Origin of the sequence: Anaeromicropila populeti, assembly GCF_900112775.1 — a bacterium.
GTDB lineage: Bacteria > Bacillota > Clostridia > Lachnospirales > Lachnospiraceae > Anaeromicropila_A > Anaeromicropila_A populeti.
Map to the genome: position 1 here is coordinate 115344 of NZ_FOYZ01000005.1, position 57671 is coordinate 173014.

Genomic DNA, 57671 nt, shown 5'->3' on the forward strand with positions numbered 1-57671 from the left:
AGGGTAACTGTAAGTAAGCCTGCAATCAATTTTTTTCTCATAATAAAACTCCTCCTGTATTTTTATATCACTACTTTAATCTGGAACACAATTCCGCTTTAAAGCTTTAAAGTTTTAATGCTTAAAGAATACTATTAAAAAAGACATTAGTCAATACCTATTAAACGTGTAATAATAAAAATGTAAGATTATTAATATTGTGACATTCTTAAATCTAGTATATAATAAATATAGTAAATGATAGGATAATAAATAATTTTCTAAGAGGAGGAGATGTTACGTATGAAAAAAACTACAATAGGAATGCTTTTTTTATTGCTGTTAGTAATCCTTTGCGTTCCAATGAAGAATACCAATGTGAAGGCAGCAGGATATGTGTATACTTATTCCAATATGGTGGAGCATGATGACGTAATTTATTATATTAAGTCAGATGAGGCTACAAGTAAAAGCGCAGGAAAATGTACAATTTATGGGCTGGATGTCAAAGCAAACAAAAAAAGTAAAATAGCTGTTTCAAATAATACAATTTCCAATTTGTTTGTTTACAAGGACATACTTTACTACACAACGTATACAGATGATTATCTTGACATTACTTATTCGGTTTCACTGGATACTAATGAGAAAACGAAAATCTGCCAGGGAGATTTACATTATGTTGATGAAAACGGAATCGTGTATTCATTTTATTCAGACAGTAAGTATTCACTTTATAAAGCAAATTTGGATGGAAGGGCAGAACAGTTGATTTATGAAGGCACAGAAGTGTTTGATTATGTAAAAGCAATTGGGAGTAAGCTGTATTTTTATCAGACGGATATTACTGCCTATAAGATTAAGCTGATGTATATGAAGTCAAGTGACAGTAAGCTTACGGTGCTTACCACAGACAAATTCGAGAAGGATAATTACTCTACCTATTACCTTTCAATATCTGATATTGTGGAAATGAATGGAAACATCTTTTATCAGTACGGAAATTACGAAGGGACAGGGAATTTTTGGTATGGTGTTTTGAAGAAAATAGATAAAAATAATAAGAAAAAAACTGTTTATGATTCTATGACAGAGCCTGAGATTTACCATGACACAAAGTATATCTATCTTAATTACGTGGACAATAGTAATAGCTGTATCAAGTATAATACAAAAACAGGGAAGAAAACAAAGTATACATGTGAAATTAATAATGGAGAATCACTTTCCGTTATTGATTCAAAAAGCTATAGCGCCAGTACGAATAATCAAAACTATATTACGGTTTCCCGCTTCAGTTCAGGAACAGACAAGAAGAATTTGAAAAAGAATTTTATTAAGTTTTCTTACAAGCAAAATAGTAACCTGACTTATTATGCAGATGTAGAAAAGCTGGGAAGTTATTTTCTGGTTTATGTAGAACGGATTGATTATAATGACACATCATATGGATGGAGAGGAAAATATGTAGGAATCCAATGGTATGTTGCAGATGCTAAAGGGAAAGTAGTGGCTAACTTCAGCTAACATGCTGATATAATTAAATAGGATAACCAGTAGGGTGGCAGCTCAGTAACGGAGAGTGCTGCCCTTTTTGCTGCTTTTCGTAGAATAAAAAATTATTTCATATTGGACAGGTAACTGGTGATATATTAAAGGGAGAATATTTTCAGGAGATGGATTGAGTTGGACTATGAAAGTATGAAGAATATAGATATACAAAAGGTAGATCCCGATAGTTTGGTGGATCTTTTGGAAGTTGAGATAGATGAAACCCTTTCGATAGACGAAAGAATAAAAAGTTTTATTGAGCAGATTAAAAATCCATATTGCTTTAAGGTAGGAGAGGTTGTAGTTAAGATAAAATATGCAGATACAGATGTAACCCTTGAACAAAAAATTGCTCAAATCCTGGAAAGCAGCTTTTGATGGAGAGAAGAAAATACTATGCTGCAATTTACGTAAGAATATCGAAGGATGATGGAGATAAACAGGAAAGTGACAGTATTATTAATCAAAAGGCATTAATACGAAATTTCCTGGAAGGGAAACAAGAGATAGAAGTGGTAAGTGAATGGGCAGATGATGGGTACAGCGGAGTCAATTTTAGCAGGCCTGCTTTTCAGCAAATGATGGAACAAGTAAAGGAAGGAATTGTGGACTGCATTGTTGTAAAGGATCTTTCCCGTCTAGGTAGAAATTATATTGAAACAGGAAGACTTTTGGAACAGATCTTTCCATCTTTCGGTGTTCGGTTTATTGCTGTAAATGATGGATATGACAGTGTAGAACAGAATATTGAATACAATCAGATTATGATTCCCTTTAAAAATTTAATAAATGATTCCTATTGCAGAGACATTTCAATTAAGATCCGAAGTCACCTAGAAGTAAAAAGAAAAAGTGGGCAGTGTATCTCTTCCTTTGCCCCTTATGGATATAAAAAGGCACCAGAAAATAAAAACCAGTTAGTAAAAGATCCATATCCGGCTCAAATTGTAAAGGAAATTTTCAATTACAAATTAAATGGTATGAATAATGGAGCAATAGCAGACAAATTGAACCAGCTAGGAGTACTGTCACCGTTAGAATATAAGAAATGGTGTGGTTCTAGATTTACTTCTGGCTTTTCTGTCTATGCAAAAAGCAGATGGTCAGCAGTTGAGATAGGAAGAATCTTAAGGGATAGTGTATATGTGGGGGAATTGGCACAGGGAAAGGTTACAACTCCCAACTATAAGGTTAAGAAGCGGATAAATAAAAAGAAAGAGGATTGGATTCGGGTAAAAAATGTCCATGAAGCTATTGTTTCGGAAGAAAGCTTTGAAATCGTACAAAAACTAATGCTGGCAGACACAAGAACCTCACCGTCCAGTAAAACAGTATATCTATTTAGCGGCCTTTTATATTGCGGCGACTGTAAGCAAAATATGATTAGAAAGACGGTTTCCTCCAGGGGCAGACAGTATTTTTACTATGTCTGTTCAAAAAATAAAAAAGGAGGGGGCTGCTTCAGCCATAGGATAGCAGAAAAAAAACTTGAGCATAGTATACTGGCGGTAATGAATCTTCAGCTAAAGTTGTTTTTGGAGGCTGAAAAACTGACTCAAGTACAGATGATAGTGGAAAGCAGCAGGAAGGCAATTACTGCTCTAAAAATAAAAGAAAAGGAAAAGCAAGAGGATTTGCAAAAATGGATGCGGCTACAAAGTGGGATTTATGAAGATTATGTACAAAAAATCTTGACACAGGAGGAATATGTCCGGATGAAACAAGAATATGAAAGAAGAACGAAAGAAGCGGAAAGTGAAATAATAAAAGCAGAAGAAGAAATTATTCAAATAAGGGAAAAAGAGATGAAAAGGGAAGAGTGGCTGACAGAAGTAAGAACTCAAAAAAAATTTACTACCTTGTACCGGAATGCGATTACTTTTCTGATTCAAAATATTTATGTTTATAACAATAGCTGTATTACAGTAGAGTTTCGATTGCGGGATAATTTTAATAATAAAGCTTAATCAGATCTGGAGGAAATAAAATGGCACGGAAAAGCCGAATAAAATCAGAGTCAGTTATAAATAATGAAGTGGACCAGAGATATAAAACAGCACTTTATGCAAGACTTTCCAACGAAAGTAATGGAATAACAGATGGCGAGTCTATGGAAACACAAGTCCACCTGCTTCAACAATTTGTAAAAGAACACCCTGATTTAAAGTACATTGATACTTATATTGATAATGGTTTTTCTGGAACAAACTTTCATCGCCCAGAATTTGAACGACTAATGGAGGATATTAAAAGGGGAAAAATACAATGTATTGTTGTAAAAGACTTGTCCCGATTTGCCCGAAACTATATTGAAGCAGGGGAATACATTGAAAAGATACTGCCACAGTATCAGGTGCGTTTGATTGCTGTAACGGATCAGTTTGACAGTCAGAAGAAAAAACAGGATGAATTAGTAGTAGCACTAAAGAATCTAATAAACGATGTCTATGCCAAAGATATATCAAAAAAAACAGGATCTGTCTTTCGTATGAAGCAGCATAAGGGGGAATTTATAGGTTCCTATGCACCATATGGGTATCAAAAGTCAGAAAAAAATAAAAACAGGCTTATTGTTGATAAGGAAACGGCTCCTATTGTAAAAAAAATTTTTGAATGGAAAATAGCTGGATTAAGTGATATGCAGATTGCAAGGAATCTGAATATGCTGGAGATTATGTCACCATTACGATATAAATATGAAATCGGTATGGTGAAAAATGAAAAGTATTATAAGATGTTGTGGAAGCCCATAACAATTTCTCAAATTCTAAAAAATCAAATCTATCTGGGACACATGGTACAAGGAAAAAGCTGCAAATCATTATATCAGGGAAAATCATATCGTTCTATGTCAGAAATAGAATGGATTATCGTAAAAAATACACATGAGGCAATTATTGCAGAAGATATTTTTGGTCATGTCAGCAGAATATTGAATGAACGAAAACAAAAATATTTTAATCGCATTCATACCCAGTCATCTGTTAAAAAGGAGGAGCACCTTTTAGTTGGTTATGTATATTGTGGTGATTGCCAGCATCATTTGACGCTGATGCGAAGTGGAGATAAAAAGTTTTCTTACTGGTACCGATGCCCCAATTATCAAAATAACCGAGAACGTGGATGTATTATGAAGAGTATACGAAAGGAGGTGCTGGAGCAGATTGTATTTCAAATTATTCAGATTCACATAAGGCTGTTTTTAAAAAAGGAAGTGCAGCAGGTGCAGGTGGAAGGATGTTTAAAAAACAGAATGGACCTTAGTAGAAAAATGGTGGTAGGTTGTATAAATAGAATTGAGTTGTTTGAAAAGAAAAGGGTAGAAATTCAGGTTTCTTTTCAAGACGAGTTTTTAACTCTTAATAAAAGAACAGAAATGGGTGACAATGGTGAGTGAAGATAAATCAGTAATTTTGTATTTACGGGTATCTTGTGAGGATTTTAAGCTGTCCGAAGCAATAGAAAGTAACAGCATAACCAGTCAGCGTCAGCTTTTACAGCAATATTTACAAAAAAACCAAGAGTTAGGAACAAGTAAAATAATCGAGATGATTGATGATGGCTTTTCTGGAACAAATTTTCAAAGACCTCAGTTTGAAAAAATGATAGAGCTTTCAATGAAAGGAAAAGTTAAGTGTATTATTGTTAAGGATTTTTCTAGATTTGGAAGAAATTACATAGAACTGGGGCACTATTTGGAATGTGTTTTCCCCATGCAAGGAATACGTTTTATTTCTGTTAATGACGGGTTTGACAGTGAACAGGTAAGAGGAACAACAGGAGGGCTTGAAGTATCCTTTCGCAATTTCATTTACGATATGTATTGCAAGGATCTTTCTAAGAAAGTAAAAAGTGCTATTGCCGTCAGACAAAGGCAGGGAGAGTTTTTAAGCCCTTATGCATTTTATGGGTATAAAAAATCAGAAGAGAACAAACATAGCCTAGTTGTGGATGAAGAGGCGGCTAAGGTTGTAAGGGAGATTTTTCAAATGGCAGCTGATCAATATAGTACATATCGTATTGCCAGAAGTCTGAATGAAAAGGGAATTTTGACTCCGGCAGAATATAAGAAGAAAATGGGGCTTAACCGTTACTGCAATATAAGCAGCTGCTGGACGCAGGACAAGGTTACCAGAATTGTAAGGGATGAGCGCTATTTAGGCAAATTGATTTTTAATAAAAGAGTACGGAGTGAAACGGGAAGTAAAAAAACAGTAAAGGTAAGTCGTGAAAATTGGATTACTGTTTCAGGAACCCATCCAGCAATTATTCCGAAGGAGTTGTATGACCAGGCAAATGGAACATTAAAGGTGATTCACGAAAAGAAAAAGGTACAATCAGAAGGGAAGAGAGGAATCTATTTTTGTGGCAGCTGTGGTAAAAAGCTAAGGACAAGTAAAAACAAAGCACCCTACCTAGAATGTCCCATGGCAAGATATGTGGATAAAAGACAGTGTGGGGAAATTAAAATAGAAAAAGAAGGTTTGGAAACGGTTTTGCTGCAAGTCATAGGTTGCTTTAATCAAATTTTAAAAAATCATAAAATACAGGATAAAACGATAAAACGGTTGCAATTAGAAATAAAAGGATTTGAGAATAAAAAAATAGAGTTATATGAATACTATAAGCAGAAGAATATAAGCCAGCATTCTTATTTCAGTCAAAAAAAAGTTCTTACGGAACAAATAGAAAGCAGTAAAAATCAAATTCAGCATTTGGCAAAAGAGAACCAAGTAGAGGCAAAGAACATTTCAGATTTTATAGCATCTGTAGTAGTACATGAGCCTTACAGAATAACAATCGAATGGAGGAACCAGAGGTGGCAGCAGGGGTTTGATTAGTCTTTATGAAACACCAGGTGAAAAAGTGAAGGCATACCTGATAGCTGGTACAAGAAAATTATCTTTTCAGAGAGAGTATCCTAACACTGACACAGGGTATGGAGCATTGTGTCTAAATGATACATTTCGCTGGATCGGAATTACTACATTTTAATTATGGAAGACAACATACGATGCTGCTTTTTATACAAAATAGGTAGCTGCTCATACTATATTGTGGGGAAAAGTACATAGAGCTATTTTTCCTCATAAGATAATTTGTGGTCAAATTGCACAATAAACTGTTGACATGATACGAAAAATAAGTTATTATATATATAAATAACAAGTAGTATCATAAGGGTTGTTACTGGTAAAGCAGGCAAAACCATACTTTTAAGACAGCAGTAATGTTGCTTTTTGAGTGATGGTTTATTTTTTTTTCACGAAAAAAAGTCAGGCAATTATACAAATTTATAATGAGCAGGGTTGTTACTGGTGAGGCAGGCAAAACCTAAGTTTAGCAGGGTACAGGCGCGTATGTATCTAGTTGAACTTAGGTTTTTTTTACTAAAAAGGAGGTTTATTCTATGAACAAATATGATGGATTAGCAAGAATTATAATTCAAAATGTGGGTGGTAAAGATAATGTTATTGGACTAACCCATTGTGTTACAAGACTACGGTTTAAATTAAAAGATGAAAGCAAAGCAAATACTGATGTTCTTAAGAAAACAGATGGTATTGTAACTGTAATACAAAGTGGTGGGCAATATCAGGTTGTTATTGGGAATCATGTACCAGATGTTTTTGACGCAGTAAATGAGATTGGCGGTTTTGCTGCAAAGGGTGGAGAAGATGCTCCCAAAGAGAAGTTAAGTATTGGTGCAGCATTTATTGATATGATTTCAGGAATTTTTGCCCCAACACTGGGAGTGCTCTGTGCTACTGGTATGATTAAAGGGCTTCTGGCAATGTGTACTTTCTTTAAAATATTGGAAGCTACGTCAGGAACCTATCAGATTTTATATGCGGCAGCAGATTCTTTCTTTTATTTCCTTCCTATACTGCTTGGATTTACTGCATCTAAAAAGTTTGGACTGAATCATTTTACCGGAATGGCAATTGCAGGAGCACTTGTATATCCTAATATAGTAGCTTTGTCCAGTGGGGAAGTATTGTCAACAGTTTTTTCGGGAACCATGTTTGAGACAGCAGTTTATACTAAATTTTTAGGAATCCCCGTTCTCTTGCCATCAGGAGGATATGCTTCCACTGTAATACCAATTATTGCAGCTGTATATATTGCTTCTAAGTTAGAAAAACTATTTAAAAAAATTATTCCAGATGTTGTGAAAACATTTTTAGTTCCAATGTGTGTATTACTTGTTGCGGTACCTGTGACCTTCTTACTGATTGGTCCAGTAGCAAACTGGGCATCAGCAATCGTAGGTTCTACTACTTCATGGCTCTATAATTTGAGTCCAATTATTGAAGGTATTTTTGTAGGTGCGTTCTGGCAGATTTTCGTTATGTTTGGACTACACTGGGGTTTAATACCGATTTTCATATTAAACCTTACTACAAAAGGATTTGATGATGTACTTCAGCCATTTTTCGTAGCATCTTTTGCACAGACAGCAGTCGTATTGGCAATGTTAATTAAGACAAAAGATAAAAAGTTAAAAAGACTTGCTATTCCAGCATTTATTTCAGGTATTTTTGGTGTAACAGAACCTGCCATTTATGGTATTACTCTTCCTAGAAAAAAACCTTTTGTAATTTCCTGTATAGGTGGTGCAATTGGCGGTGGTATTATGGGTTTTGCTAATGTAAATGCGTATATGCTTGGTGGTATGGGTGTATTTGGTTTTCCAAACTATATTAATCCTGCTACTAATGATGCTTCTGGGCTTGTATGGGCAGCAGTGGCAGTGGCAGTTGGTACAGTAGTATCTTTTATTTTAACGATGATGCTATATAAAGATGATGTGGAAGATACGTCTTCTAATACTATTTCTACAAAAGCAGGAGCAGCTTCAAAACCAGGAGAAACATTGGTTAGCCCTGTAGCAGGAACAGTAAAAGATTTGAAGCAGGTTAGCGATGAAGCATTTTCACAAGGAATACTTGGAAAAGGAATAGCTATTACACCTTCAGAGGGGAAAATATATGCACCAGCAGACGGTGTGATCACAACCTTTTTTCCTACAGGACATGCAATTGGATTAACAACAAATAATGGAGCAGAGCTGTTGATTCATGTTGGTATGGACACTGTTCAGTTAGAAGGTAAATTTTTTCAGCCAAAAGCGAAACAAGGAGATGCTGTCACAGCAGGACAATTGTTGCTTGAATTTGATGTGGAAGCAATTAAGGCAGCAGGATATTCGGTAGATACACCTATTATTGTGACCAATACAGAACAGTATCTAGATGTAGTTCCATGTGGAACAGGAATGGTAAAAAAGGGCGCAGAGTTAATTAAACTTTTGTAAACCAATCAAGGAAGTCAGGAGGAAAAAATAATGGGATTTTGTAAAAATTTTTTGTGGGGCGGCGCAACTGCGGCTAACCAGTTTGAAGGCGGATGGAAGGAAGGCGGTAAGGGGCCTAGCACAAGTGATATGCTGATGGGTGGAACTCATACTGTTCCAAGAAGAATTACGCCTGAGATGGAAGAGGGAGCTTACTATCCGTCACACGAGGCTATTGACTTTTACCATAGATATAAAGAAGATATTAAATTATTTGCTGAAATGGGATTTAAGACTTTTCGAATGTCAATTGCATGGACAAGAATTTTTCCAAACGGTGATGATAAGGAACCAAATGAAGAGGGTTTGGTATTTTATGATCATGTGTTTGCTGAATTAAAAAAATACAATATTGAACCTTTAGTTACAATTTCTCATTATGAGATGCCATATCAGTTGACAAAAAAGTGCAACGGATGGGTTGGCAGAGAATGTATAGACCATTATGTAAGGTATTGTGAGACTATTTACAAGCGATACAAAGATGTGGTAAAATATTGGTTGACATTTAATGAAATCAATGCAGGAACAATGCCATTTGGTGGTTACATGAGCCTGGGTATTTTAAATGAAGGGACTACCAGCTTTCTTGATCAAGTGGACATACCACAGCTTCGCTTTCAGGCATTGCATCACCAGTTTGTGGCAAGCGCAAAGGCAGTTCAATTAGGTCATAGCATTAATCCTGATTTTAAAATAGGCTGTATGATTGCGTATATGACAACGTATCCTTATAGCTGTAATCCAAAGGATATGTTAAAGATGCAGAAACAGGATCAGATTCATAATGATTTGTGCGGAGATGTACAGGTAAAAGGCGAGTATCCATATTTTTCAAAAAAGTATTTTAGCAGTCAGAATATTGAAATCAAGATGGAACCAGAAGATGAAGAAGTGTTGAAAGCTGGAAAGGTAGATTTTTATTCATTCAGTTATTATATGAGCAGCTGTGTAACGGAGGATGAAAGTGTTACTAAAACGGAAGGTAATATTCTGGCAGGTGTTAAAAATCCTTATTTGAAGGCAAGTGACTGGGGATGGCAGATCGATCCAGAGGGCTTGCGGTACACTTTGAACCGATTGTATGATCGTTATCAGATTCCTCTTATGGTAGTTGAGAATGGTCTTGGTGCAGTGGATGAAGTAAAAGCAGACGGATCAATTGATGATGGATATCGAATTGAGTATTTAAAAGCTCATATCCAGCAGATGAAGCTGGCTGTGGAGGATGGTGTTGAACTCTGGGGTTATACTCCGTGGGGCTGCATCGACCTTGTAAGTGCAAGTACTGGTGAAATGAAAAAACGCTATGGTTTCATTTATGTTGATAAAAATAACGACGGAACGGGAACATTAGATAGAAAGAAGAAAAAATCATTCGACTGGTACAGGCAGGTTATTGCAAGTAATGGAGAAGATTTAGCTGAAAGGTAGTAAATGAAGTTAGAAGTAAAACAAGACAGCCAAGAGAAGAAATTGGTATTTTTAGACATTGATGGTACTTTAATTGATATGGAAACTGGAATATTGCCAGATAGTACAAAGACTGCAATTAAAAAGGCAAGAGAAAACGGGCATAAGGTTTTTATTTGTAGTGGCAGATGCAAAGCCATCGTTCCTTCCTATATTTTAGAGACTGGATTTGATGGAATGGTTTGCAGTGCAGGTGCTTATGTAGAAGCAGAGGGAAAAGTTATTTTTCATCAGCCTCTCTTGGCAGAAGATTTAAAAGAAATAGTTGATTTTCTAAATGATAAGAAAATAGGATTTTTTTTAGAAGCAAATGAAAGGCTTTATACGTTACCTGAATATAAAAGGATGTTCTGGGAACGGGAAGAGCTTGCAAACAGAAGTGAACGAGAAGATTTTAAGCAGTTTTTTCAAAATATTCAGGAAATAAGAATAGAGGATGCCATAGGACGGAACGACATTAACAAGCTTACTTTTTTTAGTATGAAAAACTGTGTAGATGATATTAAGAATCAACTTGCTGATAAATTCATGGTAATCACCAGCAGTATGGAAAAGGCTGCTGTAACAGGAGGAGAGATTTCTGCCAAAACAATTACAAAGGCAGAGGGAATCCGAATGGTTTTAGACCATTATAATATGGGAAAGGAAGCAACATTGGCCATAGGCGACAGTATGAATGATAAGGAAATGATTCAGTTTGCTCAGGTTGGGATTGCCATGGGGAATGCTATTGATGCTATTAAAGAAGTAGCAGATGATATTACAGCAGAAGTGATGGGCGATGGGATATACAAAAGCTTTTTAAAATATGGATTACTTGATTAAGTAAGAAAAGGGTCACGATGCAGAGAAACTGCATTGATGACCCTTTAAAAAAATTATGATATTTTTGGACTAACCTCTTCCAAGAATAGCGTCTAAATCTTGTTCTGGAGAGGTAATAGGCTGTAAATCATAAGTATCTATCAATACTTTTACTACTGTTTCAGACAAAAAGGCAGGTAAGGTAGGTCCTAAATACATTCGTTTTATACCCAGTGACAAAAGAGTCAGAAGGATACAGACGGCCTTTTGCTCATACCAGGATAGAACAAGGGTAAGTGGAAGTTCGTATACGGAGCATTGAAAAGCATCTGCTAATGCCAGTGCTACTTTAATAGCACTATAGGCATCGTTACACTGTCCCATATCCATTATTCTTGGAAAACCGCCAATTTCCCCTAAATCTAAGTCATTAAAGCGGAATTTTCCACAAGCTAGTGTAAGAACAATCGTGTCCATAGGCGTCTGTTTAACAAAATCAGTATAATAATTCCGGCCTGGATTTGCACCATCACAGCCGCCAACTAAAAAGAAATGCTTGATTGCACCGCTTTTAACAGCGTCAATAATGGCAGGAGCGTTTGCTAATACGGTTCCATGACCAAATCCCGTTGTCAAAATATGTCCTCCATTAATTCCACTCATACTTTGATCCTGTTTGTAACCGCCTAATTCCAGCGCATGGTTTATAACAGGAGTAAAATCTTTGTAACCATTTTCCTTTGCTTCAATATACTTTAAACCTTCATATCCAACTACATTTGTATTGTATATCCTGTCTTTATAATTATCTCGATAAGGCATCAGACAGTTTGTTGTAAAGATAACAGGTGCTGGAATGTTTTCAAATTCCTTCTGCTGGCTTTGCCATGCTGTTCCGAAGTTGCCAGCTAAATGTGAATATTTTTTTAATTCAGGGTATCCATGGGCGGGAAGCATTTCTCCATGAGTATAAACATTAATTCCTTTATCCTGTGTTTGTTCCAGAAGCATTTTTAAGTCATGCAAATCATGTCCAGATATAACAATAAACGGTCCTTTTTTTATGTCGGTATTCACTTTCACAGGAACTGGTGTACCAAAGGATTTGGTATTTGCTTCATCAAGCTTTTCCATACATTTCAAATTGATTTGACCAAACTCCATAATTAGAGAGAGCCATTCTTCTATAGAGTGTTCTCGGTTAATTTCTCGAAGACCTTTGTAAAACCAATTGGTCACCTCTCTGTCTTCAAAGCCCAGGTTTTTGCAATGGTGTGCATAGGCAGCAGTTCCCTTCATACCGAAAAGAAGCGTAGAACGAAGTGAAACAATATCCGTTTCTCCTTTCCATAAATCTATAACGGGAATTTCGTTCAAATTACCAAGCTGCTTTATTTCTTCCCGTACCTCTTCCGTAAAATTTTTAATCCTGCTATTATCAAAATTTACATTTGTTAAAGTAATAAATAGTCCATCTATTACCATACGGTCTGTATTTGTATTACTTTCCTTTTCAGAAACCACTTCTGATAACCGGATCAGCTCGTAAATTAAATCATCTTGTAGATTTGCTGTATCAGGCTGCTTACCACAGACACCTACCTTAACACAGCACTTATTTCCAGCAGTCTGCTGACACTGGAAGCAAAACATATCTGACATGGCATGTCCTCCGTATTTATATTATCAAAATATAGTAAATCGACGTTAGTATGTGTAAGAACTGTATTTTTTAAACCTTTCCCATGTAAAATCCAAAGAGAATTAAAAATTGTCTACAATTTCACAAAGGATTGTGATATAATTAACATAAAATATAATTATAATTAGGAGGCTTTGAGTATGGATTTCAAAATGGAATATCAAAAAAAGCTTACAACAGCTGAAGAAGCGGTGAAAGTGATTAAATCAGGTGACTGGGTTGACTATGGATGGTGCTGTACACATACCAGAAAGCTGGATCAGGCATTAGCAGCAAGATATGAAGAATTAACAGATGTTAAAGTGCGCGGTGGAATTTGTTTGTGGGTTCCTGAAATCTTTAAGGTTCCCAATGCAAAAGAACATTTTTGCTGGAACTCCTGGCATATGGGTGGAATAGAACGTAAAGCGATTCAAGAGGGAATTGCCTACTATTCTCCAATCCGTTATTCCGAGCTGCCACGTTATTATCGTGAAAATATTGAGCCAGATGATGTTGCAATGTTTCAGGTTGCACCAATGGATGAACATGGGTATTTCAATTTTGGTCCAAATAATACACACATGATGGCGGTTTGTGATACCGCAAAGTTTATTATTGTGGAAGTAAATGAAAATGTACCTCAGTGCATTGGTGGTGAAGAAGAGGGAATTCATATTTCAAGGGTTAATCTGATTGTAGAAGGTGATAATGAACCTATGGCTGAATTAGGCGCAGCAGCAGCTACTGAGGTAGATAAAGCGGTTGCCAGGTTAATCGTTGATGAGATTCCTAACGGAGCGTGTTTACAGCTGGGTATTGGAGGAATGCCAAATGCAGTAGGTTCTTTGATTGCAGAGTCTGACTTAAAAGATTTGGGAGTACATACAGAGATGTATGTGGATGCATTTGTTGATATAGCCAAAGCAGGGAAGATTACTGGTTCTCAGAAATCAATTTTAAAAGGAAAGCAGGTGTATTCCTTTGCGGCTGGTACGAAAAAGCTTTATGACTATTTAAATAATAATCCTGAATGCGTTAGTATGCCTGTGAATTATACAAATGATGCTAGGCAAATAGCATTGATTGATAATTTTATGTCAATTAATAATGCAGTAAATGTAGATTTATTTGGACAAGTATCTTCGGAATCAGCCGGAGTAAAACATATAAGCGGGCAGGGTGGACAGCTTGATTTTGTAATGGGTGCTTACTTATCAAAAGGTGGAAAAAGCTTTATTTGCTGTTCTTCAACCTTTAGTACAAAAGATGGTCAGCTAAAATCCAGATTAGTACCAACATTGACAGAGGGTTCGATTGTAACAGATACCAGAAGTAATATTCATTATTTAGTTACGGAATACGGAAAGGTGAACCTAAAAGGGTTGTCAACATGGCAGAGAGCAGAAGCCATTATTTCAGTTGCTCATCCAGAATTTCGTGATGAATTAATTAAAGACGCAGATAAAATGAAAATCTGGAGAAGAAGTAATAAATAAGGTGTAAATAAAAGAGCCATGAAAGCTTTGATATAATTGCTTTCATGGCTTTTAACATGTGATAGAAAATAAGTATTTGCATTCACATAATAATCTATTTTACTACAAAGGAATTTACGATTTCTGATAAGTCTTCAGAAGAATTATGGAGTCCTTCAATTACCCGTTGCAGCTTGTAGGTTTGCCTTGTAATTCGCTCAATTCGTTCTTCAGCAATTCGAGTGCTGTCTTCGCCAATGGAAACTGCCTGTTCACTTTTCTGTGCCATTTCATAAATATTTTGACGCACATCCTGAATAACTGCATTTTGTTCATTCATCATTTCCATAATCTGAGAAATGGTATTGGAAACATCAATTACCAGTTCAACAGCCTTTGTACTTTCTTTTGTACTTTTCACACTGGATTTTACTTTCTCGTCAATAATATCAATATTTGTATTAGTATCAATTATTTCACTTTGTATCGAGCCAATCAATTCAGAAATAATCTGCGTAGCATTAGTTGTATCTTGAGAAAGCTTTTTAATTTCATCAGCAACAACAGCAAACCCTTTTCCAGCATCTCCTGCTCGGGCAGCTTCAATAGAAGCATTTAATGCCAAAAGATTGGTCTGATTACTAATAGAAGTAATGGTGCTGACTATATTTGTAATTTGATTTGATTTTTCAGAAAGTCCACCTATGCTTGTTAAAGCATTTTCCATAGCAGCCTCTAGCTCTGAAATAGAAGAAATCACTTCACTTGTCAAGTCTTTGGCATTTGCAGCGGTAGAAGAGGTACTATGAGTTTTTTCCTGAATAACAGAAATCATTTCATTCAAATTTGCATTTTTCTGAAAAGAATCTGCAATTCTTCCTACTTCTTTTTGAGTAGAAAGAAAAAGTTCATTTTGTTCAACACAATTATTAGAAAGAGTAGTAATTGTATCTCGTATGTTTGATATTTCAGCTTCAATTTTATCGGATGCAGAAGATACACGTCTTAATGTTACTTTTGTAGTTTTGACGGCATTTCCCACCCGCTTAATCATGTTCATCTGATTGCTGATAAATTTATTAAACCATTTTCCCAGTTCCCCAATCTCATTGTTAGAAGAAGTGGAAACACGTTTTGTCAGATTACCTTCTCCTTCTGCAATCTCATGCAGCAAATCCGTCGTTCTGTTAATTGGCTTTACCAACAAACGGCTTGTTGTTATGTAGCTTAATAAGAAAAGAAGAACAATAAAAATTATTTCAAAAGTAAGTGATAAAGCGGGAAAATGTTTCATCAATAACGTATTGGCAAAAAAGGCAACAGCAGAAATAAAAGCGATTAGTAGAGAATAGGTTTCTCGCAGACTGCTGAACTTATATATTTCTGCAATATCGGCTTCGCACATCATTCCCCATATTTCATCAGAATGTGGGGGGATAATCTGAGTTCCTTTGCCACCTACCAGAATGTGGCGATAGTCAGGATAGCCAGGCCAGCAGTCCAGGTTTTCACCGTTTCGTATGGTGGATTGTATTCCTGGGTGCAGTTGTTTAGTTGCTGGATCAGTAAAAACAATTTCAAATTCAGTGTGTTCTTTTATCTGTACAATTCCCCAGCTCTTTGTCCTAACACCATCTTTTAAGTTATCTCCAAGTGAAAAGGTCATATCCTCAAAACGGCTTCTGGAAATAGCAGTTCCCTGTGGAATATTCCTTTCATTTTTTACCATAAACAGATAGTTATCACCAGATTCTTTGTATATATGAGTATCTTCATCCTGAATAACATTGCTCATGTCATCATTTAAAATTCTAATACATAAAATTCTAAGTTCATTATCTGCCTGGTATGGCTGAGAAAAAAGCAAGGTAACTTCATCAAAAAAATGCTTGTTTTTTGATGGAAGATTTAAAGTAGCTTTATCACAATATGGTCCATACATATATGGTTCATTATGTAATGCTTTTTTATAATTCGGATAAGATGATAGGTCATGATTTGTGTGTCCGGCGTAAGAGGATAAAATAACTTTTCCAGTAGAATCCAAGATAAAAGCTTCTAAAAACTCGTCATAATGTAAAACGGACTCATTAAGTGTCTCCAACTGCTTATCTGTATCCTCTGAAATAGAGATTAGTGACTTAACAATAGAATTAATTTTTCTCCACTGGTCATTAAACCAGTTTTCCAAAGCTTTTTTTCTTCCCTTGCTAATACCCTCAAACACAGATTCTGAACTTTTTTTAAGAGAACGATTTCGTATATATCTACTCAATTCTTTCAATAGATCCACTCCTTTAGGGTAATGATATAACCGATAATACGTATCTCTAGTTATAACAAAAAAGTATATAAAAATCAATTTAGAAATAAACATTTTTAAGAAATAAAGAAATTATCTTAATATATAATGGTAACACAATGTAAAAAACATAGAAAATAAAGCTAAAATCTAGTTTTTACATAAAATAAAAGGGATGAATCTTCATTATTCATCCCTTTTGTTTTATTAATATTTGCAGCTATTAGCTTCTAGCAGCAACTTCTGTTTTAATTTTCTCAGTTAAAATAGGAACAATTTTAGTTACATCTCCAACTATTCCAAAATCAGCAACATCAAAAATAGGAGCAGTTTCATCTTTATTAATTGCAATAATTAAATCAGATTCTTCCATACCAGCTAAATGCTGAATTGCACCTGAAATACCACATGCAATATATAAGTTTGGACGAACAGTTTGTCCAGTCTGACCAACCTGAATATCTTTTTCAACCCATCCAGCATCAACACATGCTCTAGAAGAAGCTACTTCTCCACCAAGTGCGTCAGCCAAATCTCTTAACATTTTAAAGTTTTCTCCACAACCAAGTCCACGTCCACCAGATACAAGAATCTTAGCATCTTGAATATTAATCTTATCGCTGACTTTTTTAATTACATCGATTACTTCAACATATTTATTATTCTTTTCAAATGTTACAGAACATTCTTCTACAACAGCTTTTGCTCCAGCAACTGGAGAAATTTTCTGCATAACGCCAGGACGAACAGTAGCCATTTGAGGACGGTGATCTGGGCACTTAATAGTAGCCATGATGTTACCACCAAAAGCTGGTCTGGTCATATGAAGATTTTTCGTTTCAGCATCTACTTCCAGTTTTGTACAGTCAGCAGTTAATCCAGTGTGTACTCTTGCTGAAACACGAGGAGCTAAGTCACGTCCAATTGCAGTTGCACCATAAAGAACAACGTCAGGCTTATATTGTTCAATAACAGCGTTCATAGCAACAGTATATGGCTCAGTAGTATAAACTTCCAATGCTTTATCATCAACAACGATAACTTTATCAGCACCAAATTCAGCTAATTTATCAGCTAAATCTTTAACATTATAGCCTAATAATACAGCAGTAACCTCTGTACCTAGATCTGCAGCTAAATCCTTTGCTTTTCCAATAAGTTCAAAAGAAACGCCACTAATTTTATTATCTACCTGTTGCGCAAATACAAATACGCCCTTATAGTCTTGCAAACTCATTTTATGTTCACCACTTTCTTTGAAATTATAATATAAATTTTTCTTTCATTTTCTCTACAATAAAGTTAGCAGATTCTTCTGCATCTAATTGAACTTTTGTTCCAGCAGCCTTTAAGCTCTTTGTAAATGTCTGGGCAACTTTTGTTGGAGAACCTTTTAAACCAATATTTGCTGTATCAACAGTAATGTCATTTAATCCCCATACAGTAACTTCCTTTTCTTTATAAGCATCAAAGATACCACCTGGTGTCATATAACGTGGCTGGTTCATTTCACCTAATGCTGTAATAAGACATGGCATTTCAACTTTTACAGTATGATATCTATCTTCATATTGACGTTTTACAATTACGCTGTTTCCTTCAACCTTAATGTCTTCTGCATAACTTACATTTGGAATACTAAGGTGTTCAGAGATCTGAGGTCCAACCTGAGCAGTATCTCCATCAATTGCCTGACGTCCAGTAATAACTAAATCATATTCAAGATTTTTAATAGCAGCAGCAATAGTAGTAGAAGTTGCTAATGTATCAGCTCCACCAAATGCTCTGTCTGTAACTAAAATAGCTTTGTCAGCACCCATAGCTAATGCTTCACGTAAAGCAGCATCTGCTTGAGGTGGTCCCATGGAGATAACAGTAATTTCTGCTCCCACTGAATCCTTTAATTGTAAAGCAGCCTCTAAGCCAGCTTTATCATCTGGATTTATAATACTAGGTACACCATCTCTAATAAGAGTACCAGTAACTGGATCTAATCTAACTTCATTGGTATCTGGAACTTGCTTTATACAAACTACAATTTTCACTGTCCTTCACTCCTTTGGTTTTCTAATTATAAAATACTGCCACTGATTACCATACGTTGTACTTCGCTAGTACCCTCGTAAATTTCAGTAATCTTAGCATCACGCATCATACGTTCAACATCATATTCTCTTGTGTAACCATAACCACCATGAAGTTGAACAGCCTTAGTAGTAACTTCCATAGCAACCTCAGCAGCATATAATTTTGCCATAGCAGCCTCTAAAGAAAATTTCTTCTGAGTATCTTTTGCAATAGCAGCTTTATAAACAAGGTTTCTGGCAGCTTCTACTTTTGTTGCCATATCAGCAATCTGGAACTGAGTGTTTTGGAACTTAGCAATAGAACGACCAAATTGCTTTCTTTCCTTTACGTATGCAATGGTAGCGTCAAGAGCACCAGCAGCAAGACCAAGTGCCTGTGCAGCGATACCAATTCTACCGCCATCAAGAGTTTGCATTGCAATACCAAATCCTTTACCTTCCTGACCAAGAAGATTTTCCTTTGGAACGATACAGTCAGTAAAAATAAGTTCAGTAGTAGAAGAACCACGGATACCCATTTTCTTTTCCTTTGTTCCGATTGAGAAGCCTGGGAATTCTTTTTCTACGATAAATGCAGAAATTCCCTTTGTTCCCTTTGACTTATCAGTCATTGCAAATATAATGTAGATATCAGCTTTTCCACCATTTGTAATAAAAATTTTACTACCATTTAAAACGTAGTGATCGCCGTTTAAAACAGCTTTTGTCTGCTGTCCAGAAGCATCTGTACCAGCACCTGGCTCAGTTAAACCAAAAGCTCCTAATTTTTCACCAGATACTAAAGGTCTGAGATATTTTTCTTTTTGTTCTGGAGTACCAAATTTCTTAATTGGGTCTGCTCCAAGAGAAGTATGTGCGGATACGATAACGCCTGTAGTTCCACAAACTCTTGAAAGTTCTTCTACAGCCAGTACATATGTTAATGTATCACAGCCTTGTCCGCCGTATTCCTTAGGCATTGGTATTCCTAAGAAACCAAGTTTCTGCATTTTTTCAACTGTTTCAACAGGGAAACGCTCTGTCTCGTCAACTTCTTGTGCCAGAGGTTTAACTTCATTTAGAGCAAATTGTCTAAAGAGTGTTCTAGCCATTTCTTGCTCTTTGCTTAATGTGAAATCCATCTTAAATTCCTCCATCTTTATATGATTTGATTATTTACTGTAGTCATAAAAACCTTTTCCAGTTTTCATACCTAACTTACCGCCACGAACCATTTTTCTTAATAATGGATGAGGACGATATTTAGAATCACCAGTTTCTGCCTGAAGTACTTCCATAATAGCAAGGCAGACATCAAGACCGATTAAGTCACCTAATGCTAAAGGTCCCATTGGGTGATTTGCGCCAAGTTTCATGGCAGCATCAATACCTTCTACAGATGCAACACCATCTGCAAAAATTCCAATTGCTTCATTAATCATTGGAATTAAAACTCTATTTACAACAAATCCAGCAGCTTCTTCTACCTGAACAGGAGTTTTTCCAATTTCAGTGGAGATTGCTTTGATTTTATCAACCATTTCGGCTGGGGTGTTTAATCCTGCGATAACTTCAACAAGCTTCATAACAGGAGCAGGATTGAAGAAGTGCATTCCGATTACTGGTCTGTCTAATCCAGCACCGATTTCTGTAATAGAAAGAGAAGAAGTATTTGTAGCAAACATAGCGTCTGCTTTACAGATAGCTTGTAATTCTTTGAAAGTCTGCTTTTTGATTTCCATGTTTTCCAAAGCAGCTTCTACGACTAAATCACAATCTCCACAAATTTCTTTTGTTCCTGTAGTGATTTTAGCAAGAATAGAATCAGCAGCAGCTTGTTCCATTTTACCTTTAGCAATTCTTTTTTCAAAGCCTTTCGCAATTTTATTCTTGCCGTTTGCAGCAAATTCTTCATTGATATCACATAAAAATACTTCATAACCTTCTGTTTGAGCAAAAGCTTGTGCAATTCCGGAACCCATAGTTCCAGCACCAATAATACCTACTTTCATTTTGAATCCTCCTAAATTTAATAGTTTATTGTATCCTATTTATTTTGAAAACCATCTACTTTTCTTTTTTCTAAGAAAGCAGTCATACCATCTATTTGATCTTGTGTTTCAAAGCAGCTTCCAAATAATTTTTCTTCTATTACAATGGCAGCATCCATATCTGTTTGTAAACCATCATTAATTGCTTTTTTACATGCACGAACAGCAATAGGAGCATTTTTAGAAATCTTTTCAGCCATCTTTATAGCGGATGGAAGTAATTCTTCTTGTGTATAAACAGCATTTACAAGTCCGATGCGGTAAGCTTCGTCTGCTTTAATATTAAAAGCGGTATAGATAAGTTCTTTGGCTTTTCCTACACCAACGATGCGGGCAAGTCTTTGTGTACCACCAAATCCAGGGGTAATGCCAAGACCAACCTCTGGTTGTCCAAATAATGCATTATCAGAACACAATCTGATATCACAGCTCATAGCAATTTCACAGCCGCCGCCTAATGCAAAACCATTAATTGCAGCAATAACTGGAATAGGAAAAACTTCTAATTTACGGAATACATCATTACCGATTTTACCGAAAGCTTCTCCTTCTGCTTTTGTTAAAGTACTCATTTCCCCGATGTCAGCACCAGCTACAAAAGATTTTTCTCCTGCACCTGTTAAAATAAGACATCTGGTTGTTTCTAAATCAACAGCATCCAAAGCAGCGTCAATTTCCTTTAATACGTTGGAGTTTAAAGCATTTAAAGCTTTTGGACGATTAATTGTAAGGATGCCAACAAATCCTTGTTGTTCATATGTGATAAATTCCATGAATGAAATCTCCTTTCGAAATAAAACGATTTATAGTAAAGAAAGACTTGACTAGTCTCTCTTTACAATTGTAGAACAGCCCATTCCGCCACCGATACAAAGTGTAGCTAAGCCTGTCTTGGCATCTGATTTCTGCATTTCATGTAATAAAGTTACCAGAATACGGCATCCAGAAGCACCAACTGGGTGACCAAGAGCAATAGCTCCACCATTTACATTTAATTTAGAAGTGTCAAAACCTAAATCTTTACCAACAGCTAAAGACTGAGCTGCAAAAGCTTCGTTTGCTTCGATTAAGTCAAAATCACTAATAGACATTCCGGTTTTTTCTAATACTTTCTTTGTTGAGGCAACAGGACCAATTCCCATAATAGAAGGTTCAACACCGCCAAGAGCACCAGCAACCCAAGTAGCCATTGGTGTAACACCAAGTTCTTTTGCCTTTTCTTCACTCATAACTACCACAGCAGCAGCGCCATCATTAATACTGGAAGCATTTGCAGCAGTTACCATACCATCTTTCTTAAATGCTGGTCTGAGTTTTGCAATTCCTTCAGCAGTTGTACCAGGACGTGGACCTTCATCCTTTGTAAACATTACAGTTTCTTTCTTTTGCTTAACAGGAACAGGAACAATTTCAGCTTCAAATTTTCCAGCTTCCTGAGCTGCAACTGCTTTGTTTTGGCTTAATGCAGCAAATTCATCTAATTGTTCACGGGTTAATCCCCATTGTTCGCAGATATTTTCAGCAGTAATTCCCATGTGGTAGTCATTAAATGCATCCCATAGTGCGTCATTTACCATAGTATCAATCATCGGCGCATTACCCATACGGTATCCATAGCGTGCGTTTTTCAAAACATATGGAGCCATAGACATATTTTCTGTACCTCCAGCTACCACTATATCAGCTTCACCAGTCATAACCATACGTGCAGCCATGTTTACGCATTCTAAGCCAGAACCACAAACAACATTGATTGTAACGGCAGGAACTTCGATTGGTAAACCAGCTTTGATAGAAGATTGACGAGCAACGTTCTGGCCTTGTCCAGCCTGAATTACACAGCCCATATATACCTGATCTACTTGTTCAGGTGCAACTCCAGCTCTGCTTAATGCTTCTTTAATTACGATAGAACCTAACTCAGCAGCTGGTGTTGTACTTAATCCACCGCCCATACCTCCAATAGCTGTACGGCATGCGCCTGCTAATACTACTTTCTTTGACATAACAAAATCCTCCATTTCACTATAGTTTATTAAACGATATGTTAATTTTATCACAAACTTTTTGCATTTGCAAGAAAGAAAGTAAATAGATTGCATTTCTTTTCTTTTCAAATTATAATATTAGGAAAGAAAAGAAAGGTTTGAGGGAAATGAGTCAGGTTTTTAGAATAGGAAAAAAAATAATGGCTCCTTTTTTTCTTGTATGTTTCAGTTTACTATTCTTAACAAGCTGTTCAACAGGAAAAGGGGCTGGTAGTTTGTATAAGCAGGCAGTAAAATCAATGGAGAAGGGAGATTATGAAAATGCTGCTGTTAATTTTGAAGAAGCAATTTTAAAAAACCCTGAAAAAGCTGAATTTTATATTGGTTATGGCATGTGCTTAATTCAGCTGGAACAATATGACAAAGCTAGAATTCAATTTGATAAAGCAATTTTAGAAAAAGAAAATAAAATTGTTTTAGAAAATAATAAGCAGGCATATCGGGGACAGGGATTATGTGATTTTTATGATAATCAGTATGCAAACGCCGTGAAGTGGTTTGACAAGGCATTATCCATTCAGGAATTAGAAAGCATGAATTTGGACATATTAAATTACAAAGCAGATGCGCTGATGTATCAGGGAAATTATAAGGAAGCAGTAGAAACTCTCACGAAATATATTGATAAAAAAAAGTCAGACTTTCGGGTTTATTTAAAAAGAGCAAATGCATATTTTAAAGCGCAAAGCTATGAAGAGTCAATTGGAGATTATGAAAAGGTGCTGGATTTGGAAGGTACTAATTGCGAAGCATATGTGGGAGAATATTTTGTATATCTTAAAATGAATCAAATAGAAAAAGCGGATTCTGTTTTAGATAAGGCGCTGGCGATGAAAACAAAAACTGATGAGGATTTTTACAACCTTGCCGTCATACAATATTATAAAGAAGATTACGACACAGCAATACAAGGATTTGAAGCTTCTAAGAACAAAGGATTTACAGAAGCAGATTATTATATAGGAAAGATATATGAAAACAAGAAAGAATATGATAAGGCTGCGGAGCATTTTGTAAGTTATCTTGAAAACACGGAATTGATAGAAAGTGCAGCAGTGTACAGTGCACTGGCTGAAGTTTATTTGAAAACAGAGCAGTATGATTTAGGGTTAAAAGCGGTACAGGCTGGTATTGAGTTGAACGATGGAAGTTTTATACAGCAGCTTTTATATAATCAAATTACTTTGTATGAACTTCTGGCAGATTATGAACTGGCTTTTGAAAAAGCAAACGATTATTTAGAATTGTATCCAGAGGATGAGAAAATGCAGAGAGAATTAAAGTTTATTTTAACACGTAGAAATAACGTTCAGGAAGAAAGTGGAGACAGTAATGAGTAAATTATATGATATAAGCGAGGAAGAAGAAAGAGTGATACTGGTTGGTGTAAGCACTCATAACCCAGAGGAAACAGAAGAGTCTTTAGATGAATTAGAGGAATTAGCAAAAACGGCAGGTGCAGTTGCAGTTGCAAGGGTCGTACAAAATCGTGATAGTATTCATTCAGGTACTTATGTGGGGAAGGGCAAGCTAGATGAAATACGGGCGTTCATCTATGAATATGAGGCAACTGGAGTGGTGTGTGATGATGAACTGACCCCAGCCCAATTAAAAAATATGGAGGCTGAACTGAAGATAAAGGTCATTGACAGAACGGTAATGATTCTGGATATTTTTGCCCAAAGAGCCAGTACAAAAGAAGGTAAAATACAGGTAGAGCTTGCTCAGTTAAAGTATCGTTCTTCCAGGCTGACAGGGCTTGGCAGTTCGCTGTCCAGACTTGGGGGAGGAATAGGAACCAGGGGACCTGGTGAGAAAAAGCTTGAGATGGATCGCCGGCTGATTCGGGACAGGATATCCCAATTAAATAGTGAGCTTGACAAAATAGTAAGCAATCGTAATACGCTTAGAAAACAAAGAAGCAGTAATCCTATTCCAGTAATCTCCATCGTTGGTTATACCAACGCAGGGAAATCTACACTATTGAATACACTTACCAATGCAGGAGTTCTTGAGGAAAACAAGTTGTTTGCAACCTTAGACCCCACAACAAGGAATCTGGAGCTGGAGAGTGGACAGCAGATTCTTCTTACTGATACGGTAGGATTTATACGGAAGCTTCCTCATCATTTAATTAATGCTTTTAGAAGTACATTAGAGGAGGCAAAATATGCAGATATTATTTTGCATGTAGTGGATAGTTCTAATGCAGCGGTATATGCTCAGATGCATACGGTGTATGAAACACTGGAGCAGCTGGAGGTAAAAGACAAGATAATGATTACTGTGTTTAACAAACAGGATAAAGTGTTAGAAGACCAGATTTTAAAAGATTTTAAATCAGATTATTCAGTGAAAATTTCTGCGAAACAAAAAACAGGACTTGAGAATTTATTGGAACTAATCGAACAGATTTTGAATGAAAGTAAAATTCTAATTGAAAAGTTGTTTCCCTATCAGGAAGCTGGTGAAATACAGGCTATCAGAAAGTATGGACAGCTTATGGAAGAACGGTATGAGGAAAAGGGAATTTATATTAAAGCATATATTCCCAGAGCAATTTACTCAGTTGAAAAGTATGGGGCAAATGGAAAATAATGCATGCTATAGGACGTAAGGACTACTAGATATAGTGCTGTTTGTGATGGTATACAATATATATAGTTATTTATATTGACTTGTATTATAGATTCTGTTAATATTGTAAAGGCATTAAAATATATTTGTAGTCATAGTTTGAAAGGGGATATTAGAATGATTGCAGTAGTAAAACGAGATGGTGAAATTACAGCATTTGAATTATGCAAAATCGCCAATGCAATATCTAAGGCATTTAATGCAACTGAGAAGTTATATGATGAGGACATTATTAACTTGTTGGCGCTGCGGGTTACTTCAGATTTTCAAAACAAAGCAAAAGAGGATAAAATTCATGTAGAGGACATTCAGGACAGCGTTGAGCATGTGCTGGAGCAGGCAGGTTACACAGATGTAGCAAAAGCATATATTTTATATCGGAAGAACCGTGAAAAAATTCGAAATATGAAATCAACTATTTTGGACTATAAGGATATTGTGGACAGTTATGTGAAGGAAGAGGACTGGCGTGTAAAAGAAAATTCGACGGTCACGTATTCCGTAGGAGGTTTGATTTTACATAATTCAGGGTCTATTACTGCAAATTACTGGTTATCTGAAATATACGATGAAGAAGTGGCAAATGCTCATCGAAATGCAGATTTGCATATTCATGATTTGTCTATGCTTACAGGATATTGTGCTGGCTGGTCACTTAAGCAGCTGATTAAAGAAGGGCTGGGGGGCATACCAGGTAAAATTACTTCCTCACCAGCTGGACATTTAAGTACTTTATGTAATCAGATGGTTAATTTTCTGGGAATTATGCAAAATGAATGGGCAGGTGCTCAAGCATTTTCTTCCTTTGATACTTATTTAGCACCGTTTGTAAAAGTGGACAGTCTTTCCTATAAGGAAGTTAAGCAGTGTATTCAATCGTTTATATATGGAGTAAATACTCCAAGCCGCTGGGGAACACAGGCACCGTTTTCCAATATAACACTGGACTGGACTGTACCTGAGGATTTGAAAGAAGTACCATGTATTGTTGGTGGAAGGGCAATGGATTTTACGTATAAAGAATGTAAAAAAGAGATGGATATGGTAAATAAAGCCTTTATTGAAATTATGATTGAAGGTGATGCAAATGGAAGAGGATTTCAATATCCAATTCCTACGTATTCAATTACAAGAGATTTTGACTGGTCAGATACGGAAAATAATCGTTTGCTGTTTGAGATGACAGCAAAATACGGGACGCCGTATTTTTCAAATTATATTAATAGTGATATGGAGCCAAGTGATGTGCGATCTATGTGTTGCAGATTGCGGCTGGATTTGAGAGAACTTAGAAGAAAAACTGGTGGATATTTTGGTTCTGGAGAGAGTACGGGCTCAATTGGCGTTGTTACCATTAATATGCCAAGAATAGCATATCAGGCAAAAACAGAAGAAGAATTTTTTATCAGATTAAATAGAATGATGGATATTGCAGCACGCTCCTTAAGTGTAAAGAGGGAAGTTGTTTCCAAGCTTTTAGAGGAAGGGTTATATCCATATACAAAACGTTATTTGGGAAGCTTTGAAAATCATTTTTCTACTATTGGATTAGTGGGAATGAATGAGGTTGGTCTTAATGCAAGATGGCTGGAAGAAGATATGACAAATGAATCAACTCAGCAATTTACCAAAAAGGTATTGACTCATATGAGAGAAAGGCTTTCGGTCTATCAGGTAGAATATGGTGATTTGTTTAATCTGGAGGCTACTCCAGCAGAGTCTACTAGCTATAGGCTGGCAAAACATGATAAGAAACGGTGGCCAGCAATTAAAACAGCAGGGAAAAAGGGAGATACCCCTTACTATACAAATAGTTCTCATTTGCCAGTAGATTTTACAGAGGATATTTTTAGTGCATTGGATATTCAGGATGAATTGCAGACGTTGTATACATCAGGCACTGTTTTTCATGCATTTTTGGGAGAAAAGCTGCCTGATTGGGGAGCTGCTGCCAAGCTGGTAAAAACCATTGCTACAAATTATAAGCTTCCTTATTATACCCTTTCACCAACTTATTCTATTTGTAAGACACACGGCTACCTCAAGGGAGAACAGTATGTATGTCCAGAGTGTGGTGAAAAGGCAGAGGTATATAGCCGTATAACAGGATATTATCGTCCAGTTCAAAACTGGAATGAGGGAAAAACGCAGGAATATAAAAATAGAAAAGTATATCAGATGGAGCAGTCCAGGTGTCAACGGAATGGGACAAATGAGAGAGAGATAACTGAGGAAAAGGAAATTGAACTTAATTTATCCGATGATTTGCTTCCAGATGGTTACTATTTATTTACTACAAAGACTTGTCCAAATTGCAGCATAGCAAAGGAATTTCTGTCTGAGTTTCCTTATACATTGTTGGATGCAGAGGAAAACCATGAGATTGCAGCAGAGTATGGAATTATGCAGGCACCTACTTTACTGGTTCTGGAGAATGGGACAAAAAGAAAATGTGTAAATGTATCGAACATAAAGGAGTATGTCGATCAAAGATAGGTAACAATAGTAATTAGATGCTATGTACGGCAAAAGCATTGAATTTTATAAAATAAGATCCGCGTGTATGGAATAACTATGGAAGAGTGAAGAGAATGGATTATTTTATATGTTTTTTTGAGTACAATTTCATGGAGGATAGGATTACTTTCTCAATCAGTGAAAAAATACCGCTGTTAAGTGGAAAGGTAATTCATAATTGTACTTTTAGCATGGGTTCGTATGTAGTAAAAGAGGATTTGGAAGTATTTCTGGACTTTTTGCATTTTAAAAAAGAGGTTTCCTGTGAGTTCAGACTGAAGCAGGTGGATGGAACTGTTTGCTGGTGTAAAGCAAGAGGTGTAGTTTTCTCAGGAAACAGGTTTGTTGGAAATCTATATGAATGGAACCAGGATGAGTGGGTAAGTGCAAAATATGACCCATTAACTGGACTTTTAACGATGCAAAAGTTTAAAGAGTATGCTGGAAGGATTGTAAATGAATATCCTAACAGGCGTTTCCTAATCCTCTATTTTGATATTGATAATTTTAAATGTATTAATGATCTTTATGGATACCATGAGGGTGATATCATATTGCGTGAAGTGGCACAATATTTGAGTGAATCTAATGCCAAAATGCAAATCTCCGCAAGAGAGTCAGCAGATCATTTTATCACAATGGTACTCTTGCAGAACGGCACAAATTTGAAAGAAAGAGTGCAGGAGTTTGCATTAGGATTTACAGAACAGCAAAAGAGAAGAAATAGTCATTGCAACATCAGATTAACAATCGGAGCTTGTATTATAGATGAAAGCCAGCGGGATATTGTGTCTGCTATTGACAATGCCAATTATGCCAGGAAGCAAGTGAAAAGTAACTCCATTTACCGTTTTGAAATGTTTGATGATGAAATGGATCAAAGGGTAAAAAATGAACGATTGATTCTGAGTACAAAAGAACAGGCACTTCGTGAGCAGGAGTTTCTTATTTATTTACAGCCGAAGATAGAGCTGATACCGAATAAGATTGTGGGTGCTGAGGCACTGGTTCGCTGGAGGAGACCTGATGGTAGCATGTTACAGCCAGGAGCTTTTATCCCACTGTTTGAAGAAAATGGTTTTGTGCTTTTGCTGGATTTTTATGTCTACCAGGAAGTTTGCAAGCTGATACGGGGCTGGCTGGACGAGGGAAGAACCGTAGTTCCAGTTTCTGTCAATGTTTCCAGGCTTCATTTGTATCAGAGAAATTTTGTGGAGGAAATCAGGAAGTTGATCAATGAATACCAGATTGCCCCCAAATATATAGAGTTTGAATTAACGGAAAGCATTTTGTTAGATAATACAGAGCTTGCTGTTTCTGTTATGAAGGAGCTTCAAAGCATAGGTTTTCATGTTTCCATTGATGATTTTGGAGCAGGCTACTCTTCATTAAATCTATTGAAGGATATGAAAGCAGATGTTTTAAAGCTGGATAAGGGTTTCTTTCGTGAAGGAGAAATGAAACGCCAAGAAAAAATTATTGTTTCTAACATTATTAATATGGCAAAGCAGTTAGATATGCGCGTTTTGTCAGAGGGTGTAGAAACAAAGGCACAGTTGGAATTCCTAAAAGAAGTTTATTGTGATATGGCACAGGGATACTTTTTTGCAAAACCAATGCCAGTTCAACAATTTGAGGAAATGATAATGGGTAGTAAGTATGAAACATAAAGTTAGTATTATAATGCCAGCATTTAATAGAGAAAAAACCATACTAAGGGCAATTGAATCTGTTTTTAATCAGACATATCGGAACTGGGAGTTAATTATAGTGGACGATGGGAGCTGTGATAGAACAGGTGCAGTTGTCCAACTGCATTATGGGGGAAATATATTGCCTTTTTGGATTCGGATGACGAATGGTTTCCGGAACACTTGGAAGAGTGTGTAAAGGCAATAGAGGTGACGGATTATTCAATATGTAGTGCATTGTGGATTGAGGAAAAGGCAGGAAAATTATATAGTTTAAACGAGTATGAGTGGTTTGTGGATTCTAAAAAAAGAATAGAGATGGATTTAAATATTGATATCAATAGAAAAGTTTGGGTATTTGATGAACGTTTTTTTTGTTATACATTATGTACTGGGTTTTACTGTTATCATATTAATACAATTGTATTAAAGCGAGAGATTATAAAACAGGTAGGATTTTTTAATGAAAAAATGAAATCCAATGAGGACATGGAATTTTTACGGGGCTGTAATAAATTTTGTGTTTTCAAAGCTCCTCAATACCAGCTAAACTGTCTGAAAAGTTAAAAATGAATCAGCTTTTCAGGCAGTGTTCCGCAATAGCCACTTAAAATAACCATATCATAATGATTTTCCGATAAAAAGGAAAGTATACTTTCTTCAAAAAGAACTGGATATAATACATCTACTTCACCACAAACAGAAGACAAGAAGGCAGCAAGTGGAGAAGAATACGAATCTCGAATCAAAAGTATTTTGGCACCGTTTGGGTTAAGGCGGTTAGTAATTTTTCCGTAGGAATAAAGAACACCATCCAAATAGCAGGAATACAGATCCTGTTGAAATAAATCTTTGATAGTCAGAATTGATTTATTGATTAAAGTGTCTTCAAAGCTTCCCTGATACGTGATAAAACCTTCTTCATTGGTGCGTTTAAATTCAAATGAGGTATTAAACTTGGGAAGAATCAAATCAAAATCATCCAAACCAGCATAAACAGCCCCAGTTTTTCTTCCATAAGAGCCCAAATAGGCATTTGGATAATGAATGGTAGTATAGTGGTTCCAATCGCGGTAATAACCATCTGGATCAAGCTGGAGAGCGTAATTTTCATTGAGAAATGTAATAAGCTCCTGAAACGCTAGAAATGCTCCGCGGATGGTCCAGTGGTGATCTGTTTTATAATAAAGCTGCTCCTTTGCCAGACCAGAATGAATAAAAGCTGGACGAAGATCAAGAGAATCTATATCATAAGAGCTCAGACAATTATAATACAAATCAATATACTGGCTAAAGTTGCTATAAGGAATGCCTAAGTAGCCATTAATTTTGCCATCATAAAATCTGTCAGGAGGTGTCATCACCAATAGTTCTGTTTTCTGTTCATCTAATTTTTTTTTCAAAGCAGAAACATTTTTCGCCAAGTCTTTTGCCTGTTTTTGGTCAAAGCTTTCAATAAAATTGGATGGGTGAAGAAATCCATCCCGATCGACCCCTATACTAAATTGATTCATTTCGTGTTTTTCCAATAACAATTGGAGGGCGCCATAATTTTCAATATAAGAATATTTTTGAAAAAAATTATCCTGCATGGCATATTCTAAGTTATCCGTTAAGGTGTTTACATCGTTTAAACTTGCTATATCCTTGTTAAGAAAAAGAGATTTAAGAAAAGGATAGGTATGGTGCAAATTCAACATAGAATAAGTCAACAACAAAAACAAAAAGGTCAATGCGGTAAATTCCTTTTTTATAAAAAAATTTTTCATTGGATACACTCCTTTAAAAATTAAAATAAATAAATGGATTATAGCTGCCTTTAACCAAATAGGTGACACAGACAAAGAAAATGCAAATGATGCAGAACAGATAGGAAACATTCATAAAAAAGCCTGCAATCCCAAACCTATTTTCTACAAGAAGCCGGTTACAGCGCTTCGCAACTGGAGTAGAAAATATAATTCCAAATATTAAAAAAATGCCATATTCCTTTAAAAACAGAATTGTATAATCACAAAAAATACCTTTGTACTTTATGCCAAACATAGTTTGAAAAAGCGATAAGGCAATTGACAAATTAGAAGAACGAAATAGTACCCAGCCCCAGTTAATCATAAGTAAAGTATAGATATGATTTACAATGGAGTGGTTTTTTTTGTGTGGATTACGAAATACCTTTTCCAATAAAATAATAAAAAAATGATAAAGACCCCAGAAAAGAAAGGTCCATTCTGCCCCATGCCAGATACCAGTTAAAAGCCAGACAATTAACATATTGCGTACCATAATATCGTTGTTTTTTACCCTGGAGCCGCCAAGTGGAAAATAAACATAATCTTTAAACCATGTTGTTAATGAGATATGCCATCTCCGCCAGAATTCAGTAACAGAAGCTGACATATAAGGATAATTGAAGTTTTCATCAAATTCAAATCCAAAAATCAGTCCTAATCCTATTGCCATGTCAGAATATGCTGAAAAATCAAAAAAAATCTGTAAGGAATATGCAATAGAACCAAGCCAGGCGAGAGAAACTGAAATGGTGTAAAGGGGAATTAGCTGATAAATTTTATCTGCAACAATTGCCATCGTATTGGCAATAATAATTTTTTTGCCAAGGCCTGTGAGAAATCTGCAACAGCCTACAGAAAATTTTCTTAAAGTATTTTTTCTAAATAAAATTTGTTTTTCAATTGCAGCATATTTCACGATAGGACCAGCAATTAATTGGGGAAATAAAGCAATATAAAGTCCCAGATAAAAGGGATTTTTTTGAACTCTTGCAGTGCCTCTGGAGACATCAATTACATAGGAAATTGCTTGAAAAGTAAAAAATGAGATTCCAAGAGGAAGTGCCAGTTGAGGCACAATATAGTTTTTCTGCGTAAAATCATTAATGTTTCTTACAACAAAACCAGAATATTTATATATGAAAAGAATACCCAGATTTGTGGCACACATTAACGTGAGCAGATATCGAAGCAGATGCTTTTTCGATTTGCAGTAAGTAACCATCAGTCCAAAAATATAATTTATCAGAATAGAAAATAATAAAATAAAGGTAGACTTTATATTACCCCATGCATAAAAGAAAATACTTGCAAAAAAAAGAAAATAGTTTTGCAATTTTCTTGAAAAGCAAAGCAAATAGTATCCTGAAATTACTAAAGGAAGAAAATAAAACAAAAACAAAATACTGGAAAAAATCATATCAAGTATCCTCCTCTTTGAGTTGTTTGTACTTCTTTCTATAGTAGAAATAGAACCCTGAAAGAGCAGTAAAAATACAAAGGATACAAATTCTTATATAATAAATAAGTTTTCTGTTTTGAAAAAGAACGTAATCTCTGATTGCGCCAGAAGCTTGTATTGAACTAGGTATCTTTGGGGCGTTTTTCGTATACTGAGTCCAGGATTCCAGTAATTCCACAGGATATTCAAGGAAGATGCCATCCTCAGAAGATGCCTGCAAAAATAATGTCTGTGCCCGGACTAGGGGAGAAACAGTCAAAGTGCCATCTGCTGTAAGAGTGATCCCATCCACGTTAGGATTTAAAAAGCGAAAAGCATGGTCTGATTCTATTTGATAAGTCACAGAAATAGAGTCATACGTTGAAATATAAACAACAGAATCCCCTATAATTTTACTACCTGTATATGAAAAGTAATGGAAACTTTCCTTTTCAGATACCAATCGCACATTACTAAGAACAACGTTGCCCCTTGTTTTTCCTTTCCCTGAAAATGAAAAGCCAAAAGTGGTAATATGACTATAGTCAAGAACAGAGTTCAGCACACTATTTCCCTGAAAAGGAATAAAGAAAGTAACTTTCTGATAGGTGCTAAGAGGAATGGTGCCATAATTGATTTGAACTGCTGTCAAAGCATCCTCTTTAGTCTGCATAATGGTATATTGCTTTTGATAAGAAAGGGAGTGCTTCTTATCATCGGTCAGTGTAAAGGTAAAGGAGATAGGCTGGTTTACAGTACACTGAATCGAAACCCATATTCCCTGGTAATGACTAAGATTTTTATCTCCCAAAATATTATAAAAACCAAACCCATAATAATCATCTGGGTCTCCTTGGATTTTAAACGTAAGTTTAATTTTGTCTGGGGTAGTGGAGCGGAATTTTGCATCCGCAGAATCGCTTTTCCACAGTTCACTATTTTGAAAATACATGTCTTCTGCTGCAAAAAGTAAAATGGCTGGAGACCATAAATAATAAGCGGTCAGAAAAAGAAGGTATTTATATTTTTGAAGAGTCCATTTCAACATAATCATCCTTTATAAAATCCATGTCGGTAAACTCGTCCCTTGGTGTACTATATTTTTGCGGCATAGATAATGTTTTTTTGTTCGCTTGATACTCCTGCATCCAGACATTCAGATAATTAAGAAATAGAGGATTTTTTGCAAGAGTCTCCGAATTTAAAATCTTATATAAGCACCCAGCTTTTTTATCATCGTTAAGTATGCATTCCATAACTAAGTTTTGTTCTTGATCGATCACAACTGTCATAGTATACAGTTTTACCTGCGTCAGCTTAAAAAATGCAAATTCATAATTAAAATTTATAAGGGTTACAGGTTTTCCTTCCGTTGTAAATAATACAGTTTGTAAAGAAATTCTAGGAAGCTTACGGGTAGAAAAAATATTTTTTTGACCTCTGCTGTGAAGGTTTCTAGTAAAATCATCGTAAAAACTGCTTTGTGATGCTACTTTTTTTGGATGAACGGGAATTCGGTCATATAATATATGATATAAAATAAGCAGGTTTTCACTAGAGACAGAAGTAAAAGAGATAGCATAATTCCATTTACTTTTTAGTTCGGTAATGTGAACAATTTTACCCGATAAAGAACAGCAATACCGGCTGTCTTCATTCTGAATTGTAATATCGAGATTTTGGTCAACTGGTATATACACAGGAAAATCGAACAATACAGAAATACCACCCTCAGATAAATCAAAAGTAGAGGTGGTCAAGATTTCCTTGTTATATTTAATGGTAAGGGGTAGAATTACTTTAATCCGTTCACTAGTCCGGTACGATTTGCGTCCCAAAACAAAAAATACTGCCATCAGCAAGTTATACAAATTGACAAGCAGCCAGAAGAGAATAAACATAAACTTACTGCTTCCTGATAAGAGCCAGTGATAAAGGCACATAATAATAGACGCAGAGGATAATACAATGAGCAATAAATGAGGTATAATAGTTCTTATTTTATAAGATAAGGAAACACTAACCTTGTCTTTGCCAGTGACGTGGAAACTACGTTTTTCAATCCCCAGTGTCTCCAACATTATGGTAAACAATAGATGAGGGAATAAAATAGTATCATATATATTACTTAACCGGGAGATCCGAATACGGCCTGTTAAGGAAGAAAGTGCCTTATTATATAGTAAAGCATAGGGCAGCCAGATAAGTAGGATTTCCCCAAAACTAGCTTTTAAAAGTGTTACATGAAAAAGCACATAAAGAATAGGAGCCATTATAAAAATGAATCTTCTCATAGGAGTATACCAGTAAACAAGAGCCATAAAATAACTGTGCTTTTGAGAAAGAGAAAGTCCCTTTCTGCGGAACACCTTCATTTTACGAAAGGTCTGGATACAGCCACGTGCCCAGCGCTCCCGCTGCTTAAATAAATTGTCCAGATCAGTTGGTGCCAGACCATTTGCATGTACAGAGGCAGTAGCATAACACTGAAAACCAGCACTTTGAATTGCCAATCCAGTAGCTAAATCCTCAGTAATCACTTTTGTATAAAAGCCTCCAGCCTTTTCCAATGCTTCCCTGGATAAGATGGTATTAGAACCTGTATAAATAGCCGAATTATTTTTGTTTCTTATTAACTGTACGTGACGAAAGAAAAAATCTTGTTCATTGGGAACCGTTGTTTCTGAAAAAAGATTATATTGAAATAAATCTAAATTGTAAAAACTCTGTGGACTTTGAATAAAACCAATTTTTTTATGAATGGTTTCCTCCAGAAAGAAAAAGGGAACTAACGCCATGAGAAAATCGTGCATCGGAATCATGTCGGCATCAAAAGTTGCAATTAACGGAGAATCCGTAAATAGCAGTGCATTATTATAATTCCCTGCTTTTGCGTCAACAGGCTCTTTCCGGGTAATATATCCAATCTGCATTTCTTTTGCAAGGCTGCGGATTTGCCAGCGGTTTTTATCATCACATAAATAGATATGAACCTTGTTTTTGTCGGGATAGTCCATGTTTTTGCATCCATTAATGGTTTTTCGCAGTAACTCCATATCTTCGTTATAGGTTGCAATTAATACATCCACATGAGGATAACGGTCTAACTCCACATCAGGTTTAGCTGGTTCATTAAAATCTAAGCGGCTTTGGTACTGATTCAAAGCTTCAATAAAACCTACCAGCTCAGCCAATAGTAATAGAAAACCACAGACTAATTCACCAATGCTTTCATCTATAGGTAAAGTAAAAAAAGTTCGCCACGAAAAATAAACAATGGAAGTAAAAAAAGCGGATAAAAAAAGGATTCTAGACTTTAGCAATTCTTATCACCCCCAAAATAGTAAGTGTATCATTGCTAGTATTACAAAAAGATTATAAAATATGAATATAGAAAGAACGATAATAAAAAAATGCAGTCGATGGGACTTGAACCCACACCCAGTTGCCCGGACATGAACCTGAATCATGCGCGTATGCCAATTCCGCCACGACTGCAATTACTCAAATATAATAGTATTTTTTTTGTCAAATGTCAAGTCTTTTTTCGCTTTTGTTAGAGAAAAGATTTAAAATAAAAAACTAGTTAAAAAAACAGTTAAAATAGCACCCAATGCTACCACAACCAGGCTTCTTTCAAAATAGGCAAGCAATAGAGCAATACCTGTTCCGCAAATCGCAGGATACAGATTTCCTGTGGAGGAAAAGATGTCAGGAAAGGTAAGGGCACCAAGAACCGCATAAGGAACATAATATAAGAAAGTTTTTATGTAGGGTGAACGTATCTCTTTGCGGAATACGGCTAGGGGAAGTACCCTGGGAATATACGTAACAAGCGCCATTAAAATAACAGCAATAAAAGCTTTTGTCATTACTTTGCGACCTCCTTTGCATCAGATTCTTCTTTCATTGGGAACAGAACCGCACCAACTCCAGCGGCTGTAATTGTGGAAATAATAACCCGAAAGCCTGCTGAAATAAAGCTGAAAATAGGTGCATATTTTAATAGGCAGTTTATTACGATTGCAAACAAAACAATACAAAGTACGGATTTTGATTTTCTGGCAGGCGGGATAATGATAGCAATAAACATACCGTATAAGGCAATACCCATTGCGTTGCTTAAAGCTTCTGGTAATGCAGAACAGATAAGAGCACCAGCTGCGGTACCAAGAGTCCACCCCGCAAAGGGTCCTGATATAAGTCCAAACATATAGGAGGCAGATAGTTTGCCAGTTTCCATGGATGCAACAGAAAATATTTCATCTGTCACACCAAAACCAATAAATAATCTTTTCAACAGTGTAACAGAGCCGTCGATTTTCTGCGAAAGAGATAGTGACATAAGCATATAGCGGATATTAATAATAAAAGTTGTTAGTGCAATTTCAAAATAACCTGCACTGGCAAAAATTAAGTTTGTTCCAGCAAACTGGCCTGCACTTGTCAAATTTGTTGCAGAAATAAAAATGGCAAGCCACACAGGAAGTCCCCCGTTTACTGCCATCAGACCAAAGGTAAAGGAGACCGGTATATACCCCAAAGCAATAGGAATTCCTCTGCGGAATCCATATTTAAAATGATTCTGTTTCATGATAATTCTCCGATAAATGATTTTTTTGTATATTTCTACTTAACGATTCCAGAAAATAAGAAGTAGCAACGGATAATGGAATATGCTCACTATAGGCAGCTACCAGTTTACGTTTTGGGAGCTTTTCCTTTGTTTCTAAAATGGTCAGATCGGTATGATTGGATTGTACACAAAAGTCCGGTACAAAAGCGATACCTAATCCGATTTTTGCAAGATCAATTAATAAATCATTACTGCTCAGCTCGATAGCAGGAACAAGATCTAACTGGTGCTGCAAAAAAATATGGTGAAGGTACTGACTGGTTGCAGACTGTTTATCCAACATAAGGATAGGATAGGTTTGAAGTATCTGTAGGGATACGGTTTGCTCTATATCAGGAAAGAGTGCTTTATTCACTACAAATACATCTGAGAATTCAGCAATTACACGAGTGTGCTGAATGCTGTTTAAACGCATATTAGGGGAGTTTGTAACAATTAAATCTACCTGGTTGGTTTCTAATAATTCCACACACTTTAATGAGGTTCCATTTATAATTTTAATATGAACATTGGGATAACGGTTGTGGAAAGTTTTTAAAAACGGAACTAAGTAATAGCGGCAAATGGTATCACTGGCACCAATTCGCAATTGTCCGCCACTTAGGGAATGACCTTCTATGATTTGATTTTCCCCACGGATAATTAAATGAATGGCAGGCTCAATGTGTTTAAACAGCAATTCCCCTTCCTTTGTCAGCTTTACTCTTTTGGTACTGCGGATAAATAAAGTTTGATTTAACCTTTTTTCAAGTGTTTTTATGGACTGGCTTACAGCTGATTGAGAAATATACAATTCCTTCGAAGCATCCGAGAAACTAAGTGTTTTTGCCACATGAAAAAAGACCTTATATAATTCATAATTAATATCCATGCTTACGCCTCCATTTATAAGTTTTACTAATTAATAGATATCATAGCACACAAATATTTAGAATACAACGTTAGAAAACACAAATTAAACACTTTTTTTTTGTATCATTACATTGTTTGACAGTTAGTAGCCATGGGAGTATAATAGGACAGTAATACGCTTATTTGAAAGGAAGATGGAAACGTGATTAAAACAGTTGTTTCTGTAGGCTTACCTGTGGGGGAAGTGCTGAATATCAAGAAGCGTACTTTAAAACCAGAAAAGATAAGGGGAAACGAAAAGAGGATATGTATTGTTACTGGAATTCATGGAGATGAATTAGAAGGGCAATATGTTTGTTATGAGTTAATTCGACGTATACAAGAACAGATATCCTGCTTAACAGGAATTGTTGATATTTATCCTTGCATCAATCCACTGGGATTAGAGGCGATTACAAGAGGAGTACCAACATTTGATCTGGACATGAATCGGTGTTTTCCTGGAAGTGCAGATGGAGATATGGTTGAAAACATTGCAGATAAAGTAATAGATGATGTACTCGGAGCTGATATTTGTATTGACATACACGCTAGTGATATATTTATCCGCGAGATACCACAGGTAAGAATTAGTAATGAAAATATTGAACAGTTATTTGACTATGCCATGGAGCTGAATGTAGACTTTATATGGGCATATGAATCACCAACAGTTTTACAGGCAACATTGACACATACCTTGAACCAGCATGGAGTTCCAACTCTGGCGATAGAAATGGGAGTTGGCATGCGGTTGACGAAAAGCTACGGGGAACAAATTGTAGACGGACTTTTTTCACTGATGAAGAAGGCAGGAATCTGGAGCGGTGAAGTGAACCAGGTCCGGAAGCCTATTGTTTCTACAGATGGTGAAGTAGAATTAGTACATGCTGAGGCTTCAGGAATTTTTGTACCAGATATTGAACACTGGAACGGCATTCGGAAAGGGGATGCGGTTGGAAGTATCATTGAACCAATAACAGGAGAAATTAAACATAAGATATTAGCACCTTGCAGCGGAATGGTATTTTCCCTAAGAGAGTATCCTGTAGTTTATGAAGGCTCTCTGATAGCCAGAATACTAGGAGGTGTAGAATCATGATAAAAGAGGTTATCTACTCCTTAAAGGCTCCTTATCGGGAGGACTTAACTATTTATGGATATACCTTTGGAAGAGGTGAAAAATCCGCTTGTATTGTTGGCCCAACAAGAGGAAATGAAATCCAGCAGCTCTATGTCTGTTCTCAATTGATTAAGACATTGACAATACTGGAGCGTACAGGTGCTATTTTATCTAAAAATGAGATTATGGTCATACCTTCCATTAACCATTTTTCAATGAATATAGAAAAGAGATTCTGGGCAATGGATAATTCAGATATTAATAAGAAATTTCCTGGTAAAATAGATGGGGAAACAACAGAGAGAATTGCTGCGGGTATATTTGAAAAGGTAAAAGGGTATAGTTACGGTATTCAATTTGCAAGTTTTCATACGCCAGGAGATTTTATTCCCCATGTAAGACTGATGGATACGGGTGTGCAAAACACAAGTCTTGCCAATTTATTTGGGCTACCGTTTGTTATGCTTAGAAAGCCAGAAGCATTTGACTATGGGACATTGAATTATAACTGGCAGATGTCTGGAGCCAATGCATTTTCTGTATATACCAGTGCTACGGACACCATTGATGAAGTTTCTGCCAATCAGGCAGTATCATCAGTACTCCGATTTTTAACCAGAATGGGAATTATCAAATATAACTGTCACAGCGGATATATTTCTTCTACTATAGATGAGGACACATTGCTGCCAATCCGTGCAGATGTTTCAGGCATTTACAGGCGTCTGAAAAATCCTGGGGATGAAGTGAGATTTGGAGAAGTGATTGCAGAGGTTATCGATCCCATGGAAGGAGAGACGATTTCTCAGATTTTATCACCTAGTGATGGAATTATATTTTTTACGCATACTAAGCCCCTTGTTATACAAAATGGTATGATATATCAGCTGATTCGGCGAATGCACGTATAGCTGAAACAAGGAAGAATATGGTAAAACCAGATAGAAAGGAGCATGTTAACATTATAAAAAAGTATTTATGTTATATTTTAGTGATGACACTTGGCCTGGTTGTATTTGCCAGTTGTAAAAAGACAGCAAAGAATCAGGATATTCTTGTATTTACAGTAGGAGAAGAAAAAATTTATCTTGATGAAGTAATGTATCAGGTATGGGAAGCAGAAAAAGAAATTGATTTTTATCAATCTTACTATGAAGGAAATTATGAGGAAGACTTCTGGAACAGTGAGGGTGAGGCAGGCATGACAATGAGTGAGACAGTCAAGCAGGAGGTTTATGATGAAATCATTAGGGAGTCTGTTTTATTCCAAGAGGCTGTAAAACAAGAGGAGACCATTACGGAAGAAGTAGAAGAGGAAATAACAGCTCAGGCAAAAGAAGAAATGGAAAGTATGTCGGAGGAGGAACGAAAAACCACTGGTTTGACAGAAAAAAGATTGATTGAATTTAAAATAAAAAAAGCTATCATTGATCAGTATTTTGATTCAGTTCTGGATGGTTTTTCAGTAGATGAGGCTTCTATTACGGAAGGAATGAATGAGTCAGACTATTTACAATATGACATTGAAACAATAGGCTTTTCAAAATATCAATATCATGAGGATGGCACAAAGGAAGAAAAGAGTGCAGAAATTTTAGAAATGTCCTTGAATGAATTGGAGGAAAAGAAGCAAGCCGCTCAATATTCTGAAAATTTCAGTGAACTGCTGGAGGATCAGGAAGCGCTGCTGGAGGTAGAAGAGTATAGCTTTGTAAAGGGTGATGAAGCGTGTGATGCTAATATTCAGGAGGCTGCTGTGTCTCTGAAAACCGGACAGGTTAGTGATATAATTGAAACATCGGAAGGTATATATCTTTTACGGGTTTTAAGCAACAGCAGTACGGAAAGCTATGAGAAGGCCAAAGCAAGCGCGGTTAACCAGCAAAAATATAAGTTATTTGATGAATATTACAGCCAGCTAAAGGAAAAGACAAAGGTGACAGAAGAAACCAGTGTCTGGGAAGATATAACGGTTGGAGATGCTGTTGTAAAGGACAGTAGTAAATAAAACACAATGAAAAAGAAATGGAGAGATTAATTCATGAACAGTAGTAAAACTACTCTGAAGGGTAATAAAAAAGAGGTAAAGAAGAAAAATATGCCGGTTGAAAAGACCAGCACAGGAAAAATTGTGGCAATAGCTATATGTGCAGTTTTAGTTTTGGCCATGCTGGTGGGTGTAGCGTATGACCAGTTAAAACCAACTTTGTTATTTAAATTGGATGGGGAAAACATTTACTTAAGTGATGCGATGTACTATATTTATGACAAAGAAGTAACTTATGATGCTTATGACCAGATGTATTTGGCATATACAGGAACAGGGTACTGGGACAGCACAAGTGACAGTGGAACAACAAACCGTGAGGCAGCAAAGCAAGAGGTGTATACAACGGTAAAAGAATATGCAATTCTTTATAAGGAAGCAATTAACGCTGGATATGCTCTGACAGAGGAAGATAAAACAACCGCATCCGAGACAGCAGAGGAAGTATTAAAAAATTTAACCACAAAGCAAAAATCACTTCCAGGGTTAAGCAAGAAAAAATTAACAAGTGTTCTTGAAAAGAAAGCAGTTGCAGACCGTTATAAGCAAGATATGATTGACAGCTTTGATATTGATGATCAGGCAATTAAAGATACGTTTAATTATGAAGACTACAGACAATATGATTTTCAATACTATTATACTTCTAAAACAACTTACGATGAAGAAGGAAATAGTGTGGCTTTATCAGATGATGAGAAGGCTAAATTATTAGAGGAAATGAATGCATTACTTGAAAAGTCCAAAACAGAAGATTTTGCAGCATTACTTCCAAGTACTGAAACAGAGGAAGGGACAGCAGCCACAGAAGCAGCAGCCACAGAAGAAACAACTGCTACTGAAGAAACGGAAACTTCAAATATTAGCTTCCAGGAGGAGGGAAATATTACACCTTCCAGTACTACCTTTGAGGATGAAGTAAAGACAAAAATTATGGCAATGAGCAACAATGAGATTTCACAGGTTCTGGAAGACAGCAACGGATATTACATCGTAAAAATGATAAATAATAATTCAGATGAAACTTATAACCAGACAGTAGAAGATGCCATTGCAGAAGAAGAAAATTCACAATATGAAACTAAGTTTGTTGAAATAGCTGCAAACTATGATTTTTCAGCAGTTGATAAGAACTGGAATGAAATCGTGCTAGGTGATACCGTTTTGGAATAATAGGTTAGAATTCCAGGGTAGTGTATACCAATAAGAATAGTTGTATAAAATAAGGGAAACGGAGCAGATAAGTCAGTATGCTCTGTTTCCTTTTGTACTTTTTGGGGAAGGATTATTAGAAGTGCTTATATAATAAATAATATTAATTTATTTTAATTATAAAAGAAAATATGATAAGATGGTAACAAATTGATTTATATGTGTTTTGGAAAGGAGCTTTTATGAGTAACGTAAGAAGAATTTATGTAGAAAAAAAACCTGCATATGCTGTCCGGGCGAAAGAGTTAAAGAGTGAAATTAAATCATATTTAGGGTTAAAGGCTTTACAAAACGTCAGAGTATTAGTTCGTTATGATATTGAAAATTTGAGCGGGGAAACCTATCAAAAGGCTTTGGGAATTGTGTTTTCAGAGCCTCCTGTTGACATATTATTTGAAGAAACATTTGAAATGGAGCAAGGGTGTAAAACATTTTCAGTAGAATACCTGCCAGGTCAGTTTGACCAGAGAGCAGATTCGGCAGAACAATGTGTAAAGTTGTTAAATGAAAAAGAGGAACCAATTATCCGTTCTGCTACAACTTATGTATTATCTGGTGAAATATCAAATGAAGAGTTGCAAAGAATTAAGAGCTACTGCATCAATCCAGTAGATTCCAGAGAAGCGGACGAAGACAAACCAGATACACTGGTGCAGATATTTGAAGAACCAGCAGATGTAATTTTGTTTGATGGATTTTCCAGTATGGACAAGGATTCATTAAAAGACTTATATGATTCTTTAAACCTTGCCATGACATTTCAGGATTTCCTTCATATTCAGAATTATTTTCAAAACGAAGAAAAAAGAGATCCTTCTATGACAGAAATCCGTGTATTAGATACTTATTGGTCAGATCACTGCCGTCATACTACATTTTTGACTGAATTAAAAAATGTAAAGTTTGAGGATGGATATTATAGGGCACCGATTGAGAAGTCATATGAAGACTATTTATCAGTAAGAGAAGAGATATTTAAGGGACGGAAAGATAAATTTATTTCTTTGATGGACATTGCCCTTATGGCAATGCGTAAATTGAAAAAAGATGGAAAGTTAGATGATATGGAAGAGTCTGATGAGATTAATGCCTGTTCCATTGTTGTTCCAGTAGAAATTGATGGAAATACAGAAGAATGGCTAGTATTTTTCAAAAATGAAACCCATAATCATCCTACAGAAATTGAACCTTTTGGTGGTGCAGCAACTTGTCTTGGAGGTGCTATCAGAGATCCTTTATCGGGTAGAGGCTATGTTTATCAAGCTATGCGTGTTACTGGTGCGGCGGATCCTACAAAGTCATTAAAGGAAACCTTAGAGGGTAAACTTCCTCAGAAAAAAATTGTAAAAGGAGCAGCAAGTGGATATAGCTCCTATGGCAATCAGATAGGGTTAGCAACAGGTCTTGTGCAGGAAGTATATCATCCAAATTATGTGGCAAAGAGAATGGAAATCGGTGCTGTAATGGGAGCGGCTCCACGTAATAATGTAATTCGTGAAAACTCAGATCCAGATGACATTATCATTTTGTTAGGTGGAAGAACGGGACGTGATGGCTGTGGTGGTGCAACAGGTTCCTCCAAGTCCCATACAACAGAATCCATTCATACCTGTGGTGCAGAAGTGCAAAAAGGAAATGCACCAACTGAACGTAAAATACAGCGTTTATTCAGGAGAGCTGAAGTAAGCTCTATTATAAAAAAATGTAATGATTTTGGTGCAGGCGGTGTTTCCGTTGCAATCGGAGAACTGGCTCCTGGACTTCGTATTAATCTGGACAAGGTACCTAAGAAATATGCAGGTCTAGATGGCACAGAACTTGCTATTTCTGAATCACAAGAAAGAATGGCAATTGTAGTAGATCCTAAGGATGTAGATAAACTGCTTGCTTATGCAGAAGAAGAAAATCTGGAAGCTGTCTGCGTTGCCGTTGTAACAGAGTCACCAAGATTAGTACTTGAGTGGAGAGGAAAAGAAATTGTGAATATTTCCAGAGCATTTCTTGATACCAACGGTGCTCATCAGGAAACAGATGTTACAATTACAATGCCGTCACAAGAAGATAACTATTTTACAAAGCAAAGAGATGTAAGTGATTTGAAAACTGTATGGATGGAAACACTAAGCGATTTAAATGTATGTTCTCAAAAAGGGCTAGTTGAAATGTTTGACAGTTCCATTGGAGCAGCAACTGTAGCTATGCCATACGGTGGAAAGTATCAGTTGACGCCAATTCAGTCCATGGTTGCCAAGCTGCCTGTATTGTCTGGAAAATGTGATACAGTAACTATGATGAGTTATGGGTTTGACCCATATTTATCAAGCTGGAGTCCATATCATGGTTCTGCATATGCGGTGATTTCTTCAGTGGCAAAAATTGTGGCTTCCGGTGGTGATTTTAGAAAAATCCGGTTTACTTTTCAAGAGTACTTCAGACGTCTTGGAAACGATGCAAAACGCTGGGGTGAACCAATGGCAGCTTTATTAGGTGCTTACGATGCCCAGATGAAATTGGGCCTGCCATCTATCGGTGGAAAGGATAGTATGTCAGGAACCTTTAACGATATTGATGTTCCACCAACATTATGTTCCTTTGCAGTTGATGTAGCTAAGGTACAGGACATGATAACTCCTGAGTTCAAAAATCCAGGCAATGTGGTAGTATTTATGGATATAGAAAAGGATGCTTACGATCTGCCAGACTATGCGGCAGTAATGGAGCTATACACAAAAATACTGGAATTAATTCGAGAAAAAGTATTTGTTTCAGCCTATGCAGTTGAGAATGGTGGGATAATAGAAGCAGTCAGTAAAATGGCATTTGGTAATAAGCTTGGATTATCGGTTTGTGATTCAGTTGAAAAACCATTTCTTTTCCAACCTCTATACGGCAGTATAGTTGCTGAAATATCAGAACGTGACATAGAGAAGCTTGATGCAATGAAAATTAGTTATAAAAAAGTTGCTGAAATACTGGATGAACCAAAATTTGTTTTTGGAACTGTAGAAATTACAATGGAGGAAGCACTTGCATCATGGACCAACACACTGGAAAAAGTATTTCCTACTAAATCAGATGTTGAGCAGGTGGAAGTAAGTGAAAATCTGTTTGATGCAAAAACAGTATATATAGCAAAAAATAGAGTAGCGAAGCCAAAAGTATTTATCCCTGTTTTCCCAGGCACTAATTGCGAGTATGATACAGCAAAGGCTTTTGAAGCAGCAGGTGCAGAGGTTGAAACAGTAGTATTCAAAAATATGACAGCCCAGAATATTACGGACTCGGTAAATGCATTTGAACGAGCAATTAAGGAAGCACAGATTTTAATGTTCCCTGGTGGCTTTAGTGCTGGTGACGAGCCAGATGGTTCTGCCAAGTTTATTGCCTCTATTTTTAGAAATGCAAAAATAAGTCAGGCAGCCAACGATTTGATTAAGCAGAGGGATGGCTTGGTGCTTGGTATTTGTAATGGATTTCAGGCTCTGATTAAGCTGGGTCTAGTGCCATATGGGGAAATTACTGATATCAGTGAAGACTCACCTACTTTGACTACAAACAGCATTGGCCGTCATATTTCAAAATCTGTTTTTACAAAGGTTGTTACAAATCAATCACCATGGTTACAACTAGCAAAGCTTGGTGGTGTTTATGCAATTCCAGCATCCCATGGGGAAGGAAGATTTGTAGCAAATGAACAGTGGCTGAAAACGTTAGCTGAAAACGGACAAATTGCAACTCAATATGTGGATGTAAATGGAAATCCTACAATGGATGAAGACTTTAATCCAAATGGTTCTTATCTTGCCATTGAGGGTATTACCAGTCCAGATGGACGTGTTTTAGGTAAAATGGCACATTCTGAGCGAAGAGGAGATGGAGTCGCAATCAACATATATGGAGAGCAGAATCAAATGATTTTTGAAGCAGGTGTAAAATATTTCAAAGGATAAGTAGGTAAATTGAAAAAGCCACTATAATCTGGTAAAATACAGGTGAGTAGTGGCTTTTTTTGTGTAGAAAAATGACATATTGTGTATGTAAAATTAATCATTTAATATTTAATAATTGACAACAGAAACTATATGTATTAGAGTTAATTTGATACTATTTTTTAAGGGGGGAAAAGGTTGAAGAAAAAGATATCTATTGCATGTGTTGTGGTTTTAGTAGTCATTGCTGCAATTTTGGCGGTTATTTCAGGTTATTCAGAAAAAGAAAAGAATCAGCTGATTGAGCAAATAGAAAGATATTGCTTAGAATCAAAGCCATGTGATAAATATGATTTAGAAGATGAAATTAATCGTATTAACGAGAAAAGGCAGATAGGGAAAGAACTGACGTCTGAAGAACATTTTGTGTTGGGTTTTCATCAATATGTGCTTCAGAATTATAATACATCATTGGAAGAGTTCATTTCTGCTATGACAGTGCAGAAAAACGACACAAATACATTTGTTAAAGTAGGAACTGGATATTACATAAACAGTATTTTGAAAAGTGAGGACAGAATAGAAGATGGGGTAAGCTATTTATCAATTATAATGGATGAGCTGACACCACAGGAATGGAACGAAGAAATTGATATTATTATGTGTTATCTGAATACCTTTGAGGAAATAGAAAAGGGGAGGACAAGCGCATTAAAAATTCTCAATACAATTCTACAGTCAAAAAACTGGTTAGATCCAATTACTATTATTAATATTGAATCTTGTATAGCAAATTTTAGTATGTACAATACAAATTATGCATTAGCGCTGGAGAAGAATTATTCTGTTGTATCGGAAAGTAAAAAAATAAGAGAACAGTATTTTTTGGCCAGAGCAACTGCGGATTTAGGTGTAACTTATTTTTATATGGGAGATTTGCAAAGTGCCCAGAAGTATTTAGAGGACAGTCTTAAAGTTGAAATAACGGATAATGTTGAAAATGCTAATCTTAAAACATACGCTCTCATAAAATTATATCAGGTGAGTTATTGTTCTGGAAATTATAATACAATCTTCAGCGTACGTAAACGTATTGAAAAAACATATTCTTATTTATCAGAAGAAAAAGTGAAAAGCCTTGATTTCTTTAACAGCATTTGTGTTGCAGGTTACTATTTGGTGAACAAAGATGTAGATTCTGCAAAGGTGCAGCTTGAGAATGCTGAAACCATTATTGGCAGTCAGAACATGGAGATGTCCACTGACAGTAAGTTGTTATATTATATTACATTGGCAGATTATAATATGAATGATGAAAACTACCAGGTAGCAGTTACTGATTATGTGAAAGCCTTAGATTTATCTAATCAGACTTACAATTATATATATAAAAAATGTATACTTAAAAAGATGGCAGAATTATATCGGAAGTCAGGACAAACAAAGCTTGCAGATAATTTTTCCAGCATATTAGAGTCCGTTTATGATGAAGAGCTACGTACCATGAATGAGTCTATTTCTCAGTATGCTAAGGAGAAGTATGACAAAGAGGTTACTATCTATAAGTTAAGCAGTGAGAGGATTAAAAAATATAGTATAGCATTAATTGCAGTTATGGTTTTTATAGTACTCGTGGTTATTTTTTATATGAAGCTCCGAAGTCTTGAAAATTTGAATAAGCTAGATGGATTGACTAAGAGCTTTAATAGAGGGCATTTTAATAAAAAGTATCGAGAATATATGAGCCGTAAGCAGAATTTTTATTTAATCATGTTTGACATTGATAACTTTAAAATTCTAAATGACACATTTGGCCATGTATTTGGCGATAAAGTTTTAAAGGAAATAGTAAAAGCTGCAAAAAGTATGATAGGCATTTATGGAGAGATATTTCGATATGGTGGAGAAGAGTTTGTAGTTCTGATTAAGTATCTAGGTGAAGAAGAAGTTGTGAGAATGGCCGAGGAGTTAAGGAATTATATTGAAAACAGGCAGTGGGATGAGGACATTCTGGTTACAATCAGCGTAGGAATTGCAGGAACCAGTGAAGAACGTTATGATATTTTGGAAGATGCGGATAGAAGATTGTATTTTTCTAAGAAAAACGGTAAGAACAGAATCACGTATCAAGAGTAGTATGAAATTAGTTAGAGCCTGTCTGTACCAGACAGGCTCTAAAAATAAGAAGCAGCTATTTCTTAAACTTTTCGCAGCCTCTAGGCAGCTTTGGCTGATGCAGCCACCAAATGCATGCAGAATTCACGTTACCTTTCACAACAGATTCGCTAAATGTGCCAATTGCTTTTTGTAATACATGAGTTCCTTTTTTCATAATAATCACTCCTTTCAAATGGATTAATTTATGTTAAATGATTAGCCAGCTTAGAAACGTGGAAAGTTGCTGTAGATTTCTTTGAATTTTTTCTTCTGTGTGCGGGCAATACGAAATATTTCCCCTGTTTTTAATCGAATTATGTTACTATCAAGAGTCAGAATATAATTCATATTAATAAGAGTACCTTGATCTATTTTGGCAAATAAGTAAATTAGGCGTTGTTCTAAAGCGGTAATGGTATCGTAAATTTCATAATCATCGTCAGTAGTAACAATTCGGATTTTCTGCTGAATTTTCTCAATGTATTTAATGCTTGTCTGTTTGATGCTGATACTTCGTTTGTTATAAGCAAAATCTAGTGTTGCCTCAGACGATTTGTTTTTTATACTTTGTGCGTGAATGATAGCCCTTAAAAATAATTTTTTTAGATGTTCCTGTTCAATAGGTTTTTGTATGTATCCGAATGCCATAATATTAAATGCATCCAGGGCATATTCAGGATGACTAGTAATAAAAATAATAATTGCCCATGGATTCTTAATCATAATTTCCTGTGCTAAAACAATTCCATTTGTTTCTTTCATATCAATATCTAAAAAAGCAATATTTATTTTCTCCTGCTGTAAAAAAGTTCTGAATTTCTCCTGAATGCTGCTGAAACAATGAATAGAAGCATCTAGTTTAAAACAATGGCTTAAATGGTTAATATAAGTGTGATTGATTTTCAGACTTAATGGATCATCATCACAAATTAAAATATGTATACTCATGTTCTAAAGGCAAAAGCCCTGTCACCTCCAAATAAATGAATTATTTACACGGAATATGAACCGTTATACTGAAAATATGCTCATTAAAATCTATCAGAATTCTCCCGCTATATTTTTTAATAATACCTTCAATAATTTCAATACCCATACCATGTCTTTTAGTATCTTGCTCTTTGCTTGTCAGAAATCTGCCATGTTTGGTTTTTGGAAGAGTGGCCAGTGTATTTTCACATTTTAGAAAATAGTAGTTTTCCCTTTTTTCAATAAAAAGATCAATGCTTTTTTTGTCTTCTGGAACTTTTTCAGCAGCTTCTATAGCATTCGACAATATATTGGTAAGCAAAGAGGTAATGTCCTTTTCTGATAGAGGAAGCTCCTCTGCAAATACTCTGGAAGAAAAAATAATATTTTTTTCATTTGCCAGCCGCTGGTAGTGAAAAAGAATAATCGTTATCTGGGTATTGCCCAGAGTATATATGTCATTAGCAATCGTAATATCTTCAAATACGTCATCTATGTATTTTTCTAAGGAATGAAATTGCCCTGAGGTATAAAGTGATTTAATCATTCCAAAATGGGAACGCATATCGTGACGGAGCCTTCGCAGCTTTTGTATTAATTCTTTTATATCGGAATTGGCCTGTAATGCAGATTCTAACTGTTGTAGCTTGAGCTGGTTTTTAAAATCAGACATTCGTTTCCGATAAAGTAATATGATTATGTATATTGTAGTAATAGAACTGATGGTAACCTGTCCCATTACAATAAAAAATAGTACAACCGTGTTATTATGTATTAATTTTGTGTCGTAAAAAATAACAAGCAGTGGGATTGCCATAAAAATATTTGAAATTACTAAAAAGATAATTTCATTGCATTGAATAAAGTTAGAAGCAAGTCTGCATGTAATTTTTTTGAAAAAGATTAGATAAATCAAGGCTGCCATAAAGCGTGCAATAAAGGTAATTATAACGTGTTGCAGTTTGAACGTGGAAAACGTGTTAACTGGCGTATGAAAGATTGTAATCCAAAGAGCAACTGCTAAAGCGTCTGTTATAATTGATACAATGAACAGCAAACCAATACATAAAATTCTTTCAGCTAATGTGTTTTCAAATAAATATTTTGACATTATTATCATGTAAATTAACAGGAGCAATGGATAAATTACATTGAACATGCCACATTTAAAATAAAAAAGTGTATATTGTTTTATTAGAATTAATATGTAAATGTGAATACCAGCATACACATAGCTCCTCTTGCGTTGAAACCGGGGGGTACAAAGTTTTAAGAGAGTACTAATCCATAAAAAAGGTTCAATACTATATCCGGCTGCGGCTAAAATATAGGTTGCTAAACACATAATACAAAATACCCTCTTTCCATTTACTTTTGTTTTTTATCTAAAACTGATATTAACACAGGAAAATCCATAATTCAACGAAATGATGTCTTTCTAAAATGACAGAAAACGTGAGAATTTTAATATTTGAAATTTTTGATTTCAAAACTTTTATTTTATTTAATAGAAGTTTAAAAAGTAATGCATTATTGTCGAAAAATGAATTTAAAATATTCGCATTGTATTTCCAAATTAAATGGGTTAAAATGATTTTGAATAGATTGTTAGAGGTGGTAAAATGGATAAGTATGATATAACTGACAATGATTTTAATCCAACTATTTTTTTCGCATGCAAATCAAGGGTTCTTAAAGAAGGAAAGTACCATAGCCATGATTTTGCAGAAATTGCATTCATTCTGTCTGGAAAAGGAAAATATCTGGTAGAAGGTGTAGTATATGAAGTAACAGCAGGAGACATTGTTTTGTGTAATCCAGGGGAAAGGCATCAGAATATCGAAGTGAATCCTGAAGAACCCACAGTTGAGTTTGTAACAGGTTTTACTGAATTTCAATTTAAGAATATGCCACCTAATACAATTATTTTAAAGGATGGCACTCATGTGCTGCGTACCCAGGGGGATACCAGGCAGGAGATTTCAAAATTATGCTATCAGATGGTGGCAGAACAACAGGGGGCAGAACTGGGAAGGTATTTTATGTTGAAGGCACAGCTTATGCAGGTACTGCTGTTAATTCTCAGGCAGATGGAACCACAGCATGAAAGGCAGAAAGCCTGCAATTTTGAATCCTACAGCCGTCAATACGTTGTGAAAAAAATTGTAAGCTATTTAAATGAAAATTATGCATGCAAAATTTCTTTGGACCAGATTGCACACAATATGTATTTGAGTCCAGTTTATATTTCAAAGATATTTAAGGAGGAGACAGGAGAGTCTCCAATAAATTATGTGATTAAAATCCGGTTAGAGAGAGCGAAGGAAATACTGGAAGAATCAGCGAATGGAAGTATTAAAGAAATTGCAAATCGTGTAGGCTATGAAGATGTCTATCATTTTAGTAAATTATTCAAAAAATATTATGGTGTATCACCTCTCAATTATAAAAAGAATCTGGCATAGGAATTATCAACAAAAAAAATAATGGAAAAAGAATTAAATTGTGCATTAAAATATAGCACATTGTGTTACACTAGTAGAGAGAAAGTACAATAAGTTCTATGTAAGCAGGGTGAAAGACATGAATCTATATGATGCTATTTTTATGAGAAAATCTGTTCGCAACTATAAGATGGAACAGCTAAGTGATGCCTTACTGGCTCAGATACTGAATTTTTCCAGTCACATTTCGGTAATATCCGATACCTGTAAAGTTTCTTTTGAAATTATTTCAACCTATCAAAACTGTGGTCATGTGGGACATTATTCCGTGAAGGCTCCTTATTATTTTGTATTAATTACAGATAAAGATGATACAAGTGCTGTAAATGCTGGATATATTATGGAGCAGGTGTCACTCTATATGTATACGAAGGAGTTGGGGAGCTGTTTTGTGGGGCTGCATAATTTGAAGAAAGAGTTTAAGCTGAGTGATACCCAGACTGCATATGTGCTGGCTTTTGGAAAAGCAATTGGCACTCCATACAGGGACAGCAGCAAGTCAAAAAGAGCAGCAATAGAAGAAATTGCTGTTTTTAAAGAGAAGGGCAATGAAAATATGGAGCGGCTGCTGGAGGCTGCCAGACTGGCTCCCTCTGGATATAACAGTCAGCCTTGGCGTTTTGTTGTGTCTAAAAATAGGATTCATTTGTTTTGTAAAAAGGAACAAGTTAAGTTTTTGAAAAGATATTCTTTGTACCCTTATGATGTAGGAATTGCGTTGGGCAATTTAATGGTTGCAGGGGAAGAACTTTGGCTGAACTTGGCAGTCAAAACCAATGAAGCAATTGCTGAAAAGAAGTTTAAGAATAATGTTTATATGTTAACCGTATTAGTTGATTCTCAACAATTGGAATTGGAATTGTAGGGAAGTAGGTTTTCCTGATAACACGTACATGATTTTTTGAAATTTTTTTGGAAAATGTATTGACAAAGCTCTCTTTTTGTTGTAAACTATACACCGTTCCCAGTTGATTGGAACAGCAAAAGAAGTTGTCAATATATGCACGAGTGGCTCAGTGGTGGAGCATCGCCTTGCCAAGGCGAGGGTCGCGGGTTCGAATCCCGTCTCGTGCTTATGTAATCTGTGTTTTGCGGTTGCATAGTGTTTTAATGTGAATTTAATATATGCACGAGTGGCTCAGTGGTGGAGCATCGCCTTGCCAAGGCGAGGGTCGCGGGTTCGAATCCCGTCTCGTGCTTATTTTTCCTCAGTAATCTTGAATAATCAAGTTTTCTGGGGATTTTTGTAGTTGATTAAAACCTCAAGAGTGTGTGGAACACAAATTTTTTCTTCCTGCGACCTTATTAGAACAATTCGGTACTTAATAAATAAAGGAGTGAATATCATGGAAGATAATAAAATTATTGAATTATATTGGAATAGGTCTGAACAAGCCATAATGGAAACAAAAAATAAGTATGAACGATTATGTACAAAAATTTCATTTAATATTTTACATAATAATGAAGATGCTGAGGAATGTGTAAATGAAACCTATTTCACTGTATGGAATGCAATTCCTACGGCGCGTCCAGTGTATTTTTCTGCTTTTCTTTGCAAAATATCGAGAAATCTCTCACTAAAGAAAATGAATTATAGTCATGCACAAAAAAGAAACTCAGAAGCACTAAAAGCTATTGATGAGTTAGAAAATGTATTGATTCATAATGTTAATCTGACTATGAAATTAGAAGAGGAAGAACTTATAGATACAATTAACGAATTTCTTAACGATTTATCAATTGATAAGAGAAATATTTTTATAAGACGATATTTTTTCTTTGATACAATTACAGAAATATCCAATCTGCTTGGATACAGCAAAAGCAAGGTGAAATCAATTCTATCACGAGATGGGAAAAAATTGTGTAATTACTTGAAAGAAAGGGGGTATGGAAATGAAACTAGATAATTTGTGGGAAGCAATCGGAAAGATGGATGACAAATTAATAGTTGATGTGATAGAATTAAAAAACAAAGAAAAAAATAATACTAACCAATGGTGGATAGGTGTGGCAGTTGCAATAGTTATAGTATTTTCTACGTTTTCAATTACATATACAGTAAGTGCAGAGTTTCGTGAATGGGTAATTTCATTGTTTCAGATTAAAGAAACAGAAGTAGTACCTAAGACTGAAAGTGATAATAATAAAATAACCGAATCCATAGCCCCTATTTCATTGTATGCAGTGGATTCAATAGAGGATGTATTTGAGGTTCAATATTTAAAGTCAACTAATTATATGAGTACAATTGGGTCATTATTTACTCATTCAGATGATAGTGGCTCAATTAAGTATTATGCTGCTGAAAACAGTGAATTTATTCCGGTAGAAGCAGAGGAAATTAAAGATAAAGTAAAACTAACAGGAATAACAGGGGAAATTGATTTTACCAGAATTAAGTATCGCGGAAACCTGTTATTGAGGGAAAATAGAGACACCAGTTTTATGCTGGATGATGGGAATGAAGCAATATTTGGGCTAGAAGTATCCAACAATAACGAAGTTTGGCTGACCTTGTATAAAAACCCACAATCGGATAAATGGGAATATTGGGCTATATATGACTTGGATACTGGCGAGGTTAGTGACATTTTACAAGGGATTAGTGTGAATGGAATAGAACTAAAAAACTATCCTGTTCTTCGCCAATGGGGTAATGTTGGAAACGGAATATATATTGTAACATTAGGGCAGACAGTAGAAAGAGCAGAGGCATATTTGATAGACATAAATGGAAAAAGAGCAGTTTCCTTTTCTGAACTTACAGGTATTCCCCATGTTTCATCAGCAAAAGTAGTTAATGACAAAATCATGCTGTTAGAATCCATTCCAAATGATAAGTTTAATTACTATTGCTACGATTATTCCATGAATACGGTTACAGAAATCTATAACAGTGCAGAATACTGGATTTCCGAGGAGGAGGGAGACAATAGCCTTCGAGTTAGATTCTCGGGAGGCAGATATGATTTTGTCGAAGAGAAAGGTATCATTTATCTTGTGGATGAATTTACTGGAACAAGGTTGACGGTAGAAGGAATTACAGAAGATTTGGCGGAAAGTCTTTTGATAAATTCTGATAACAACAAAATACTTGTATCTTCTTTTGGGGATAAAACAATCGAACAGATAGGTATTATTGATATTGATGCAGATAGATTTTACCTGATGAAGCGAGAAAACAATGATAGTGTAACTGAATTTTCAATAAGCTGGAATGATGCTAATCATATAATGATAGAAGCAGAAAATAATGTGTCCAATGAAAGTTATATTTATCTCTATTCATTAGCAGAATAATCTTTTTTGGTAGGAAGAATGGGAAATATGAAATTACTTTAAAACATGAATAAATCAGAAGGAGCAGAAGAAAATATGGGATTTGGTATAGGAGTCTATGTGAAAAGTAGTGTAGAGGCTGTTGAATTGTATCAACGGGTATTTGGATTAGAATTAGGGTATCATGTGAAAAATCCTGATGGTTCTTTTTTTCATTCGGAGCTTTTTAGAAATGGGGAATGTTTTTTATCTGTAGTAGAAGCAGCTAAAGAGAATAACGATGAGAGTCTAGTTCAGTTAGGTTATGAGTTTGATAGTCCGGAAGAAGTAAAACGAGCCTATGAGTTGCTAAAAGAGGATGGAGTGATTGATATGCCGATTGGAGAACTGCCATGGAGCCCGTGTGCTGCTTCAGTTGTGGATAGATTTGGTGTATGGTGGTATTTATCTTCAGCTTCTCACCGTCCACCAGAGGATTATGACTACTGGAATAAGAAGTGATTTACTGTGATATTATTAGGAATTTTTAAAGAAAGAAGAGGGGGAATATGAAGTATATAAGTTCACTTGAAAAAGAAGAATGTTCAGAGCGGATAAAAGAATCTTTTGACAGCAGATTAGGATTTGTCGAGGAACGGTATGTAGGGTGGATGAAAGGCCCTTTTTTTAGTATGACATATTATAGCGGAGAAGAGGTTAATAGAAGAATATATCCGTTTATTAAGGTTCTTGGTGTGATTAGAAGAGGAAAAAAGAGGACAGAAATAGGGTGTGTATATTTTTATGGATTAACGGATCCTATTTCAATTATTGTTTATTATCTCTTTAGTTTTTTTGTATTATCCTTTAAAGTGAATGAGCAGGGAATCACATTTTCACAAATAGCTTTAATTTCACTAATGCCCATTTTACCCTTTTCCGTTATTTCATTTCTATTTTCTTTTTTTAGTGAAAAAGGAATAGAAGGACATGAAAGGCTGGAAGCTAAAATTTTAAAAATAACACATGCAGAGCAATTTAAAAAGGAAAATAAGGAGGAGCAGTAAGTGAAAAGTCTGGATGAAATGAGATATGAAAAGTTAACTTATGAGGAAAAACAAATGGAAGAACTTACAATAACGGATTGCAGTTTTCATAATTGCAGTTTTCTAGATGTAAAATTAGTAGATGTGAGAATACGTGGTTGTGAATTTTATAATTGTGTAATTGGAAATTTTTCTTTTAGTAATACGGAAATGTTAAATTGTCAGTTTCACAATTGCATACTAATTGGAATTGATTGGAAAGAACTACAATCGGGTAATTTGCTTCCGTTTTCGGATTTTAATAAATGTGTTTTGCGATATAATTATTTTTATCAATTTAAAATGGTCAGAAGTAATTTTCAAGGATGCACATTAGAAGGATGTAATTTTGACCAATGTAATCTGGAAGAATCAAATTTTAAAGATGCTGACTTAAAGGAGTCCCGCTTTATCAAAAATAATTTGAGTAAGTGCGATTTTCGTGGGGCAGTTCATTACACCATCCAATTATCAGAGAATATGATGAAAGAAGCTAGATTTTCATTGCCAGAAGCGGTGAGTTTACTAGAGACAGCAGGAATAAGACTTGCGTAATGTTGTAAATGTGTAAAATTCATTTTACGTTTTTCTTATAGGAATAACTGGATATTTATGATATAATAATCTTATATCTAAAAGGGGGAAACGATTATGAATCAAAGTGAGAAAAATCATGCAATTGATTGCATGCGAACCATTGCTGCTTTCTTAGTCATATGTGTACATCTGCCATTTCCTGAGCCAGTAGGAAGTAAAGTGATTTTATTTGCGCAAATAGCAGTACCGTTCTTTCTGGTGATATGTGGATACTTTTGCTACCGAGAAGAAGAAAGTGAGTTTATAGTAAGGTTGAAAAGGCAGATAAAAAAGATTTTTATTCTGTTTTTGATTGCTAATATTCTTTATGTTGCAGTAGCAGTTATTGCGGAACATACTTCCGCTGGGAATTTAATCTGGTTCAGACAACATTATCTTACAAAACAGAATC

At 35.6% G+C, this 57671-nt stretch carries 49 protein-coding genes and 3 tRNA genes (2 of these 52 cut by a window edge); 32 read left to right on the plus strand and 20 right to left on the minus strand.

What is annotated here, in order from left to right:
• Nucleotides 1-41: the 5' portion of an ABC transporter substrate-binding protein gene (locus tag BM305_RS07540; RefSeq protein WP_092560087.1), read on the minus strand. The gene continues 940 nt to the left of window position 1, outside the view; the window shows 41 of its 981 coding nt (coding positions 1-41); the start codon lies at nt 39-41; its stop codon lies off the left edge, out of view.
• A gap of 241 nt (nt 42-282) precedes the next feature.
• Between BM305_RS07540 and BM305_RS07545 the strand changes: the two genes are divergently transcribed.
• The 9 genes from BM305_RS07545 (at nt 283) to BM305_RS07580 (ending at nt 11185) form a co-directional block, all read left to right on the plus strand.
• Nucleotides 283-1506 (plus strand): DUF5050 domain-containing protein, encoded by a 1224-nt coding sequence (locus BM305_RS07545; RefSeq protein ID WP_177214611.1) that lies wholly within the window; start codon nt 283-285, stop codon nt 1504-1506.
• 174 nt (nt 1507-1680) lie between these two features.
• A complete protein-coding gene (locus BM305_RS07550) occupies nt 1681-1908 on the plus strand; it encodes a DUF6870 family protein (protein WP_092560278.1) in 228 nt (75 codons plus the stop codon).
• Entirely contained in the window at nt 1908-3497 is a 1590-nt protein-coding gene (locus BM305_RS07555) for a recombinase family protein (RefSeq protein WP_092560089.1), read from the plus strand. Before BM305_RS07550 ends, BM305_RS07555 begins: the two co-directional genes overlap by 1 nt.
• A 20-nt stretch (nt 3498-3517) precedes the next feature.
• Complete coding sequence (locus tag BM305_RS07560) at nt 3518-4927, plus strand: recombinase family protein (protein WP_092560090.1); 1410 nt, start codon at nt 3518-3520, stop codon at nt 4925-4927.
• Nucleotides 4920-6371 carry a recombinase family protein gene (locus tag BM305_RS07565; protein WP_177214612.1) on the plus strand — a complete coding sequence of 484 codons (1452 nt, stop codon included), beginning with the start codon at nt 4920-4922 and terminating at the stop codon, nt 6369-6371. Before BM305_RS07560 ends, BM305_RS07565 begins: the two co-directional genes overlap by 8 nt.
• Nucleotides 6364-6525: a hypothetical protein gene (locus tag BM305_RS18970; protein WP_177214613.1), complete on the plus strand. Its 162-nt coding sequence runs from the start codon at nt 6364-6366 to the stop codon at nt 6523-6525. The genes BM305_RS07565 and BM305_RS18970 overlap by 8 nt, the downstream gene beginning before the upstream one ends.
• Nucleotides 6526-6940: 415 nt before the next feature.
• The gene (locus tag BM305_RS07570) at nt 6941-8848 is read left to right on the plus strand and encodes a beta-glucoside-specific PTS transporter subunit IIABC (RefSeq protein ID WP_092560092.1); all 1908 of its coding nucleotides are present in this window, start codon (nt 6941-6943) and stop codon (nt 8846-8848) included.
• 30 nt (nt 8849-8878) lie between these two features.
• Complete coding sequence (locus tag BM305_RS07575; protein ID WP_092560093.1) at nt 8879-10321, plus strand: glycoside hydrolase family 1 protein; 1443 nt, start codon at nt 8879-8881, stop codon at nt 10319-10321.
• A gap of 3 nt (nt 10322-10324) precedes the next feature.
• Entirely contained in the window at nt 10325-11185 is an 861-nt protein-coding gene (locus tag BM305_RS07580) for an HAD family hydrolase (protein ID WP_092560094.1), read from the plus strand.
• Between the two features lie 69 nt (nt 11186-11254).
• Here the strand turns inward: BM305_RS07580 and hcp are convergent, their stop codons facing one another.
• Nucleotides 11255-12817 carry a hydroxylamine reductase gene (gene hcp / locus BM305_RS07585; protein ID WP_334292819.1) on the minus strand — a complete coding sequence of 521 codons (1563 nt, stop codon included), beginning with the start codon at nt 12815-12817 and terminating at the stop codon, nt 11255-11257.
• Between the two features lie 189 nt (nt 12818-13006).
• Here hcp and BM305_RS07590 point away from each other — a divergent pair, with 189 nt between their 5' ends.
• Nucleotides 13007-14344: a butyryl-CoA:acetate CoA-transferase gene (locus BM305_RS07590; protein WP_092560096.1), complete on the plus strand. Its 1338-nt coding sequence runs from the start codon at nt 13007-13009 to the stop codon at nt 14342-14344.
• Nucleotides 14345-14438: 94 nt separating this feature from the next.
• Here the strand turns inward: BM305_RS07590 and BM305_RS07595 are convergent, their stop codons facing one another.
• The 7 genes from BM305_RS07595 to BM305_RS07625 all read right to left on the minus strand — a co-directional run bounded on the left by BM305_RS07595 (nt 14439) and on the right by BM305_RS07625 (nt 22748).
• The gene (locus BM305_RS07595; protein ID WP_177214614.1) at nt 14439-16607 is read right to left on the minus strand and encodes a methyl-accepting chemotaxis protein; all 2169 of its coding nucleotides are present in this window, start codon (nt 16605-16607) and stop codon (nt 14439-14441) included.
• 241 nt (nt 16608-16848) lie between these two features.
• Complete coding sequence (locus BM305_RS07600) at nt 16849-17862, minus strand: electron transfer flavoprotein subunit alpha/FixB family protein (protein WP_092560098.1); 1014 nt, start codon at nt 17860-17862, stop codon at nt 16849-16851.
• Between the two features lie 25 nt (nt 17863-17887).
• Entirely contained in the window at nt 17888-18670 is a 783-nt protein-coding gene (locus BM305_RS07605) for an electron transfer flavoprotein subunit beta/FixA family protein (protein ID WP_092560099.1), read from the minus strand.
• A 26-nt stretch (nt 18671-18696) separates the two neighbouring features.
• Complete coding sequence (locus tag BM305_RS07610; RefSeq protein WP_092560100.1) at nt 18697-19833, minus strand: acyl-CoA dehydrogenase; 1137 nt, start codon at nt 19831-19833, stop codon at nt 18697-18699.
• 30 nt (nt 19834-19863) lie between these two features.
• Nucleotides 19864-20703 (minus strand): 3-hydroxyacyl-CoA dehydrogenase NAD-binding domain-containing protein, encoded by an 840-nt coding sequence (locus tag BM305_RS07615; RefSeq protein WP_092560101.1) that lies wholly within the window; start codon nt 20701-20703, stop codon nt 19864-19866.
• Nucleotides 20704-20738: 35 nt separating this feature from the next.
• Nucleotides 20739-21515 (minus strand): enoyl-CoA hydratase-related protein, encoded by a 777-nt coding sequence (locus BM305_RS07620; protein WP_092560102.1) that lies wholly within the window; start codon nt 21513-21515, stop codon nt 20739-20741.
• Nucleotides 21516-21566: 51 nt separating this feature from the next.
• Entirely contained in the window at nt 21567-22748 is a 1182-nt protein-coding gene (locus BM305_RS07625; RefSeq protein WP_092560103.1) for an acetyl-CoA C-acetyltransferase, read from the minus strand.
• Between the two features lie 149 nt (nt 22749-22897).
• Between BM305_RS07625 and BM305_RS07630 the strand changes: the two genes are divergently transcribed.
• The 6 genes from BM305_RS07630 (at nt 22898) to BM305_RS07655 (ending at nt 30202) form a co-directional block, all read left to right on the plus strand.
• Nucleotides 22898-24130, plus strand: a complete 1233-nt coding sequence (locus BM305_RS07630; RefSeq protein WP_092560104.1) for a tetratricopeptide repeat protein — start codon at nt 22898-22900, stop codon at nt 24128-24130.
• Nucleotides 24123-25388 (plus strand): GTPase HflX, encoded by a 1266-nt coding sequence (hflX, locus tag BM305_RS07635; RefSeq protein WP_092560105.1) that lies wholly within the window; start codon nt 24123-24125, stop codon nt 25386-25388. Before BM305_RS07630 ends, hflX begins: the two co-directional genes overlap by 8 nt.
• A 156-nt stretch (nt 25389-25544) precedes the next feature.
• The gene (locus tag BM305_RS07640; RefSeq protein WP_092560106.1) at nt 25545-27923 is read left to right on the plus strand and encodes a ribonucleoside triphosphate reductase; all 2379 of its coding nucleotides are present in this window, start codon (nt 25545-25547) and stop codon (nt 27921-27923) included.
• Nucleotides 27924-28018: 95 nt separating this feature from the next.
• Nucleotides 28019-29614: a putative bifunctional diguanylate cyclase/phosphodiesterase gene (locus BM305_RS07645; protein ID WP_092560107.1), complete on the plus strand. Its 1596-nt coding sequence runs from the start codon at nt 28019-28021 to the stop codon at nt 29612-29614.
• Nucleotides 29604-29834: a glycosyltransferase family 2 protein gene (locus BM305_RS19620; RefSeq protein WP_092560108.1), complete on the plus strand. Its 231-nt coding sequence runs from the start codon at nt 29604-29606 to the stop codon at nt 29832-29834. Before BM305_RS07645 ends, BM305_RS19620 begins: the two co-directional genes overlap by 11 nt.
• Nucleotides 29786-30202, plus strand: a complete 417-nt coding sequence (locus BM305_RS07655) for a glycosyltransferase family protein (protein WP_177214615.1) — start codon at nt 29786-29788, stop codon at nt 30200-30202. The genes BM305_RS19620 and BM305_RS07655 overlap by 49 nt, the downstream gene beginning before the upstream one ends.
• On the opposite strand, the gene BM305_RS07660 is transcribed toward BM305_RS07655, so the two are convergent.
• The 8 genes from BM305_RS07660 to BM305_RS07695 all read right to left on the minus strand — a co-directional run bounded on the left by BM305_RS07660 (nt 30199) and on the right by BM305_RS07695 (nt 38373).
• Nucleotides 30199-31404 carry a DHHW family protein gene (locus tag BM305_RS07660; RefSeq protein WP_177214616.1) on the minus strand — a complete coding sequence of 402 codons (1206 nt, stop codon included), beginning with the start codon at nt 31402-31404 and terminating at the stop codon, nt 30199-30201. The genes BM305_RS07655 and BM305_RS07660 overlap by 4 nt on opposite strands.
• A gap of 13 nt (nt 31405-31417) precedes the next feature.
• Nucleotides 31418-32845, minus strand: coding sequence for an MBOAT family O-acyltransferase (locus BM305_RS07665; protein ID WP_092560111.1), 1428 nt, complete (start codon nt 32843-32845; stop codon nt 31418-31420).
• A gap of 1 nt (nt 32846) precedes the next feature.
• Complete coding sequence (locus tag BM305_RS07670; protein ID WP_092560112.1) at nt 32847-33911, minus strand: hypothetical protein; 1065 nt, start codon at nt 33909-33911, stop codon at nt 32847-32849.
• Complete coding sequence (locus BM305_RS07675; protein ID WP_177214618.1) at nt 33886-36060, minus strand: glycosyltransferase; 2175 nt, start codon at nt 36058-36060, stop codon at nt 33886-33888. The genes BM305_RS07670 and BM305_RS07675 overlap by 26 nt, the downstream gene beginning before the upstream one ends.
• Before the next feature lie 220 nt (nt 36061-36280).
• Nucleotides 36281-36364: transfer RNA gene (locus BM305_RS07680), tRNA-Leu, on the minus strand.
• Between the two features lie 71 nt (nt 36365-36435).
• Nucleotides 36436-36738: an AzlD domain-containing protein gene (locus BM305_RS07685; protein ID WP_092560114.1), complete on the minus strand. Its 303-nt coding sequence runs from the start codon at nt 36736-36738 to the stop codon at nt 36436-36438.
• A complete protein-coding gene (locus BM305_RS07690; protein WP_092560115.1) occupies nt 36738-37460 on the minus strand; it encodes an AzlC family ABC transporter permease in 723 nt (240 codons plus the stop codon). Before BM305_RS07690 ends, BM305_RS07685 begins: the two co-directional genes overlap by 1 nt.
• A complete protein-coding gene (locus tag BM305_RS07695; RefSeq protein ID WP_092560116.1) occupies nt 37441-38373 on the minus strand; it encodes a LysR family transcriptional regulator in 933 nt (310 codons plus the stop codon). The genes BM305_RS07690 and BM305_RS07695 overlap by 20 nt, the downstream gene beginning before the upstream one ends.
• A 183-nt stretch (nt 38374-38556) precedes the next feature.
• Here BM305_RS07695 and BM305_RS07700 point away from each other — a divergent pair, with 183 nt between their 5' ends.
• From BM305_RS07700 to BM305_RS07725, 6 genes are all read left to right on the plus strand, one after another.
• Complete coding sequence (locus tag BM305_RS07700) at nt 38557-39495, plus strand: M14 family metallopeptidase (RefSeq protein ID WP_092560117.1); 939 nt, start codon at nt 38557-38559, stop codon at nt 39493-39495.
• On the plus strand, nt 39492-40427 hold the full coding sequence (locus BM305_RS07705; RefSeq protein ID WP_092560118.1) for a M14 family metallopeptidase: 936 nt from the start codon (nt 39492-39494) through the stop codon (nt 40425-40427). Before BM305_RS07700 ends, BM305_RS07705 begins: the two co-directional genes overlap by 4 nt.
• A 17-nt stretch (nt 40428-40444) precedes the next feature.
• A complete protein-coding gene (locus BM305_RS07710; RefSeq protein ID WP_092560119.1) occupies nt 40445-41524 on the plus strand; it encodes a peptidylprolyl isomerase in 1080 nt (359 codons plus the stop codon).
• 33 nt (nt 41525-41557) lie between these two features.
• Entirely contained in the window at nt 41558-42736 is a 1179-nt protein-coding gene (locus BM305_RS07715; protein WP_092560120.1) for a peptidyl-prolyl cis-trans isomerase, read from the plus strand.
• Between the two features lie 221 nt (nt 42737-42957).
• Complete coding sequence (locus BM305_RS07720; RefSeq protein WP_092560121.1) at nt 42958-46725, plus strand: phosphoribosylformylglycinamidine synthase; 3768 nt, start codon at nt 42958-42960, stop codon at nt 46723-46725.
• A gap of 177 nt (nt 46726-46902) precedes the next feature.
• Nucleotides 46903-48840 carry a diguanylate cyclase gene (locus BM305_RS07725; protein WP_092560122.1) on the plus strand — a complete coding sequence of 646 codons (1938 nt, stop codon included), beginning with the start codon at nt 46903-46905 and terminating at the stop codon, nt 48838-48840.
• A gap of 55 nt (nt 48841-48895) precedes the next feature.
• Here BM305_RS07725 and BM305_RS07730 read toward each other — a convergent pair whose 3' ends face one another.
• From BM305_RS07730 to BM305_RS07740, 3 genes are read right to left on the minus strand one after another with little or no spacing between them, the layout of a single operon-like run.
• Nucleotides 48896-49036, minus strand: coding sequence for a cyclic lactone autoinducer peptide (locus BM305_RS07730; protein ID WP_092560123.1), 141 nt, complete (start codon nt 49034-49036; stop codon nt 48896-48898).
• A 50-nt stretch (nt 49037-49086) separates the two neighbouring features.
• On the minus strand, nt 49087-49809 hold the full coding sequence (locus BM305_RS07735) for a LytR/AlgR family response regulator transcription factor (RefSeq protein WP_092560124.1): 723 nt from the start codon (nt 49807-49809) through the stop codon (nt 49087-49089).
• Nucleotides 49810-49849: 40 nt separating this feature from the next.
• Nucleotides 49850-50941, minus strand: coding sequence for a GHKL domain-containing protein (locus BM305_RS07740; RefSeq protein ID WP_177214619.1), 1092 nt, complete (start codon nt 50939-50941; stop codon nt 49850-49852).
• Between the two features lie 511 nt (nt 50942-51452).
• Here BM305_RS07740 and BM305_RS07750 point away from each other — a divergent pair.
• The 10 genes from BM305_RS07750 to BM305_RS07795 form a co-directional block, all read left to right on the plus strand.
• Nucleotides 51453-52295 (plus strand): AraC family transcriptional regulator, encoded by an 843-nt coding sequence (locus BM305_RS07750; protein WP_092560127.1) that lies wholly within the window; start codon nt 51453-51455, stop codon nt 52293-52295.
• A gap of 118 nt (nt 52296-52413) precedes the next feature.
• The gene (locus BM305_RS07755; protein WP_092560128.1) at nt 52414-53199 is read left to right on the plus strand and encodes a nitroreductase family protein; all 786 of its coding nucleotides are present in this window, start codon (nt 52414-52416) and stop codon (nt 53197-53199) included.
• Between the two features lie 137 nt (nt 53200-53336).
• Nucleotides 53337-53408, plus strand: a tRNA-Gly gene (locus BM305_RS07760).
• A 53-nt stretch (nt 53409-53461) separates the two neighbouring features.
• A tRNA-Gly gene (locus BM305_RS07765) sits at nt 53462-53533 on the plus strand.
• Nucleotides 53534-53680: 147 nt separating this feature from the next.
• Nucleotides 53681-54247: an RNA polymerase sigma factor gene (locus tag BM305_RS07770; protein WP_092560129.1), complete on the plus strand. Its 567-nt coding sequence runs from the start codon at nt 53681-53683 to the stop codon at nt 54245-54247.
• Nucleotides 54234-55640, plus strand: coding sequence for a hypothetical protein (locus tag BM305_RS07775; protein ID WP_092560130.1), 1407 nt, complete (start codon nt 54234-54236; stop codon nt 55638-55640). The genes BM305_RS07770 and BM305_RS07775 overlap by 14 nt, the downstream gene beginning before the upstream one ends.
• A 45-nt stretch (nt 55641-55685) precedes the next feature.
• A complete protein-coding gene (locus BM305_RS07780; RefSeq protein WP_092560131.1) occupies nt 55686-56120 on the plus strand; it encodes a VOC family protein in 435 nt (144 codons plus the stop codon).
• 47 nt (nt 56121-56167) lie between these two features.
• Complete coding sequence (locus BM305_RS07785; RefSeq protein WP_092560132.1) at nt 56168-56665, plus strand: hypothetical protein; 498 nt, start codon at nt 56168-56170, stop codon at nt 56663-56665.
• On the plus strand, nt 56666-57238 hold the full coding sequence (locus tag BM305_RS07790) for a pentapeptide repeat-containing protein (RefSeq protein ID WP_092560133.1): 573 nt from the start codon (nt 56666-56668) through the stop codon (nt 57236-57238). It abuts the gene before it with no gap.
• 96 nt (nt 57239-57334) lie between these two features.
• Nucleotides 57335-57671 carry the start of an acyltransferase family protein gene (locus BM305_RS07795; RefSeq protein WP_092560134.1) on the plus strand. It continues 635 nt past the right edge of the window, so the window shows 337 of its 972 coding nt (coding positions 1-337); the start codon lies at nt 57335-57337; its stop codon lies beyond the right edge, outside the window.

Excerpts from the sequence above, each read along its gene's own strand:
- BM305_RS07545 (WP_177214611.1), top strand. The coding sequence starts at position 283 with ATGAAAAAAACTACAATAGGAATGCTTTTTTTATTGCTGTTAGTAATC.
- BM305_RS07550 (WP_092560278.1), top strand. The coding sequence starts at position 1,681 with ATGAAGAATATAGATATACAAAAGGTAGATCCCGATAGTTTGGTGGAT.
- BM305_RS07555 (WP_092560089.1), top strand. The coding sequence starts at position 1,908 with ATGGAGAGAAGAAAATACTATGCTGCAATTTACGTAAGAATATCGAAG.
- BM305_RS07560 (WP_092560090.1), top strand. The coding sequence starts at position 3,518 with ATGGCACGGAAAAGCCGAATAAAATCAGAGTCAGTTATAAATAATGAA.
- BM305_RS07570 (WP_092560092.1), top strand. The coding sequence starts at position 6,941 with ATGAACAAATATGATGGATTAGCAAGAATTATAATTCAAAATGTGGGT.
- BM305_RS07575 (WP_092560093.1), top strand. The coding sequence starts at position 8,879 with ATGGGATTTTGTAAAAATTTTTTGTGGGGCGGCGCAACTGCGGCTAAC.
- BM305_RS07580 (WP_092560094.1), top strand. The coding sequence starts at position 10,325 with ATGAAGTTAGAAGTAAAACAAGACAGCCAAGAGAAGAAATTGGTATTT.
- hcp (WP_334292819.1), bottom strand. The coding sequence starts at position 12,817 with ATGTTTTGCTTCCAGTGTCAGCAGACTGCTGGAAATAAGTGCTGTGTT.
- BM305_RS07590 (WP_092560096.1), top strand. The coding sequence starts at position 13,007 with ATGGATTTCAAAATGGAATATCAAAAAAAGCTTACAACAGCTGAAGAA.
- BM305_RS07600 (WP_092560098.1), bottom strand. The coding sequence starts at position 17,862 with ATGAGTTTGCAAGACTATAAGGGCGTATTTGTATTTGCGCAACAGGTA.
- BM305_RS07610 (WP_092560100.1), bottom strand. The coding sequence starts at position 19,833 with ATGGATTTCACATTAAGCAAAGAGCAAGAAATGGCTAGAACACTCTTT.
- BM305_RS07615 (WP_092560101.1), bottom strand. The coding sequence starts at position 20,703 with ATGAAAGTAGGTATTATTGGTGCTGGAACTATGGGTTCCGGAATTGCA.
- BM305_RS07620 (WP_092560102.1), bottom strand. The coding sequence starts at position 21,515 with ATGGAATTTATCACATATGAACAACAAGGATTTGTTGGCATCCTTACA.
- BM305_RS07625 (WP_092560103.1), bottom strand. The coding sequence starts at position 22,748 with ATGTCAAAGAAAGTAGTATTAGCAGGCGCATGCCGTACAGCTATTGGA.
- BM305_RS07630 (WP_092560104.1), top strand. The coding sequence starts at position 22,898 with ATGAGTCAGGTTTTTAGAATAGGAAAAAAAATAATGGCTCCTTTTTTT.
- hflX (WP_092560105.1), top strand. The coding sequence starts at position 24,123 with ATGAGTAAATTATATGATATAAGCGAGGAAGAAGAAAGAGTGATACTG.
- BM305_RS07640 (WP_092560106.1), top strand. The coding sequence starts at position 25,545 with ATGATTGCAGTAGTAAAACGAGATGGTGAAATTACAGCATTTGAATTA.
- BM305_RS07645 (WP_092560107.1), top strand. The coding sequence starts at position 28,019 with ATGGATTATTTTATATGTTTTTTTGAGTACAATTTCATGGAGGATAGG.
- BM305_RS19620 (WP_092560108.1), top strand. The coding sequence starts at position 29,604 with ATGAAACATAAAGTTAGTATTATAATGCCAGCATTTAATAGAGAAAAA.
- BM305_RS07660 (WP_177214616.1), bottom strand. The coding sequence starts at position 31,404 with ATGAAAAATTTTTTTATAAAAAAGGAATTTACCGCATTGACCTTTTTG.
- BM305_RS07665 (WP_092560111.1), bottom strand. The coding sequence starts at position 32,845 with ATGATTTTTTCCAGTATTTTGTTTTTGTTTTATTTTCTTCCTTTAGTA.
- BM305_RS07685 (WP_092560114.1), bottom strand. The coding sequence starts at position 36,738 with ATGACAAAAGCTTTTATTGCTGTTATTTTAATGGCGCTTGTTACGTAT.
- BM305_RS07690 (WP_092560115.1), bottom strand. The coding sequence starts at position 37,460 with ATGAAACAGAATCATTTTAAATATGGATTCCGCAGAGGAATTCCTATT.
- BM305_RS07695 (WP_092560116.1), bottom strand. The coding sequence starts at position 38,373 with ATGGATATTAATTATGAATTATATAAGGTCTTTTTTCATGTGGCAAAA.
- BM305_RS07705 (WP_092560118.1), top strand. The coding sequence starts at position 39,492 with ATGATAAAAGAGGTTATCTACTCCTTAAAGGCTCCTTATCGGGAGGAC.
- BM305_RS07710 (WP_092560119.1), top strand. The coding sequence starts at position 40,445 with ATGGTAAAACCAGATAGAAAGGAGCATGTTAACATTATAAAAAAGTAT.
- BM305_RS07715 (WP_092560120.1), top strand. The coding sequence starts at position 41,558 with ATGAACAGTAGTAAAACTACTCTGAAGGGTAATAAAAAAGAGGTAAAG.
- BM305_RS07720 (WP_092560121.1), top strand. The coding sequence starts at position 42,958 with ATGAGTAACGTAAGAAGAATTTATGTAGAAAAAAAACCTGCATATGCT.
- BM305_RS07730 (WP_092560123.1), bottom strand. The coding sequence starts at position 49,036 with ATGAAAAAAGGAACTCATGTATTACAAAAAGCAATTGGCACATTTAGC.
- BM305_RS07735 (WP_092560124.1), bottom strand. The coding sequence starts at position 49,809 with ATGAGTATACATATTTTAATTTGTGATGATGATCCATTAAGTCTGAAA.
- BM305_RS07740 (WP_177214619.1), bottom strand. The coding sequence starts at position 50,941 with ATGTCAAAATATTTATTTGAAAACACATTAGCTGAAAGAATTTTATGT.
- BM305_RS07750 (WP_092560127.1), top strand. The coding sequence starts at position 51,453 with ATGGATAAGTATGATATAACTGACAATGATTTTAATCCAACTATTTTT.
- BM305_RS07755 (WP_092560128.1), top strand. The coding sequence starts at position 52,414 with ATGAATCTATATGATGCTATTTTTATGAGAAAATCTGTTCGCAACTAT.
- BM305_RS07770 (WP_092560129.1), top strand. The coding sequence starts at position 53,681 with ATGGAAGATAATAAAATTATTGAATTATATTGGAATAGGTCTGAACAA.
- BM305_RS07775 (WP_092560130.1), top strand. The coding sequence starts at position 54,234 with ATGAAACTAGATAATTTGTGGGAAGCAATCGGAAAGATGGATGACAAA.
- BM305_RS07780 (WP_092560131.1), top strand. The coding sequence starts at position 55,686 with ATGAATAAATCAGAAGGAGCAGAAGAAAATATGGGATTTGGTATAGGA.
- BM305_RS07785 (WP_092560132.1), top strand. The coding sequence starts at position 56,168 with ATGAAGTATATAAGTTCACTTGAAAAAGAAGAATGTTCAGAGCGGATA.